At 71.1% G+C, this 57671-nt stretch carries 42 protein-coding genes and 1 pseudogene (2 of these 43 cut by a window edge); 21 read left to right on the forward strand and 22 right to left on the reverse strand.

Features of this window, described 5'->3' with window-relative positions:
• Both pulA and AC067U_RS06715 read right to left on the reverse strand, forming a co-directional pair.
• On the reverse strand, window positions 1-4174 hold the 5' portion of the coding sequence (gene pulA, locus AC067U_RS06710) for a pullulanase-type alpha-1,6-glucosidase (protein WP_478828553.1). Its footprint begins 1190 nt before the window's first position; 4174 of the gene's 5364 nt are visible here — the first part of the coding sequence; it begins with the start codon at window positions 4172-4174; its stop codon lies off the left edge, out of view.
• Between the two features lie 42 nt (window positions 4175-4216).
• Window positions 4217-5944, reverse strand: a complete 1728-nt coding sequence (locus tag AC067U_RS06715; RefSeq protein ID WP_478828554.1) for a carbohydrate-binding module family 20 domain-containing protein — start codon at window positions 5942-5944, stop codon at window positions 4217-4219.
• 243 nt (window positions 5945-6187) lie between these two features.
• On the opposite strand from AC067U_RS06715, the gene AC067U_RS06720 reads away from it, so the two are divergent.
• A complete protein-coding gene (locus AC067U_RS06720) occupies window positions 6188-6991 on the forward strand; it encodes a tetratricopeptide repeat protein (protein ID WP_478828555.1) in 804 nt (267 codons plus the stop codon).
• A gap of 353 nt (window positions 6992-7344) precedes the next feature.
• Window positions 7345-7779, forward strand: a complete 435-nt coding sequence (locus AC067U_RS06725; RefSeq protein ID WP_478828556.1) for a VOC family protein — start codon at window positions 7345-7347, stop codon at window positions 7777-7779.
• Between the two features lie 146 nt (window positions 7780-7925).
• Here AC067U_RS06725 and AC067U_RS06730 read toward each other — a convergent pair whose 3' ends face one another.
• From AC067U_RS06730 to AC067U_RS06740, 3 genes are all read right to left on the reverse strand, one after another.
• Entirely contained in the window at window positions 7926-8429 is a 504-nt protein-coding gene (locus AC067U_RS06730; protein ID WP_478828557.1) for a hypothetical protein, read from the reverse strand.
• 76 nt (window positions 8430-8505) lie between these two features.
• Window positions 8506-9387, reverse strand: a complete 882-nt coding sequence (locus AC067U_RS06735) for a helix-turn-helix domain-containing protein (RefSeq protein WP_478828558.1) — start codon at window positions 9385-9387, stop codon at window positions 8506-8508.
• A gap of 204 nt (window positions 9388-9591) precedes the next feature.
• Complete coding sequence (locus AC067U_RS06740) at window positions 9592-10056, reverse strand: ATP-binding protein (RefSeq protein WP_478828559.1); 465 nt, start codon at window positions 10054-10056, stop codon at window positions 9592-9594.
• A 111-nt stretch (window positions 10057-10167) separates the two neighbouring features.
• On the opposite strand from AC067U_RS06740, the gene AC067U_RS06745 reads away from it, so the two are divergent.
• Together AC067U_RS06745 and AC067U_RS06750 are read left to right on the forward strand one after the other, a co-directional pair.
• Window positions 10168-11016, forward strand: coding sequence for a helix-turn-helix domain-containing protein (locus AC067U_RS06745; protein ID WP_478828560.1), 849 nt, complete (start codon window positions 10168-10170; stop codon window positions 11014-11016).
• Entirely contained in the window at window positions 11013-11276 is a 264-nt protein-coding gene (locus AC067U_RS06750) for a DUF397 domain-containing protein (protein WP_478828561.1), read from the forward strand. Before AC067U_RS06745 ends, AC067U_RS06750 begins: the two co-directional genes overlap by 4 nt.
• Before the next feature lie 36 nt (window positions 11277-11312).
• Here the strand turns inward: AC067U_RS06750 and AC067U_RS06755 are convergent, their stop codons facing one another.
• From AC067U_RS06755 to AC067U_RS06780, 6 genes are all read right to left on the reverse strand, one after another.
• Entirely contained in the window at window positions 11313-11999 is a 687-nt protein-coding gene (locus AC067U_RS06755) for a hypothetical protein (RefSeq protein ID WP_478828562.1), read from the reverse strand.
• A gap of 248 nt (window positions 12000-12247) precedes the next feature.
• Window positions 12248-13264 carry a LacI family DNA-binding transcriptional regulator gene (locus AC067U_RS06760; protein ID WP_478828563.1) on the reverse strand — a complete coding sequence of 339 codons (1017 nt, stop codon included), beginning with the start codon at window positions 13262-13264 and terminating at the stop codon, window positions 12248-12250.
• Window positions 13261-14910, reverse strand: coding sequence for a glycoside hydrolase family 13 protein (locus AC067U_RS06765; RefSeq protein WP_478828564.1), 1650 nt, complete (start codon window positions 14908-14910; stop codon window positions 13261-13263). The genes AC067U_RS06760 and AC067U_RS06765 overlap by 4 nt, the downstream gene beginning before the upstream one ends.
• A 222-nt stretch (window positions 14911-15132) precedes the next feature.
• Window positions 15133-15996: a sugar ABC transporter permease gene (locus AC067U_RS06770; RefSeq protein ID WP_478828565.1), complete on the reverse strand. Its 864-nt coding sequence runs from the start codon at window positions 15994-15996 to the stop codon at window positions 15133-15135.
• On the reverse strand, window positions 15990-16982 hold the full coding sequence (locus AC067U_RS06775) for a carbohydrate ABC transporter permease (RefSeq protein WP_478828566.1): 993 nt from the start codon (window positions 16980-16982) through the stop codon (window positions 15990-15992). The genes AC067U_RS06770 and AC067U_RS06775 overlap by 7 nt, the downstream gene beginning before the upstream one ends.
• An 8-nt stretch (window positions 16983-16990) precedes the next feature.
• A complete protein-coding gene (locus AC067U_RS06780) occupies window positions 16991-18265 on the reverse strand; it encodes an extracellular solute-binding protein (RefSeq protein WP_478828567.1) in 1275 nt (424 codons plus the stop codon).
• A gap of 292 nt (window positions 18266-18557) precedes the next feature.
• Between AC067U_RS06780 and AC067U_RS06785 the strand changes: the two genes are divergently transcribed.
• From AC067U_RS06785 to AC067U_RS06795, 3 genes are all read left to right on the forward strand, one after another.
• Complete coding sequence (locus AC067U_RS06785; RefSeq protein ID WP_478828568.1) at window positions 18558-20189, forward strand: glycoside hydrolase family 13 protein; 1632 nt, start codon at window positions 18558-18560, stop codon at window positions 20187-20189.
• 26 nt (window positions 20190-20215) lie between these two features.
• Window positions 20216-21238 carry a LacI family DNA-binding transcriptional regulator gene (locus AC067U_RS06790; RefSeq protein ID WP_478828569.1) on the forward strand — a complete coding sequence of 341 codons (1023 nt, stop codon included), beginning with the start codon at window positions 20216-20218 and terminating at the stop codon, window positions 21236-21238.
• Window positions 21239-21378: 140 nt separating this feature from the next.
• Entirely contained in the window at window positions 21379-22269 is an 891-nt protein-coding gene (locus AC067U_RS06795) for a phosphatase PAP2 family protein (protein WP_478828570.1), read from the forward strand.
• Between the two features lie 54 nt (window positions 22270-22323).
• Here the strand turns inward: AC067U_RS06795 and AC067U_RS06800 are convergent, their stop codons facing one another.
• Complete coding sequence (locus tag AC067U_RS06800; protein WP_478828571.1) at window positions 22324-23169, reverse strand: patatin-like phospholipase family protein; 846 nt, start codon at window positions 23167-23169, stop codon at window positions 22324-22326.
• Between the two features lie 123 nt (window positions 23170-23292).
• On the opposite strand from AC067U_RS06800, the gene AC067U_RS06805 reads away from it, so the two are divergent.
• A complete protein-coding gene (locus AC067U_RS06805; RefSeq protein WP_478828572.1) occupies window positions 23293-23976 on the forward strand; it encodes a TetR/AcrR family transcriptional regulator in 684 nt (227 codons plus the stop codon).
• A 55-nt stretch (window positions 23977-24031) separates the two neighbouring features.
• Here the strand turns inward: AC067U_RS06805 and AC067U_RS06810 are convergent, their stop codons facing one another.
• On the reverse strand, window positions 24032-27019 hold the full coding sequence (locus tag AC067U_RS06810) for a bifunctional [glutamine synthetase] adenylyltransferase/[glutamine synthetase]-adenylyl-L-tyrosine phosphorylase (RefSeq protein ID WP_478828573.1): 2988 nt from the start codon (window positions 27017-27019) through the stop codon (window positions 24032-24034).
• Window positions 27020-27663: 644 nt separating this feature from the next.
• Here AC067U_RS06810 and AC067U_RS06815 point away from each other — a divergent pair.
• Complete coding sequence (locus tag AC067U_RS06815; RefSeq protein WP_478828574.1) at window positions 27664-29754, forward strand: PIG-L family deacetylase; 2091 nt, start codon at window positions 27664-27666, stop codon at window positions 29752-29754.
• 307 nt (window positions 29755-30061) lie between these two features.
• Window positions 30062-31369, forward strand: a complete 1308-nt coding sequence (locus AC067U_RS06820) for a M20 metallopeptidase family protein (protein WP_478828575.1) — start codon at window positions 30062-30064, stop codon at window positions 31367-31369.
• A 166-nt stretch (window positions 31370-31535) separates the two neighbouring features.
• Here AC067U_RS06820 and AC067U_RS06825 read toward each other — a convergent pair whose 3' ends face one another.
• Together AC067U_RS06825 and AC067U_RS06830 are read right to left on the reverse strand one after the other, a co-directional pair.
• Complete coding sequence (locus tag AC067U_RS06825; RefSeq protein ID WP_478828576.1) at window positions 31536-31664, reverse strand: hypothetical protein; 129 nt, start codon at window positions 31662-31664, stop codon at window positions 31536-31538.
• A gap of 307 nt (window positions 31665-31971) precedes the next feature.
• Complete coding sequence (locus tag AC067U_RS06830; protein WP_478828577.1) at window positions 31972-36195, reverse strand: NACHT domain-containing protein; 4224 nt, start codon at window positions 36193-36195, stop codon at window positions 31972-31974.
• A gap of 544 nt (window positions 36196-36739) precedes the next feature.
• Here AC067U_RS06830 and AC067U_RS06835 point away from each other — a divergent pair.
• Window positions 36740-37108, forward strand: a complete 369-nt coding sequence (locus AC067U_RS06835; protein ID WP_478828578.1) for a hypothetical protein — start codon at window positions 36740-36742, stop codon at window positions 37106-37108.
• A gap of 297 nt (window positions 37109-37405) precedes the next feature.
• Here AC067U_RS06835 and AC067U_RS06840 read toward each other — a convergent pair whose 3' ends face one another.
• Window positions 37406-38767: a glutamine synthetase family protein gene (locus AC067U_RS06840; RefSeq protein WP_478828579.1), complete on the reverse strand. Its 1362-nt coding sequence runs from the start codon at window positions 38765-38767 to the stop codon at window positions 37406-37408.
• A 160-nt stretch (window positions 38768-38927) separates the two neighbouring features.
• On the opposite strand from AC067U_RS06840, the gene AC067U_RS06845 reads away from it, so the two are divergent.
• The 3 genes from AC067U_RS06845 (at window position 38928) to AC067U_RS06855 (ending at window position 40941) form a co-directional block, all read left to right on the forward strand.
• Window positions 38928-39353 carry a hypothetical protein gene (locus tag AC067U_RS06845; protein WP_478828580.1) on the forward strand — a complete coding sequence of 142 codons (426 nt, stop codon included), beginning with the start codon at window positions 38928-38930 and terminating at the stop codon, window positions 39351-39353.
• Between the two features lie 68 nt (window positions 39354-39421).
• Window positions 39422-40078 carry a DUF3105 domain-containing protein gene (locus AC067U_RS06850; RefSeq protein WP_478828581.1) on the forward strand — a complete coding sequence of 219 codons (657 nt, stop codon included), beginning with the start codon at window positions 39422-39424 and terminating at the stop codon, window positions 40076-40078.
• Between the two features lie 158 nt (window positions 40079-40236).
• The gene (locus AC067U_RS06855; protein WP_478828926.1) at window positions 40237-40941 is read left to right on the forward strand and encodes a DUF305 domain-containing protein; all 705 of its coding nucleotides are present in this window, start codon (window positions 40237-40239) and stop codon (window positions 40939-40941) included.
• Window positions 40942-41053: 112 nt separating this feature from the next.
• On the opposite strand, the gene AC067U_RS06860 is transcribed toward AC067U_RS06855, so the two are convergent.
• The gene (locus AC067U_RS06860) at window positions 41054-41911 is read right to left on the reverse strand and encodes an alpha/beta fold hydrolase (RefSeq protein ID WP_478828927.1); all 858 of its coding nucleotides are present in this window, start codon (window positions 41909-41911) and stop codon (window positions 41054-41056) included.
• Between the two features lie 92 nt (window positions 41912-42003).
• Window positions 42004-42690, reverse strand: coding sequence for a DUF998 domain-containing protein (locus tag AC067U_RS06865; RefSeq protein WP_478828582.1), 687 nt, complete (start codon window positions 42688-42690; stop codon window positions 42004-42006).
• Window positions 42691-42926: 236 nt separating this feature from the next.
• On the opposite strand from AC067U_RS06865, the gene AC067U_RS06870 reads away from it, so the two are divergent.
• Together AC067U_RS06870 and AC067U_RS06875 are read left to right on the forward strand one after the other, a co-directional pair.
• Window positions 42927-44522, forward strand: a complete 1596-nt coding sequence (locus AC067U_RS06870; protein WP_478828583.1) for a DUF4190 domain-containing protein — start codon at window positions 42927-42929, stop codon at window positions 44520-44522.
• Window positions 44523-44599: 77 nt separating this feature from the next.
• Window positions 44600-46354, forward strand: coding sequence for an NAD+ synthase (locus AC067U_RS06875; protein WP_478828584.1), 1755 nt, complete (start codon window positions 44600-44602; stop codon window positions 46352-46354).
• A gap of 113 nt (window positions 46355-46467) precedes the next feature.
• Here the strand turns inward: AC067U_RS06875 and AC067U_RS06880 are convergent, their stop codons facing one another.
• A complete protein-coding gene (locus AC067U_RS06880) occupies window positions 46468-47496 on the reverse strand; it encodes an endonuclease/exonuclease/phosphatase family protein (protein WP_478828585.1) in 1029 nt (342 codons plus the stop codon).
• 416 nt (window positions 47497-47912) lie between these two features.
• On the opposite strand from AC067U_RS06880, the gene panB reads away from it, so the two are divergent.
• The 3 genes from panB to AC067U_RS06895 all read left to right on the forward strand — a co-directional run bounded on the left by panB (window position 47913) and on the right by AC067U_RS06895 (window position 50790).
• On the forward strand, window positions 47913-48776 hold the full coding sequence (panB, locus tag AC067U_RS06885; RefSeq protein ID WP_478828586.1) for a 3-methyl-2-oxobutanoate hydroxymethyltransferase: 864 nt from the start codon (window positions 47913-47915) through the stop codon (window positions 48774-48776).
• 110 nt (window positions 48777-48886) lie between these two features.
• Window positions 48887-49939, forward strand: a complete 1053-nt coding sequence (locus tag AC067U_RS06890) for an ATP-binding cassette domain-containing protein (protein WP_478828587.1) — start codon at window positions 48887-48889, stop codon at window positions 49937-49939.
• A complete protein-coding gene (locus AC067U_RS06895) occupies window positions 49936-50790 on the forward strand; it encodes an ABC transporter permease (protein ID WP_478828588.1) in 855 nt (284 codons plus the stop codon). Before AC067U_RS06890 ends, AC067U_RS06895 begins: the two co-directional genes overlap by 4 nt.
• A gap of 6 nt (window positions 50791-50796) precedes the next feature.
• Here AC067U_RS06895 and AC067U_RS06900 read toward each other — a convergent pair.
• Both AC067U_RS06900 and AC067U_RS06905 read right to left on the reverse strand, forming a co-directional pair.
• Window positions 50797-51454 (reverse strand): annotated as a pseudogene (locus tag AC067U_RS06900) (hypothetical protein).
• Between the two features lie 215 nt (window positions 51455-51669).
• On the reverse strand, window positions 51670-55128 hold the full coding sequence (locus tag AC067U_RS06905; protein WP_478828589.1) for an AfsR/SARP family transcriptional regulator: 3459 nt from the start codon (window positions 55126-55128) through the stop codon (window positions 51670-51672).
• A 153-nt stretch (window positions 55129-55281) separates the two neighbouring features.
• Here AC067U_RS06905 and AC067U_RS06910 point away from each other — a divergent pair, with 153 nt between their 5' ends.
• The gene (locus AC067U_RS06910) at window positions 55282-56082 is read left to right on the forward strand and encodes a site-2 protease family protein (RefSeq protein ID WP_478828590.1); all 801 of its coding nucleotides are present in this window, start codon (window positions 55282-55284) and stop codon (window positions 56080-56082) included.
• A gap of 25 nt (window positions 56083-56107) precedes the next feature.
• Here the strand turns inward: AC067U_RS06910 and AC067U_RS06915 are convergent, their stop codons facing one another.
• A complete protein-coding gene (locus AC067U_RS06915) occupies window positions 56108-56299 on the reverse strand; it encodes a hypothetical protein (RefSeq protein ID WP_478828591.1) in 192 nt (63 codons plus the stop codon).
• A 226-nt stretch (window positions 56300-56525) separates the two neighbouring features.
• Between AC067U_RS06915 and AC067U_RS06920 the strand changes: the two genes are divergently transcribed.
• Window positions 56526-57671, forward strand: the 5' portion of a protein-coding gene (locus tag AC067U_RS06920) for a TerD family protein (protein ID WP_478828592.1). The gene runs 927 nt beyond the window's last position; the window shows 1146 of its 2073 coding nt (coding positions 1-1146); its start codon is at window positions 56526-56528; its stop codon lies off the right edge, out of view.

Consider the following 57671-nt stretch of genomic DNA (forward strand, 5'->3'; position numbering starts at 1 on the left):
AGCCGTCGACCTTGTACTCCTTGGCCCAGGTGACGATCGAGTCGACGACCAGCCGGCCCATCATGGCGTTCTCGGGCGCGGTGTTGGCGCAGCAGGTGGAGGTGGCGACCTTGCCGTCGGGCAGCAGCCGCTGGTAGTAGCCCGGGACGATGCGGTCCAGGACGGACTTGTCCGACTGGCCCGCGGCGACGGTGTGGTTGTAGACCACGTCCATCACGGTGCGCAGTCCCGCGCCGTTCAGTGCCTGGACCATGCGCCGGAACTCGACGGTGCGGGCGGTGCCGTTCGGGTCGCTCGCGTACGAGCCCTCCGGGACGGTGTAGTGCAGCGGGTCGTAGCCCCAGTTGTAGGCGTCCTTGGCCGCGGCGGCGGTGACGCAGGCCTGCTGCTCCTCGGAGTCCGGGGCGTGGGAGGCCAGGTCGCAGGCGGGTTCGGTGCGGTCGGCCGGGTTCTCCGGGATGGTGCCGATGTCGAAGGCCGGGAGCAGGTGGACGTAGGAGGTGCCGGCGGCGGCCAGGGAGCGGAGGTGCTTCATGCCGGCCGAGTCGGCGTCGGTGAAGGCCAGGTACTGGCCGGGGTGCTTGGAGGTGCGGTCGGCGACGGAGAAGTCGCGGATGTGGAGTTCCTGGATCTGTGCCTGGGCGGCGGGCTTCGCGGCCGGCTTGCGCAGGTCGCGCCAGCCCTGGGGGGCGAGGGCCGGGTCGGCCAGGTGCACGGCCAGGCTGTGCGTGGAGTCGGTGGTCAGGGCGGTGGAGTAGGGGTCGGTGACCAGGTTGGTGACCAGCGCCTGGGTGCTGGGCGCCCAGACGGTGACGGCGTAGCGGTACTTCTTGCCGTTCCAGGAGCGCGGGCCCTGCGCGGACCAGACGCCGGTGGTGTCGTCGCGGCGCATGGGGACGGTACGGCCGTCGAGTTCGAGGGCGACCCGCTGGGCGGTCGGCGCCCACACGGACAGCGTCACCCCGCGCGGGGTGAAGACCGGGCCGAGCGCGGCCTGGTTGGCGTACAGGTCGTCGAGGACCCCGGCGAGCTGGACGCCGGTGGCGGCGAGGACGGCGCCGTTGGCGGCGCGGGCGCTCGCGAGGAGCTGGCCGCGCAGGGCCTCGCGGACCCGGTCGCGGTCGCGGGGGTCGACGGTGAACGCCCTGTACGAGGCCAGGTGCGGGAACTTCCGCTTCTGGGCGTCGGTCAGCGCGGTGCCGGCCAGGCGCAGGACGGTGGCCCCGGCGGTGCCGGTGAGGGTGCCGTTCTCCGCCTTGACGGTGCCCGCGCGGGAGGCGAGGAGCGAGACGGAAGCGGCGCTCTCGGGAGCGTTCCAGGCGAGGGTGTCCCGGTCGATCCAGATCGCGTGGGAGGTGGTGAGGTCGAGGGCGGCGGAGCTGCCGGCGGGCTGCGGGAGGAGGTGCTTCTCGCGGCCGGAGAGCAGCCAGGCCTCGTGGCCGGTGGCCTTGAGGTCGAGGGACTGGTCGGTCGGCAGGTCCTTCTCGTCACCCTTGTGGAGGATGTAGGAGAGGGACGCGGCGCCGGGCGCGAGCGGGACCTCGTACACCGCGCCGTAGGAGTCGAAGCGGGCGGGCATCAGCGGCTTGGACCAGTCGGTGGGCGTGGCGGCGCCGGTCCAGACGTGCAGGCCCCAGCCGTCGTAGGCGCCGTCGGGGCGCTGGAGGTGGAGGACGGCCTTGGCGGTGTCCTGCGGCGGGTAGGCCGGGCGCTGCGGCCGGGGGGCCTCCTTGCCCTGGTCGAGCCAGATCTCGCCGGTCTTGGTCACGTCGATGGTGCGGTCGGCGGCGACGTCCTTGTTGCCGTCCTTGTCGATGACCAGATAGCCGACGGAGCTCGCGCCGGGCTTGAGGCGGACGTACGCGAAGGCGCCGTAGGCGTCGCGGCCGGTGAAGGGCTGCCCTTGGGGCCAGGGCTTGGACTCGCCCTCGGCGATGTCGCCCCAGGTGTACAGGCGCCAGTCGGCGTAGTTCCCGTCGGGCCGGTTGTAGTGGACGACGGCGTAGTCGCGCTGGGTGGCGGTCGGGGTCTCGGGGGCGGGCGGGGTGCCGGTGACGGTTTCGGCGCGGGCGCTCGCGGTGCGGCCGGAGGTGTCGACGACGACGGCCTTGTAGCGGACGGGGGTGCCGGCCGGGGCGGTGAGGTGCTGGGTGACCTTGTACGGGGCGTGGTCGGCGGAGCCGAGGACCTGCCAAGGCCCGTTGCCGGTCTGGGCGGCGAACACCACCCGGTTCAGGGCGCCGCCGCCGGTGACCCCGGCGGAGACCTCCACGGTGCCGGTGGCTCCGGCGGCCGGGGCGTTCAGGGTGACGGCGGGTGCGGTGGCGGGGGCCGGGAGCGGGGCTTCGGCGCGGGCCACGACGGAGCCGAGGGCGGGCACGGTGAGGCGGATCCGGCCGTCGGCGGTGACCCGGGCGCCGGTGTCGGCGCCCCCGTACAGGGTGTGGAAGCGGGTGCGGACGGCGCTGTCGACGGGGAGGTCGACGGTCACCGGGGCGTCGCCGTTGTTGACGGCGACGGCGTACTCGTGGCGGGTACGGCCGGTGCTGTCGCTGCGGGTGAAGGCGTAGACGGGGCCTTCGGCCAGGCGCTCGGTCTGGACGCCGTCGCGGAGCGCCGGGTGGGCCTTGGCCAGGGCGGACAGGTCGGCGATCTGCCGGTAGAGCGGGTGCCGGTCGTCGTACGCGTCGCTCGCGTGGGTGCGGTCGGTGCCGAGCTGGTCGTCGTCGAGGTAGTCGGCGGTCCTGGAGGCGAAGAGGGTCTGGCGGGCGTCCTTGTCGCCGCCGGCGCCGGTGAAGCCCTGCTCGTCGCCGTAGTAGACGACGGGGTTGCCGCGGGTGAGGAACATCAGCTCGTTGGCGAGCCGGTAGCGGGCGAGGAGCTCGCTCTCGGAAGCGCCGGGGCGGTCCTGCTTCAGGAAGGTGCCGAAGCGGCCCATGTCGTGGTTGCCGAGGAAGGTGACCTGCTCGTAGGCGTTCGCCTTGTCGGTGGTGTAGCGGTGGTCGTCGGCGAACACCCTGGCCAGGCGGTCCGCTCCGGCGCTCTGGGCGGCGTACGCGCGGACGGCGTCCTGGAGGGGGAAGTCGAGGGTGGCGTCGAGGCGGCCGCGGGTGACGTACGGGGAGGTGACGGCGGTGTCGGCGGAGTAGACCTCGCCGAACATGAAGAAGTCGGGGCGGCCCTGCTTCTCGGCGTAGGCGTCCAGGGCGGTGGCCCACTGCGTCCAGAACTCGGTGTTGACGTGCTTGACGGTGTCGATGCGGAAGCCGTCGATACGGAAGTCCCGGACCCACTTCTCGTAGATCCGCTCCATCCCGGTGACGACCTCGGGGCGTTCGGTCCACAGGTCGTCCAGGCCGACGAAGTCGCCCTGCTCGCTCGATTCGCCGGCGAAGGTGGAATCACCCCGGTTGTGGTACATCGTGGGGTCGTTGAGCCAGGCGGGGACCTTGAGGTTCTTCCTGTCCTCGGGGACGACGGGGGTGCGGGGGAAGGAGTCCCGGTCGACCGCCGGGAACTTCTTCTTCCCGTCGGCGTAGTCCTTGTCGTCGAAGGGGACGCCGTCCTTGGTGAGGTACGGGAACGCCCCCTTCGACAGGTAGCCGTAGGACTTCTCCTCGTAGTCGACGACGTCGGCGGTGTGGTTGGTGATGACGTCGAAGAAGACCTTCATGCCCTTGGCGTGGGCCTTGTCGATCAGCTTCGCCAGGTCGGCGTTGGTGCCGAAGTGCGGGTCGACCTGGGTGAAGTCGGTGATCCAGTAGCCGTGGTAGCCGGCCGAGGCGTTCGCCCCGGTCCCCTGCACCGGCTGGTTCTTGAAGATCGGGGCCAGCCAGATCGCGGTGGTGCCCAGGCCCTTGATGTAGTCGAGCCGGTCGGTCAGCCCCTTGAGGTCGCCGCCCTGGTAGAAGCCCTTGTCGGCCGGGTCGAAGCCGGTCTCCAGGCGGGTGCCGGTCAGGCCGCCGCGGTCGTTGCGCGGGTCGCCGTTCGCGAACCGGTCCGGGAGCACGAAGTAGAACTGCTCCCGGGTGAGGTCGTGCCGGGCCGGCTGGGCGGCGAGTTTCGCGTCCGAGGGTGGTGCGGGCGGACGCGCTCCCGCCGCGGCGGCGGGCAGGGCGGGCAGGAGGGTCACGGCCAGGGCGGCCGCGACGGTGCCTGCTGCGGGGCGTATCAAGGCAGGGCTCCTTGGTCGGGGAGGCGGGGGGGCGGGCTGCGGTCAGTTGCGCCAGGTGTCGGTCAGCGTGACCTTGCCGTTGGCGGGGACGGTGGCGGAGCGGTTGGCCCCGCTCTCCCAGGTGACGTTCCCGGAGGCGTCCTTGCGGACGTACTTGTAGGCGAAGGCCGCGCCCGCGGGCAGGGCGACGTCGAGCCTCCAGACGGGGTAGGCGGCCGGGTCGAGCTTGAGGGCGGCGCCGGTGTTCCAGTTGCCGAGGGCGGGCTGGTCGCCCGTGACGTAGATGTTCTGGCCGGGCACGGTCGTGGCGGTGACGGCGAAGGACGCGCCGGAGGCCACGGACCCGGTACCGCAGGTACGGGCGCCGGTGTGCAGGGCGAGGGCGGTGCCGGCCGCGACGGTGGCGGTGAACTGCCCGGAGGAGTTCACGGTGACGGTGCGGCTGCCGCTCTGCACGTCGCAGTAGTCCCCGGCGGGGAGGGAGGTCTGGAAGGTCCGGGTGAGCGGGGCGCCCTCGTGGTTGATGGCGACGTACGCCTTGGAGCCGCGCCCGAAGGCGATGGCGTCGGCCCCGTTGTCCCACCAGTTCACGACACCCTGACCGTGGGCCGTGTTCCGGAAGGCGACCATGGAGGAGATCTCGCGCCAGGCGTGCTGGCACTTCCATCCGTCGGTGTAGCAGGAGTTGACGGTGCCGCCGTTGGGCGGGCCGGCGTCCTTGTCGCTCCACTCGTAGCCGGAGTGGACGTCCGGGGATCCGTAGGGCCAGGCCAGCATGAAGACGGACGCGAGGGTGTAGGCGGAGCCGGACTTGTAGGTGAGGGTGTCGCCGCCGCGCTCGGTGTCGTGGTTGTCGACGAAGACGCCGGACTTCGCGGACGCCATGTACCCCCAGCCCTCCCCGAAGTTCTTCAGGTAGGCGAGGTTCTCGCTCTCGAAGACCCGCTTGAGGTCGCGGGCGTAGCGGAACTCCTGGACGTCGCCGCTCGGCAGGTATTCGGCGGGATCGACGGCCTCTCCCGCCCCGTATATCGCCTCCTGCTTCCAGTAGACGTTCGGGTCGGTCAGCCGGGACTTGATGTTCGCCAGGTCGGCGGCGGGCATGTGCTTGGCGGCGTCGATGCGGAAGCCGTCGACGCCGAGCGAGCGCAGGTCGTTCAGGTAGGCGGCGATCCGCCCGCGCACGTACTCCTCACCCGTGTCCAGGTCGGCGAGCTTGACCAGCTCGCAGTTCTGGACGTTGCCCTTGTCCTTGTAGTTGGAGATCTCGGCGCGGCAGTCGTCCAGGTCGGCACCGGAGTAGAGGCCGGGGTAGGAGTACTTGGAGTACGTGGACCCGCCGGTGCCGGTGAGGGTGGCGTTCGGGTCCGCCGGGCCGGCCATGTGGTTGATGACGGAGTCGGCAACCACCTTCACCCCGGCGGCATGACAGCTCTCGATCATGTTCTTGAACGCGGTGCGGTCGCCGAGCCGTCCGGCGATCTTGTAGCTGACCGGCTGGTACGAGGTCCACCACTGGGACCCCTGTACGTGCTCCTGGGGCGGGGACACCTGGACGTAGCCGTAGCCCGCCGGGCCGAGGGAATCGGTGCAAGCCTTGGCCACATCGGCGAACCGCCACTCGAAGAGGACGGCGGTGACGTCCTTCTCCCCGGGCGGCGCGGCGAGGGCCTGCGGCGCGGGGACGGCGAACGCGGCAGCGGACGCGGCCGCCACGGCCAGGGCTCTTGCGGTGGGGCGGGTGGTGCGGATGGTGCGCGTGGGGGGCATGGGGGCCTCCTGGCGGAGAGGTGGGGATTGTGAGGACCGTAGGGGGCACCCCCCTTTGTTGCAAGACTTTGCGCAAGAGATTGCAGAATTGTTTCCGATCTTGACGGCCCCGGCCGGACCGAGCCGCCGAACCGGGGCGCCCGGCCGGCCCGGCGCGTGTCCGAGTTGCCCGTGTGCGCCCGAGACGCAGACCGATTCCCGCTTTCTCCGAACAGATGTGCATGGCATTCATATGCTCTGGACATGACACAGATGTCGAGCAATCCACTGGCCCAGGCCACGGCCCTGTACCAGGCCGGGCGCTACGCCGAAGCCGAGGCCGAGGCACGCTCCGTGGCTTCGGCCCTGGAACGGGCGGACGACGACGATCCGTTCACGCCGCTGCTGATGGGCATCGTCGGGCTCGCGGCGAGCGCCCAGGGCCGCCACGGCGAGGCCGTCGCCACATACGACGCACAGCTGCCGGTGTACGGCAGGACCTTCGGCGCCGAACACCCGCTGACTCTGAAACTGCGCGCCGACCGCGCCCAGGCACTGAACATGCTCGGCCGGCACGCCGAATGCGAGGCGGAGTGCACAGCCATCATCGAAACCGCCGCCCGCAACGGGGGGCTGGAGACGACACCCATCGTGATGATCGCCGCCAAGGGGCGGATCCAGGCCCTCAACGCGCTGGGCCGCTACCCGGAAGCCGAGGCGCTGGCGCGTGAGCTCCTCGCCATCCTTCCCGAGCAGCACGACCAGTTCACCCTGGTCCTGCGGCTCAGCCTGGCCGTCAGCCTCAGTGCCCAGAACCGCCACGAGGAGGCTCTCGCCGAGGCGGAGCGCGCCGACGAGGTGCACCATGGATTGCCGCAGGAGGAGCAGGGCCCGGAAACCGGGGCCACCGGACTTGCCGCGGCCACCGCCCTCCACGGGCTGGGCCGCGACGACGAGGCCCGCTCGCTGGCCGCAGCCGCCCACAACGCCTGCCTGGTCCTCTTCGGCCCGGACAACATCCGCGTCGTCCAGGCCCGGGAGCTGCTCGCGCGCATCGACGGCACCTGAGCGGGGCGGTGCATCGGCGCCGAAGGGACCGCCCCCGGTTCGCGGGTCACCCAGCAGGTCTGCCACGACGGGGCGAACCAGCGCTGGGAGCTCGTCGACCTCGGCGGCAGCCAGGTGGCCCATCAAGAACGTGGCCACCGGCTTGCGCCTCGACGAAGGCGCCAACCCGTCCGGCAGCCGCCGCGGGGTCCGCCAGGTCGTCTGCACCGGCGCTGCCGGCCAGAACTGGATGAGGTACGCGGTCTGAGGGCCCGCTCGTGTACGACGCAAGTCGGCGCCGGGCCCTGGACAGAGGTCCCGGCGCCGGTGCAAAAGGAATTGAACGGCAGAGCCCTTGTTCTTACGGTGGGCCGATGACATCGATCAAGCAGTTCCAGGTCACCTTCGACTGCGCCGAACCCGAGCGCGTCGCCCGCTTCTGGTGTGAGGTGCTGGGGTACGTCGTACCGCCGCCGCCGAAGGGGTTCGACTCCTGGGACGAGTTCGATCGTTCACTGCCGGCCGAGCACCAGGGTTCCGCGTTCGCCTGCGTCGACCCCTCGGGGGTTGGCCCGCGGCTGTTCTTCCAGCGCGTTCCCGAAGGGAAGGCCGTCAAGAACCGGGTGCACCTCGACGTGCGGGTCGGCACCGGGCTCGTGGGTGACGAGCGCTTCGCCGTGCTCGATGCAGAGCGCGCACGGCTTGAAGCGCTCGGCGCCGTATGCGTGCTGGTCCAGCGCGCCGACGGCTTCAACGAGTCCTGCATCACGATGCAGGACGTCGAGGGCAACGAGTTCTGCCTCGACTGACCAGCCTCCGGGGCCTCGGACTTTCCCGGCCGGTCGGAGCATGACCGGCCGGGGCGAGCACGGGCTCACTCCGCGAAACGAAATGCCTGCCGGTGGTCGCGCGCCCACTGCTGAGGCGCGGTCCGCGCAGCGTCCCGGGGCGCGAGTCAGCCGAAACCGAGCTCGGTGAAGGCACAACCCCCGCGTTCGGCGTGGGGCAACACCTGTCGGGATACGAGTTGCGGCGCCTGCCGGAAGTACTGGCGGAAGCCGGAGGCACGGAATTTCACATCGAAGGCGTGGCCTTCGATGTGCCAGAGCGGAACGTGGGCAAAGTTCGGGCGGGCATCGTCAGGCGCCAGCCGGTGCACCCCGTCGATCTCCAGATCCAGGGCCAGACTCTTGAAGTCGAGGTCACCCTCGAAGTCGAAGACGTCTTCGAAGACGAGTGTCACCGGGGAGACCCAGAACGAAAAGTATGTGGCGGGCGGGACCGGGTAAACCCAGCGCACGATGTAGTCGAGGTCGAGGAGAAGACGCGGCAGGACGTCGTCGGTCGGCTGGACGGACAGGCCGTGGATCGTGGCGTCGTGCCAGCCCATCTCCTCGAAGTCCGCATCGCTCCAGACGCTCTTGGAGAGCCCTGATTCCCGGTGGCTGCCGTTACCCATGCCCGAATCCAATCAGACCGCTCCAGGGAGACAGTCCGGGGACAGAGGCGGGCGGGCGGGGCCGGGGCCTTGTGGTTCAGGCCGCCGTGGCGGACGACTCGGAGGCGCAGTCCACGCAGCGGCCCGGGGTCCGGGCGCGGATGGCTCGGTCGCAGCCGTCGCAGGTCCGGAGCGGGTGCAGCGGAAGGTCCGGGGGCAGCGGTTCGGACGGCGCGGAGGCCGGGAGGGCAGGCGGCAGGAGTTCCCGCAGCCGGTGCGCGAGTAGTGCGGCGGGGGCGCGGATCGGCTCCGGCGGGAGGCCCCCGGCCAGCACGCCGCTGATCACGGCCGGCCGTACCCCGCGCTCCAGCCAGGCCGTGGCGGCGGGGGCGAGGCGAGTCACGTCCCGTTCGGAGAGGATGAGGCGGGGGTCGCGGAGCCGTAGCCGGGCCAGCAGTTCCGCCGCCTGGGCGTGCAGCTCGGGGTCTGCCGTGCCGGAGGGCTCCGGCAGCCGGTAGTCGGGCTCGTCGGGAGCCGCCGGGGCCGCCGGGGCTTCCGGCGCCGCCTCGGATTCCGCAGCCTTCGGGGCCTCCCACTTCCGGGCGGGCGGCTGCGGCGGGGGCTCGTCGTCCCTGCGCAGGGCGAGCGGGATGTTGTAGGAGATGACGTGGCTGACCACCCGCCCCGAGGGGAGCCGCTCGCGATAGCGGGCGAGGTAGCCGTGCCCCTCCAGCTCCCGCAGGGCGGCGGCGATGCGTACCTCGCCCTCGGGGAAGCGCTCGCACAGCGTCTTGACCGTCACCTTGGCACCCGCCGGAAGCGACTGGATGTGCGTGGCCAGCCCGATCGCGGCGAGGCTCAGCTCGCGGTGCTGGGCAAGGTGGTTTCCGACCTTGACGTACCGGTCACGTTGGACACGGTTGTCGTGCCGGATGCCGTACGGGGCGCGCATGGGCGCGCTAAGCTGCAGATCAGCCATGGGGAAGGGGCTACTTCCTCTGCGGTGAGGCCCTCGGCCGGGATTGCCGTCCCGTACGGGGGCCGTTCGCATGTATGGGGTTTGGTAGGGCTGAGGCTTGCACGGCAATTGGCATATGCGCCAGCCCGGTTGGCCCATTTCACCCTTCCGGGTGAGAGGGGGAGGGGGGAGGTTGGCGAGGTCATTTCCCCCGGTCTTTTGTCATTAGGCGTCGAGCGGAACTGCGGCACGATCGGCCGGGTCCCGAGATCCTCGATCCGGCGCATTGTCGCCGGAGAGATCGATTTCCGCCCACACCGTTTTGAGGGGCGGCAACCCCTGATCCGTACCCCAGCGCGCGGCTAGAGCGGACACCAGGAGGAGTCCCCTCCCGGACTCGGCCTCCGGCGCCGGGGACGGGACCGCAACCGGCGGCACGGCCTCGGAGCGGGTATCGGAAACCTCGATACGGAGCGTGCGGCCGGGCCGCACGTCCAAGGACAGGAGGAAACCGCGTCCCGGTACGCGGCCGTGCGTCACCGCATTGCCGGCGAGTTCGGCGACGACCTGCGCCGCGTCCTCGAACGGCAGACGGTGATGCGCCAGTTGGGCAACAGCGAGCCGACGTGCGAGGCGGGCTCCGCGCGGGGTCGCGGGAAGGGTGACGGCGAAGGAGATTTCCTGATTCACGTCACTCAGCGTGGTCGGTCGCGCATAGCCTGAGAAGGGCCCGGGCCGCTGTGTACGACCTCTGTCCAGAGCGGTCCCGAGCTGTACCGCCGGTCCACGAGGAGGTGGAAGTTGAGCGCAGACGGCACGGACGAGTCGAGCTGGGAGCTCGATCCCGAGGACGAGTCCGGGACGGTGATCGCCGCGGTGGGGCGGCAGTTGAGAATGTGGCGCGAGGCGGGCGGTTTTGACCGTGCACAGTTCGCTGTCCGGATGGGATATAGCCAGGAACTGATCTACAAGATCGAGCGCGGCGCACGCATTCCCCGTCCCGAGTATCTGGACAAGGCGGATGAGATCCTTGGCGCCTCGGGGAAAATCGCGGCGATGAAGACGGATGTCGAGAAAGCCCGCTATCCCAAGAAGGTTCGAGATCTGGCCAAGTTGGAGTCCAACGCAGTTGAGCTGGGCGCGTACGCGAACATCGTCGTGCATGGCCTACTTCAGACCGAGGAGTACGCCCGCGCACTGTACGACCTGCGTCGGCCGGCCTACGCCGAGGGTGAGGTCGACCGTCTCGTCTCTGCGCGGATGGCCCGCCAGAGCCTTATCCGCCAGCAGCCGTCCCCTCTCCTGACCGTGGTGCAGGAGGAGGCAGTGCTTCGCCGCCCAATCGGGGGCAAGATGGTGTTGAGGCGGCAGCTGCAACATCTGTTGGCACTCGGCAGGCAACGACATGTGGAGATCCAAGTCATGCCCATCGACGTGGAGGAGCACGCTGGGCTTGCCGGGTCGCTCCAACTGATGCGCCTCAGGGATGGAACGACCGTCGGACACAACGAAGTTCAGCTGGTCAGTCGGCTTATCACCGAGCCGAAGGAGATCCAGATCCTTGAGATGCGCTATGGCATGATCCGAGCGCAGGCTCTCACGCCACGGGAGTCCCTGACGTTCATGGAGAAGGTGCTAGGGGAGACATGAGCATGAAGCCATCAGCCAGGGACTTTTCTGCACTGACGTGGGTCAAGAGCAGCTACAGCACCAACGACGGCCCCGAGTGCGTGGAGGTCGCCTGGTTCAAGAGCAGCTACAGCCCCAGCGACAGCAACGACTGCGTCGAGGTCGCCGGCACCCCCGGCGCAGTCCTCGTCCGGGACTCCAAGCGCCCGCACCACGCGCACCTCAGCCTGTCCCCCGCCGCCTGGGGCGCGTTCCTCGGGCTGGCCGCCGCGCGCGACTGACGGGGCCCGGCACCGGCCGCGCGCGGCAGACTGACCTCAGACGCCTCGCGCGGCAGCCAGCCGCCAGTGCCGGTGGAGCTGCCAGGCCGTGTACGCCACGACCGGCACGGCGACCACCGGCACGACCCACGAGGGCACGTCGAGCCACAGGGCGAGGAATCCCACGGCGAAGCAGGTGATCGTCACGACGGCGAGCAGCACCCTGCCGTACGGGCGCCAGGTGAAGGGCGCGTGGTCCTCGGGCCTGGCCAGCCGCACCGCGCCGAAGACGAGCCCCAGGGCCGCCAGGGCGCCCGCGAGCGTGCCGAGGGCGACTGTCATCTGGGCCTCGTCTCGGGGTTCGTCGGCCGAACTCTGCCGGGCATCGCCCTTGCTGATCGTCATGACGTCGCCGCGCCAGACGGTACCGGTGATCCGGTCTCCCGGCCGGAGGTCCCGCAGCAGCGGGTCCTGATCACCGAAATCCACGAGGCCGTTCCAGAAGGGCGCGCCGGACAAGGTCGCCGACAAGTGGGGCTCGTCGTGCTTCCCGTCGTTCAAGCTCGTCGTCACCACGGTGAACGGGACCGTGCGCAGGCAGTCCTCCCGCTCCGCCACGGCCGCCCGGGCGGGGCACGGCTCGGCCGCCCCGTAGTCCCGGTACCGCTCGATATCGGAGGGCAGCCATGCCGCGAACACCCCCCAGCAGGCCGCTGCCGCGATCAGGGCCGCGACAATCAGCAACGCCCCTGCCGACCGCGCCCGCACACCCCCTGATGCCGGACGACCCGTTTGATCCCGCTGGTCCGTCCCCACTGCTTCCATCACGTGCCTCCCCCCGTGCGCTCCGATGCTCCGGAGCCCCCTCCGCCAGCGTCACCGGAGGGAATCAGTCCGTCAAACGAGGCGCACACGACAGCGCCGGGGCCCTGGACAGCGGGCCCCGGCACCTGGCGGGGTCTCGGGGATGTGCCCCGAGTTCGTGGGGCCCCTTAAAGGGCAGGGGCCTGGGCGGTGGAGCCGCGTACGACCAGCTCCGGCTGGAAGACGAACTCCGTGCGCTGGACCGGCGTACCGCCGACCGCCTCCAGCAGGGCGCCGACCGCGGCCGTCGCCATGGCGCGCACCGGCTGGCGTACGGTCGTCAGCGGCGGGTCGGTGAACGGGATCAGCGGGGAGTCGTCGAAGCCGACGACCGAGACGTCCTCCGGCACGCGCAGGCCCCGCTCGCGGGCGGCGCGTATCGCGCCCAGCGCCATCGGGTCGCTGCCGCAGACGATGCCGGTGCAGCCGCGGTCGATCAGCGCCCCGCCCGCGGCGTGACCGCCCTCCACCGTGAACAGGGTGGGCTGGACGTCCGCCTCACTGCACGGCAGGCCCAGTTCCGCCAGGGCCGCCCGGAAGCCCTCCGCCTTGCGGGCCGAGGGCACGTACCGGGTCGGGCCGATGGCCAGGCCGATGCGTTCGTGCCCGAGGTCGGCGAGGTGCCGGACCGCCATGCGGGCGGCCGCCCGGTCGTCCGGGGAGACGAAGGGCGCGTTCACGTGCTCGTTGAAGCCGTTGATCATGACGAAGGGCAGACCGCGCGCCACCAGCCCCTGGTAGCGGGCCGGGTCGGCGGCAGCGTCGGCGTGCAGGCCGGACAGGAACACGATGCCGGTGACCCCGCGCTCCTCCAGCTGCTCGACCAGCTCGTCCTCGGTGGCCCCGCCCGGGCTCTGCGTGCACAGCACCGGCGTGTACCCGTGCCCGGCCAGCGCCTGTTCGATGACCTGCGCGAAGGCCGGGAAGATCGGGTTGGTGAGCTCGGGGATGAGCAGGCCGACCAGGCCGTTGCTGCGACGGCGCAGCCGGACCGGGCGTTCGTAGCCGAGCAGGTCCATGGCGGCCAGCACCTTGTGCCGGGTCGCGGCCGCCACGCCCGCCTTGCCGTTGAGCACACGGCTGACCGTCGCCTCGCTGACCTGGGCCTGCGCGGCGATGTCCGTCAGCCGGAGAGGTGAGGTCACCCCGACGTCACCTGCCACCACACCGTGGTGTCGGCCGGCAGTACGCCGCCCTCGGCCGCCTCACCGCTGGACAGCAGGGCCTCGCCGGCCACGGGGAGCGTGACCGCCGTGCCGGTGGTGTTGGCGGTGCAGAGGAACTCCCCGCGCCGGAAGACCAGGACGCCCTCGGGCGCCTCCTGCCACTCCACCGACTCGCCCGCGCCCAGGTCCGGCCGCTCACGGCGCAGCCGCAGGGCCTCCCGGTACAGCTCCAGGGTGGAGGAGGGGTCGCCGGTCTGCGCCTCGACGCTCAGTCCCGCCCAGGAGTCCGGCTGCGGCAGCCAGCTGCCGCCGGTGCCGAAACCGTACGGGGCCTCCGTGCCCGACCACGGGATCGGTACGCGGCAGCCGTCGCGGAAGCCGTCCTGGCCGGCCGCGCGGAAGAACGACGGGTCCTGGCGGACCTCGTCCGGCAGGTCGGTGACGTCGGGCAGGCCGAGCTCCTCGCCCTGGTAGACGTAGGCCGAGCCGGGCAGCGCCAGCATCAGCAGGGTCGCCGCGCGGGCCCGGCGCAGGCCGAGCTCGCGGTCGCCGGGCTCGCGCAGCTGGGTGCCGAGGCCGGCCGGGTTGGCGAACCGGGTGGCGTGCCGGGTGACGTCGTGGTTGGACAGCACCCAGGTGGTGGGGGCGCCGACCGGGCGCATGGCGGCCAGCGAGCCGTCGATCACCTCGCGCAGCGCCGCCGCGTCCCAGTCGGCCGTCAGGTACTGGAAGTTGAAGGCCTGGTGCATCTCGTCCGGGCGCACGTACCGGGCGGTGCGCTCGACGGTCGGGGTCCAGGCCTCGGCGACCAGGACGCGCTCGCCCTCGTACTCGTCGAGGATCCGGCGCCAGGAGCGGTATATCTCGTGGACGCCGTCCTGGTCGAAGAACGGCATGATGTCGTTGCCGAGCAGCTTGAGCTGGTCCTTGGCACCGATGTCGGGCAGGCCGGGGGCCTTGACCAGGCCGTGGGCCACGTCGACGCGGAAGCCGTCGGCGCCCAGGTCCAGCCAGAAGCGCAGGATCGAGCGGAACTCGTCCTGGACGGCCGGGTGCTCCCAGTTGAAGTCGGGCTGCTCGGGCGCGAACAGGTGCAGGTACCACTCGCCGTCCGCGACGCGGGTCCAGGCGGGGCCGCCGAAGATGGACTCCCAGTCGTTGGGCGGCAGCTCGCCGTTCTCGCCCTTGCCCGGGCGGAAGTGGAAGCGCTCGCGCAGCCGGGAGCCGGGGCCCTCGCGCAGCGCCTGCTTGAACCAGTCGTGCTGGTCGGAGCAGTGGTTGGGCACGAGGTCGACGATGATCCGCAGGCCCAGGCCGTGGGCCTCGCGGATCAGCGCGTCGGCGTCGTGCAGGGTGCCGAACATCGGGTCGATGGCCCGGTAGTCGGCCACGTCGTAGCCCGCGTCGGCCTGCGGGGAGGCGTAGAAGGGGCTGAGCCAGACGGCGTCGACCCCGAGCTCCTTGAGGTAGGGGAGTCTGCCGACCACGCCCGCGAGGTCGCCCATGCCGTCGCCGTTGCCGTCGGCGAAGCTCCGGGGGTAGACCTGGTAGATCACCGCGTCTCTCCACCATCCCGTGTGCGTGCCGGTGGTCGGTGCGGCGGGGGCAGCGAGGTGCTGGGTCATGTCATCCCTGAGGTTTCGGGGTGGGACGGCGCCGCCGTGGTCGGGGGCGGTGCCGTGCTGGAACGGGTACGTGCGTCGGGCGGTGCGTGCGTCGCGCGGTGTGCGCTTCGGGCGGTACGCGCGTCGGGCGGTGCGTACGTCGGGCGGTGTGTGCTCGGGGCGGGCCCGGGCCCTGTGCGGAGGCCCGGGCCCGCGGGGACCGCGGTGGGGTCAGCCCCGCGGTCAGCCCTTGGTGGCGCCGGCCGTCATGCCGGCGACCAGGTGGCGCTGCGCGAAGACGAAGAACACGGCTGCGGGGATGGCGATGAGCACCGACGCGGCGGTCATCGCACCCCAGTTGGAGGTGTACTGGGTGACGAAGGTCTGCAGACCGCCGGCCAGGGTGAGGTTCTCCTCGCCGACCATGAAGGCGGAGGCGTACGCGACCTCGCCCCAGGCGGTGACGAAGGAGTAGAAGCCGGTGACGGCCAGGCCGGGCTTGGCCAGCGGCAGGATCAGCCGCCAGAAGGTGCCGAACGGGTTGAGCCCGTCGACCCGGCCCGACTCGTCGATCTCGACGGGGATGGTGTCGAAGAAGCCCTTCATCATCCAGGCGCAGAACGGCACCGCGATGGTGAGGTACGTGATGATCAGGCCGAGCGGCTGGTTGAGCAGCCCCATGTCGCCCATCAGGTTGTAGAGCGGCACGATCAGGATGGCCATCGGGAACATCTGCGTGATGAGCAGGGTCCACATCAGCGGCCGCATACCGGGGAACTTGAAGCGGCTGACGGCGTAGCCGGTGGTGGCGGCGATGAACACACCGAGGACGGTGGTGACGCCGGCGACCAGGACCGAGTTTCCGAACCAGTCGAGGAAGTGGGTGTCGCCGATCAGGTACTCGTAGTTGGCGGTCGTCGGGTTCTTCACGAAGTCCGTGGTGAGCGCCTGGTTCGCGGGCTTGAGCGAGGTCAGCAGGACCCACAGCACCGGGAAGACGGCGATGACGGACGCGACCACGAGGGTGGCGTGCAGGCCGACGGAGGCCAGCGGCGAGCGCTGTCCGCGCGGGCGGGGGTTGCGTACGGAGGTGGCCACGGTCACCACACCTCTCCCTGCTTGCGCAGCGAGCGCCGGTAGACCAGCGCGAACAACATGAGCAGCAGCAGGATCAGCACGCCCCAGGCGGCCGAGCCGGCGAAGTCGCGGGGGCTCTCCACGAAGGCCTCGCGGAAGGCCTGGGTGACCAGGATCTCGGTGGCGTCGCCCGGCCCGCCCCGGGTGAGCAGGAAGATCACCGGGAACATGTTGAAGGTCCAGATGGTGGAGAGCAGGATCACCGTCATGCTGACGGCGCGCAGGCCGGGCAGGGTGATGTGGCGGAACCGCTGCCAGGCGCTCGCGCCGTCCATCTCGGCGGCCTCGTAGAGCTCGCCGGGAATGGACTGCAGGCCGCCGAGCAGCGCGACCATCATGAAGGGGACGCCCAGCCACACGTTGACGGAGACGACCGCGATCTTGGCCCAGGTCGGGTCGTCCAGCCAGGGGACGCCCGCGATGCCGCCGCCTTCCAGCAGCTTGTTGAGGATGCCGTTGTCGCGGTTGAAGAGGAACCGCCAGGCGAAGACGGAGACGAAGCCGGGGACGGCCCACGGGAGGATCAGGGCCATCCGGTAGAAGCCCCGGCCGCGGAAGCTCCGGTTGAGCATGTTGGCCAGGGCCAGGCCGAGCACGAAGGTGATCGACACACAGGCGACGGTCCAGATCACCGTCCACACCAGCCGCTGCATGAACACCGGGTCGCCGAGCACGGCCGTGTAGTTGTCGAGACCGACGAACTCGTACGTGGCCTCGATGTGGTTGGCGCCGATGGTGCGGGCGACGTTGCGCTCGTTGGCGTCGGTCAGCGACAGGTAGACGCCGCGGACCAGCGGCCAGCCGATGATCACGCCGAGGACGAGCACCACGGGGGCGACCATCGTCCAGGCGTACCAGTGGGTGGCCAGTGCGCGGCGGAGCCGCCCGCGGCTCGGGCCGCGGGTGATCTCCTCACCCGCGGCCTCCGCCACCGACTGGCTGGTGTGGACAGCCATCGTGATCCTTACTTCCAGCCCTTGAGGATCTTGCGGAACTCGGCGCCGGCCGCCTTGGCCGCGGCCTCCGGGCTCGACGCACCGGTGACGGCCTTGGTCCACTCGACCTTCAGCGGCTCGAAGAGGCTGCCGTTCTCCGGGATCCAGGCGCGCTCGACGGCCTTGTCCACGGCGGGCTTGAAGAAGGCGACCATCTCGTTGCCCTTGACGTCGGGCTGCTCGTAGGCGGCGGTCCGGGTCGGGAGCAGGCTGAGCTCCTTGGTCGTCTGCACCTGGACCTGCTGGGAGGTCATGTACTCGACGAAGGCGTGCGCGGCGGAGCGGTTCTTGGAACCGGCGTAGACGGCGAGGTCGTGGCCGCCCTGCGGGGCGCCCTGGGCGGCGGAGCCGGCCGGGACGGGGGCGACGCCGAGGTTGGCCTTGTCCTTGAACTGCTCGCCGGCGTAGGTGTCGGCCACCGCCCACGGACCGTTGATCATCATGGCGACCTGGCCGGTCTTGAAGGCGGTCTGCTGGTTGACGTAGCCGTCGGTGGCGTTGGTGGTCGCGGCGCCGGAGGTCACCAGGTCGCGGGCGGCCTTGAAGGCCTTCACGCCGGCCTCGTTGTCGACGGTGACCGTCTTGGTCTTGGCGTCGACCAGGTCGCCGCCCTCGCCGTAGAGGTAGGGGAGGCTCCAGTAGGAGTCGTCGCCGCGGAGGTAGAGGCCGGTCTTGCCGGTCTTCGCCTTGATCGTGGCGGCGGCGGTCTTCAGCTCCTCCAGGGACTTCGGGGGCTGGACCCCGGCGTCGGCCAGCATCTTCTTGTTGTAGAAGAGGCCGAGGGTGTCGATGACCTGCGGGACGGCGTAGGTCTTGCCCTCGTACTTGCCGCTGGCGGCCGCCTGCTTCAGGAACTCGGCGTCGACCTTCTTGGCGGTCCCGGCGGGCACCTCGTCGAGGTAGCCGAGCGAGGCGAAGTCGGCGACCCAGCCGACGTCGGCGCGGATCACGTCGGGCGCGTCGGAGCCGCTGCTGAAGGCGTTCTTCACCTTGTTCTGCGCGTCGCCGTACGGGACGTTGACGTACTTGACGGTGACCTTCGGGTGCTGGGCGGTGAACGCCTCCGCGATCTTCTGGAAGGTCGCCTTCTCGGCATCGCCGGAGGTGTCCCACCAGGTGACCGTGCCGGAGAGCTCCCCGCCGGTCTGGACGTCGCCGCCGCTGTCCTTGTCGTCACCGCCGCAAGCCGTCGCCGCGAGCGCCAGGGCCGCGACCAGCGCGGTGGCCGCTATGCCACGCCGCATATGAACTCCTTCGATGATCCCGGCCGCGCCCTCGCGGTCCCGAGTTGCCAGGAACGTAACAAGGCTGAAAGCAGACCGAAAGACCTTGCCGCAATTTTCTGCAAGCGGAGGCGATTGTTACATCCGCGTGTCCGTACGGTGCCCCCCGCGTTGACCCGGTATGACCCAGGAGCTCACCGATCGCGCCTCTGCAAGCGCTTACTGCAAGGCCGGAAGCGACGCCCCGAGCGCTGCAAGCGCTTGCCGCAACGCTGCCGATGCTGCCGCCGGGGCCGCCGGCGGCGGGGCCGCGGTGAGCCGCGGCTGGTGGCGGGACGCCGTGATCTACCAGGTGTACGTCCGCTCCTTCGCGGACAGCGACGGCGACGGCATCGGCGACCTGCGGGGGATCCGCCGCCGGCTGCCGCACCTGGCCCGGCTCGGGGTGGACGCCGTCTGGCTGACCCCCTTCTACGCCTCCCCGCAGGCCGACGGCGGCTACGACGTCGCCGACTACCGGGCCGTCGACCCGCTCTTCGGCGAGCTCGCGGACGCCCGCGAGCTGGTCCGCGCGGCCCACGCCCTGGGCCTGCGGGTGATCGTGGACGTGGTCCCCAACCACACCTCCGACGAGCACGCGTGGTTCAAGGAGGCGCTCGCCGAACCTCCCCCCGCCTCCGGCGGTGGGGGTACCCCCGGCGCAGCCGGGGGGAGGACCCCCACCCGCCGGGACCGGTACCACTTCCGGCCGGGCCGCGGCCCCGGCGGCGCCGAGCCCCCCAACGACTGGGAGTCGGTCTTCGGCGGCCCCGCCTGGACCCGGGTCACCGGCCCCGACGGCACCCCCGGCGACTGGTACCTGCACCTGTTCGCCCCGCAGCAGCCGGACCTGAACTGGGAGCACCCCGAGGTCGCGGAGGAATTCGAATCCGTGCTGCGCTTCTGGCTGGACCTCGGCGTGGACGGCTTCCGGGTGGACGTCGCGCACGGCATGGTCAAGGCCCCCGGGTTCCCCGACGTGGGCGCCGCCGAGCAGGCCACCCTGATCGGCTCCCAGCCGCTGCCCTTCTTCGACCAGGAGGGCGTGCACGCGATCCACCGCTCCTGGCGGGCCCTGCTCGACCGGCACAGCACGCCCGGCGCCGAGCGCATCGGGGTCGCGGAGGCGTGGGCGCCGAGCTCGGAGCGGTTGGCGCGGTACGTCCGCCCCGACGAGATGCACCAGGCGTTCAACTTCCGCTTCCTGAAGTGCCCGTGGGAGGCCGCCGCCATCCGCACCGTGATCGACGAGTCGATGGCCGCCACCCACGCCGTGGGCGCCCCCACCACCTGGGTGCTGTCCAACCACGACGTGGTCCGCCACCGCACCCGCTACGGCTCCCTGCGCCGGGCCCGGGCCGCCGCCCTGCTGATGCTGGCCCTGCCCGGGTCGGCGTACCTCTACCAGGGCGAGGAGCTGGGCCTGCCGGAGGTCGCCGACCTGCCGCCGCACGCCCGCCAGGACCCGGCGTACCGGCGCACCGCCGGCCAGGACGGGCTCCGCGACGGCTGCCGGGTGCCGCTGCCCTGGTCCGGCAGCGAGCCGCCGTACGGCTTCGGGCCCGGCGGGAGCTGGCTGCCGCAGCCCGCCGACTGGGCCGGACTGACCGTGGCCGCGCAGACCGGCGACCCGCACTCCACGCTGGAGCTGTACCGCGCGGCCCTGGAGCTCCGCCGGGAGCTGCCCGGCCTCGGCTCCCCCGACGCCGGCCCGCTGCGCTGGCTGCGCTCCCCGGAGGGGGTGCTGCTGTTCTCGCGGCCCGGGTTCGCCTGCACGGTCAACACCCGCCCGGATAGGGTGGAAATGCCCGTTCCGGGGCGTCCGGTGCTGTCCAGCGCTCCGGTCGAGCCGGGTGCCCGTAGCGTGCTGCTTCCCGCGGATTCGTGCACGTGGTGGGCAGTATGAGCGAAGGCCCGGTAAAGTCCGGCCCTATGACCGCGCGGCTTGCCGACATCGCAGCTCAGGCGGGGGTCAGCGAAGCCACGGTCAGCCGGGTCCTGAACGGCAAGCCGGGTGTGGCCGCGGGCACCCGCGAGTCCGTGCTGGCCGCGCTCGACGTCCTCGGGTACGAACGGCCGGTGCGGCTGCGGCAGCGCAGCGCCGGACTGGTCGGGCTGATAACCCCCGAGCTGGACAACCCCATCTTCCCGGCGCTGGCCCAGGTCATCGGACAGGCGCTGACCCGGCAGGGATACACCCCGGTGCTGGCCACCCAGACCCCCGGCGGCTCCACCGAGGACGAGCTCACCGAGATGCTCGTCGACCGCGGGGTCTCCGGCATCATCTTCGTCTCCGGACTGCACGCCGACACCACCGCCGACATGACCCGCTACGACCAGCTGCGCGGGCAGGGCGTTCCGTACGTCCTCATCAACGGCTTCTCCGACAAGGTGCAGGCCCCCTTCGTCTCGCCCGACGACCGGGCCGCCATGCACCTGGCCGTGACGCACCTCACGGCCCTGGGCCACAGCCGGATCGGGCTGGCGGTGGGGCCCAAGCGGTTCGTGCCGGTGCTCCGCAAGATCGAGGGTTTCCGGGCCGCCGTCCAGGAGCGGCTGGGCCTCTCCGAGGCGGAGGCGGAAGAGCTGGTCCAGCATTCCCTGTACACGCTGGAGGGCGGGCAGGCCGCGGCGACCGCGCTCATCGCGCGGGGCTGCACGGCGATCGTGTGCGCCAGCGACATGATGGCGCTGGGCGCCATCCGGGCCGCCCGGCAACAGGGGCTGAGGGTCCCGCAGGACATTTCGGTCGTCGGCTTCGACGACTCCCCGCTGATAGCTTTCACCGATCCGCCGCTCACCACCATCCGGCAGCCGGTGCAGGCCATGGGGCAGGCGGCGGTCCGGACGCTGCTGGAGGAGATCGGCGGTACGCCCGCCCCGCACAGCGAGTTCGTCTTCATGCCGGAGCTGGTGGTCCGGGGCAGCACCGCCTCCGGGCCGGGCCGGGCCTGAAGCGGGCCGCCGTCCGCATATCCGGAGCCGCCTCGGGAGGGGCTCCCGCACGTGTCGTCCTGAAGGTGGACGGGCGGGTCGGAAGACCGTTCCGAGGGAGGATCGGCCGCGGTGTCGGCCATCTGGCAGACTCTCTGCCCATGGGTGAATCGAGCGTGAAGACACTGGGAACCCGGACGGACACCTCGTCACCCGCCACAAGCGGAACGGAGTCCCGCCCGGCTGACCGGCGTGCGACGCTGGACCGGCTCCGCGCCCCCCGCCGTCCCCGGATCTGGTTCGAGATCCTGCTCATCGCGGTGAGCTACTGGACGTACTCGCTGATCCGGAACTCGGTGCCCGAGCAGAAGGCGGCCGCGATGCGGAACGCCGACTGGATCTGGGAGGTCGAGCGCACCCTCGGCATCGCCGTGGAGCAGACGGTCAACCACACCGTGAACTCGGTGACCTGGCTGATCGTGGGCATGAACTACTACTACGCCACGCTCCACTTCATCGTGACCATCGGCGTGCTGGTGTGGCTCTACCGCCGGCACCCGGGCCGCTACGCCGCCACCCGGCTGGTCCTGTTCGCCACGACCGGTGTGGCCCTGGTCGGGTACTACCTCTACCCGCTGGCGCCGCCCCGGCTGATGAACGGCCAGGATTTCATCGACACCGTACTGGTGCACCACACCTGGGGCTCGATGGCCTCCGGCAACCTCAAGAACATGTCGAACCAGTACGCGGCCATGCCCTCCATGCACATAGGGTGGTCGCTCTGGTGCGGCCTGACGATCTTCGCCGTGGCCGCCGCGCCCTGGGCGCGGATCCTGGGGCTGCTCTACCCGGCCGCGACCCTCGTGGTCATCGTCGCCACCGCCAACCACTTCTGGCTGGACGCGGTCGGCGGCATGCTGTGCCTGGCCTTCGGCTACGCCGTCTCGCGCTCCTGGTACGGCGCCCTCCCCCACCGTCTGCCCCGGCACCCCCGGGAGACCGGCCCCCACCCGGCGGCGGCGCTGCTGCACCGGGTCAGGGCCCGGGCCTGAGCGAACGCCGGCCGTACCGGGCCCCCGCCCCGAACCCCGCCTGACCTCCGGGCGCTACGGGTTCCACACCTCCGCCACCGCAGCCGCGCACGCGGCGGCCTGGGCCCGCCCGGCACGGGCCGCGCCGGCCCGGCTGTCCTGGTCCAGCATGTTGCGGCCCATCGCCTTGCGGGCGGTGCGGTCCGGGGAGAGGACGGCCACCCGCGTCCCGGCTGCGGCCAGTTCGGCACCTTGGGCCGGGGCGCTCGGGTGCGGGCCCACCGCGTTGGGGATCGGCGCGAGGGCGACCACCCGCTCGCAGCCGCTCGCGAGGTGCACGTTGGCGGTCGAGCGGCAGCCGCCGTCCATCCAGCGCCGCCCGGCGGCCGGCATCGGCGGCCAGACCACCGGCACCGCGCAACTCGCCGCGACGGCCTCGCGGAGGGGGACACCGGAGCCGGCGGCGAACACTTCCAGCTCCCCGGTCAGGGCGTCGATCGCGGTCAGCCGCAGGTCCCGGCCCCCGCGGGGCCACTCCCGTACACCGTCCAGCAGGACGTCGAGGGTGTCGCGGACCTCCGACTCCGGGACCGTACGGGCGGCCAGCGCGGCCCGGCCGAGCCGCCGGACCGCCCGCTCCGGGTCGCGGGAGCCGAGAGCGGCCCACAGGAACCGGAGGGTCTGGCCCGCGGTGACCTCGGCGTCGACCGCGCACGCACCGGCCAGCTCGCCCTCGTACAGTTCCGCGATGCCGGTGCCGGCGCCGAGCCGGGCGCCGAGCACCGAGCCTATGGAGGTGCCGATGACCACCTCGGCGCGCGAGAGGTCGACACCGGCATCGGCCAGTCCGGCCATCATGCCGATCTCCCACGCCCCGCCGACCGTCCCGCCGCCGCCCAGTACCAGGGCCGTCTTCGCCATGGCCGCCACCCCTCCCCCGAATCAAAACGGGGAGTATCCCCCGTTTCTGCGGCCGAGGGTACCATCCGTACCGGGGAGCAGTCCCCGGTACGTCGGGGAACGAGGAACACGGAGGAGTCGGGAATGACGGAAGCCAAGGAGCGGACCGGGGCGGCGCCGGGCCCGGACGGGCCGGTGCGGCGGGACGCGCGCCGCAACCGCGAGGCACTCGTCGCGGCGGCCCGCACGGCCTTCGCCGCGCACGGCCTCGACGCCCCGCTGGACGACATCGCCCGCCGGGCCGGCGTCGGCAACGCCACCCTGTACCGGCACTTCCCGACCCGCGCCGCCCTGGTCGAGGAGGTCTTCCGGGGCGCCCTGGCCGGGACGGTGACCGCCGGGGAGGAGGCCCGCGCCGCCGAGGACGCGTGGTCGGGCCTGACCAGCTACCTGGAGGCGGTGTTCACGGTGCTCGCCACCGACCGGGGCACCAACGACCTGATGACCACGGGCCTGGAGGGGGTCCGTTCGCTGGACGAGGTGCACGTGCACAACGGCGAGACGGTCCGGCTGCTGCTGGAGCGGGGCCGGCGGGAGGGCACCGTACGGCCCGACCTCACCACCGAGGACCTGCTGTTCACGCTGGCCGCCCTCGGCCGCGCCGTCCCGGCGCTCACCGCCGTCGCCCCGGACGCCTGGCGCCGCTACCTCTCGCTGTTCCTGGACGGCCTCCGCCCGCAGGCCACGGCACTGCCGCCGGCACCGCTGAGCGGACCCCAGCTCGCGGACGTCCTCCGCGAACTGGGGCCGCACCGGTCCAAGGGCTGAAGGGGCCCGTGTGCCGGTACCGGTACGCCGGTACGCGGGCGCACCGGGCGTACCCTTACGCGCCGTAGAACAGCTCGTCGACCACCGCGCGGGCGCGGCGGGTGATGCGGCGGTAGTCGTCGAGCATCTCGCCCACCCGGCCTTCGCCGTAGCCGAGGTAGCGGCCGACCGCGGCCAGTTCGCGGGCGTCGGCGGGGAAGGTGTCGCCGGCCCGGCCGCGGACCAGCATCACCGCGTTGCGGACCCGGGTGGCCAGGACCCAGGCCTCGTCGAGGATCTGGGCCTCCTCGGTCGGGATCAGTCCGGCGGCGCCGGCCGCGGCCAGTGCCGTGCGGGTGCGGGTGGTGCGCAGGCCCGGTTCGACCCAGCCGTGGCGCAGTTGGAGCAGCTGGACCGTCCACTCCACGTCGCTGAGGCCGCCACGGCCGAGCTTGGTGTGCAGGGTGGGGTCGGCGCCGCGCGGCAGGCGTTCGGACTCCATCCGCGCCTTGAGCCGGCGGATCTCGCGGACGGCGTCCTCGCCGAGCCCCTCCACCGGGTAGCGCAGCGGGTCGACGAGCTCGGTGAAGCGGCGGCCGAGGTCCTCGTCGCCGGCGACCGGTTCGGCCCGGAGCAGGGCCTGGCTCTCCCATACCAGCGACCAGCGCCGGTAGTAGGCGGCGTACGAGGAGAGGGTGCGGACCAGCGGGCCGGAGCGGCCCTCGGGGCGCAGGTCGGCGTCGATGAGCAGCGGCGGGTCGGCGGTGGGCAGCTGGAGGAGGCGGCGCATCTCGGCGATGACGGTCTGGGCGGCCTTCGCGGCCTCCTGCTCGTCGACGCCCTCGCGCGGCTCGTGGACGAAGAGGACGTCCGCGTCGGAGCCGTAGCCGAGTTCGTGGCCGCCGAACCGGCCCATGCCGATGATCGCGAACCGGGTGGGCAGGGTCTCGCCCCACTGGTCGCGGACGGCGGCGCGCAGCGCTCCGGCGATGGTGGCGGCCGTGAGGTCGGAGACGGCGTCGCCGACCCGGTCGACGAGGGCGCCGGGGTCCTCCATGACGGGCTGGTCCTCGGTGCCGTACGAGGCGATGAGGTCGGCCGCGGCGGTACGGAACAGCTCGCGCCGGCGGACCCCGCGGGCGGCGGCGACGCCGGCCTCGGCGCCGTCGGCGCGGCCGACGGCGGCCAGCACCTCCTGTTCCAGGGCCTCGTGGGTGCGGGGCTGCAGGCCCTCGGGGTCGCCGAGCAGGGCCACCGCCTCGGGCGCGCGCATCAGCAGGTCGGGGGCGAACCGGCCGGCGGACAGCACCCGGGCGAGGTTCTCCGCGGCGGCGCCCTCGTCCCGGAGCAGCCTCAGGTACCAGGGGGTCTTGCCGAGGGCGTCGGACACCTTCCGGAAGTTCAGCAGGCCGGCGTCCGGGTCGGCGGAGTCGGCGAACCAGCCGAGCAGCACCGGCAGCAGGGTGCGCTGGATCGCCGCCTTGCGGGTGACTCCGGAGGCGAGGGCCTCCAGGTGGCGCAGGGCGGAAGCCGGGTCGGCGTAGCCGAGGGCCTCCAGTCGCTGGCCGGCGGCGGCCGGGGAGAGCCGGATCTCGCCGGGGGCGAGCTGGGCGACGGCGTCCAGCAGCGGCCGGTAGAACAGTTTCTCGTGCAGCCGGCGGACCACGGAGGCGTGCCGCCGCCAGGCCTTGTTGAGCTCGGCGACGGGTTCGGTGCGCAGGCCCATGGAGCGGCCGAGGCGGCGCAGGTCGGCCTCGTCCTCGGGGACGAGGTGGGTGCGGCGCAGCCGGTAGAGCTGGATGCGGTGCTCCATCGCCCGCAGGAAGCGGTACGCGTCGCCGAGCTGGGCGGCGTCGGCGCGGCCGACGTAACCGCCGGCGGCGAGGGCGTGCAGGGCGTCGAGGGTGGTGCCGGAGCGCAGGCCGGCGTCGCTGCGGCCGTGCACGAGCTGGAGCAGCTGGACGGCGAACTCGACGTCGCGCAGGCCGCCGGGGCCGAGTTTGAGCTCGCGGTCGACGTGCGAGGCCGGGATGTTGTCGACGACGCGGCGGCGCATCTGCTGCACGTCGGCGACGAAGTTCTCGCGTTCCGCGGCCTGCCAGACCATGGGCGTTATGGCTTCGAGGTAGGCGGCGCCGAGGTCGGCGTCGCCGGCCACCGCGCGGGCCTTGAGCAGGGCCTGGAACTCCCAGGTCTTGGCCCAGCGCTGGTAGTAGGCGAGGTGGGAGGCGAGGGTGCGGACGAGGGGGCCGTTGCGGCCCTCGGGGCGGAGGTTGGCGTCGACGGGCCAGATGGTCCCCTCGACGGTGGTCTCGGAGCAGATCCGCATCAGGTGGGAGGCGAGCCGGGTGGCGGCCTGCAGGGCCTTGCCCTCGTCGGCGCCGTTCGCGGCGTCCCCCACGAAGATCACGTCGACGTCGGAGACGTAGTTGAGCTCGTTGCCGCCGCACTTGCCCATGGCGATGACGGCGAGCCGGCACTGGGCGGCGTCCGCGGGGGCGGCGGCGGAGGCGATCCGCAGGGCCGCGCGGAGGGTGGCGGTGGCGAGGTCGGCGAGCTCGGCCGCGGTCTGGGCGACGTCGGTGGTGCCGCAGACGTCGCGGGCGGCGATGGAGAGCAGGCAGCGGCGGTAGGCGACCCGGAGGGTCACCGGGTCGTGGGCCTCGGCCAGCCCCTCCTCGAACTCGGCGAGGCCGGGGTGCAGGTCGGCCGCCTCGTAGGTGACCAGCGCCTGCCAGTCGCGCGGGTGGCGGGCCAGGTGGTCGGCGAGGGCTTCGGAGGCGCCGAGCACGCCGAGGAGCCGGTCGCGCAGCGGCTTGGCGGTGACGAGGGTGGACAGCAGGGCGGGCGGGTCACCCTCCTGCTGCGCCTCGGCGAGCCGGACGAGGCCGCGCAGGGCGAGGTCGGGGTCGGCGGTCGCGCCGAGGGCGTCGAGCAGGACCGGGTCGTCGCGTACGGCGGCCAGCGCGTCGGAGTCGAGTAGCCGCGCGGCGGCCTGGGGGTCGGTGAACCCGCTGCGCAGCAGCCGGATGAAGGTGCTGCTCCTGCGTCCCGGGACCGTCATCCCGCCGCCTTTCGTCCCGCTCCTGAACCGTGGTGCCCTTGATCCCGTTGATCCCGTCCGAGCCTATCCGCAGCACGCCCGCGGCGCCGGACCCCCGCCGCCACTGCGTCAGATCCCGCCGCGGCCGGTGTCCGGGGCCCGCTTCGGCACCGCAGGGCGCCGCGAACGACCCCGACGTGGCGAAGATCACACGACCGGCCGGTTCGCGGGGCGGCGGCGCGGGCAGCGCGGGCGGATGACCTCGTACGGACCGACCGGCGGCCGGGCGCCGAATCCGTGAAGGCTACTCTGCCGTAACCCCGAACACCCGCCCCGACCAGGCCTTTTCCTGCCACGCAGGCCAAGGTCCGGGCACTGCGGGCGGGCGGCGATGCGACATCGGACCGCACCGTGAATCGGTCGATAAGGCAACGAACCGCCGTGATCATGATCAATCACAGATGATCGCGGACAAGCTGACGCCCACTCACCGTCCGTATCCCGGGCGATTTTTCCTTTCACAAATGCGCGGGGCACAATCACCTCCGGTCGCAACCGGAATGAGTGGAGTCATCGGCTGACGCGGTGAACCAAGTTCCCCGTATTGACCTCTATCTGACTGCTCGGCGAATTTCCGCACCGTACCGACCAATCAGGGGTGACTGATGCTTCCCGCCCTCCGCATCCGCCTCGCGGCCCTGCTCACCGTCGTCACCGCCGGGGCCACCGGCGTCCTCGCCGTCGCCTACGGCCAGGAGACCGGAGTGGACGCCGCGCGCGAACCCGCGGACCGGAAGACGAGCATCCGTCCGGCGGGCGCCGGCGACGGCTCGGTACTGCAGATCGTCGCCCACCCCGACGACGACCTCTTCTTCATGAACCCGGACGTCAGCCGCACGCTGCTCGCCGGGACCAAGGTCACCACCACCTACCTCACCTCCGGCGAGTCCGACGGCATCAACGCCAAGGGCAAGGAACCCAAGCCCCCGGCCGACACCGCCGCCTACGCCGAGGCCCGGCAGAACGGCATACGCGCCGCCTACGCCGAGATGGCCACCGGCGACCGCACCTCCGCCTGGAACCGCATCTCCATACCCACCGCGGGCGGCGGCCAGGCCGAGGTCGACACCCTGATCGCCAAGCCGCAGGTGAACCTGGTGTGGCTGCAGCTCCGCGAGGCCGGCCACATCGGCGCCGACCGTCCGCACAGCCTGCGCGGCCTGTGGAACGGGCGGATACCCGCCCTGAACTCCGTGCTCACCAAGGACAGCCCGGTCAAGCAGCCGTTCACCTACAACAAGGACCAGGCGATAGCCACCATCGCGGCCGTCATCGAGCGCTACAAGCCGACGACGATACGCATGCAGGACCCCACGCCCGGCAAGCACCCGAAGAGCGGCACCCCGGACGACCACCAGGACCACATGTACGGCGCCCGGTTCACCCAGGCCGCCGTCGAGCGCTACGCACAGGTCAAGAACCGCCCGCACTTCACGGTCCAGAACTACCTCGGCTACCACAACGGCGTCCTGCCCCGGAGCCTGGACCCCCAGACGGTCCAGGCCAAGGTGAACTCCCTCCGGACCTACGGCTGGGCCGACCACCGGAACACCTGCGGCTCCGCCTTCGGCTGCGGCGACCGCAAGGTCGGCAACCTGCCGACCGGTCACATCTGGGCGCACAGCATCCGCTACACCCGCGCCGACAGCACCTCCTGGCTCGTCCAGGGCGCCGGCGGCAAGCTGTGGGCCTTCGCCTCCCTCGACGGCCGGATGGCGTACTGGACCCGGGCCGGCGCCGGTCCGCAGGCCGCCTGGACCGGCCCGGTGCTGCTCCCCGGCACCGGCATCGACCCGGGCGTCTCCGCCGCCCGCCTGCCCGACGGCCGGATCACGGTCGTCGGCACCCGCACCACCCTCGGCCAGCGCCCGCAGGACTACCGCCGCGAGGTCGTGTACGCCGTTCAGAACGCGCCCGACGGCGAGTTCGGCCCCTGGCAGTCGGCCGGCACTCCGGAGGTGGCCGACACCGACGGATTCTCGGCGATCAGCGGGCCCGCGGTCGCGGTGGGCCGCAACGGCCTGCTGACCGTCTACGTACGCGACGCCAAGCGCAGCCTGCGCTCCGCCACCCAGCTGCCGGCCGGGAACTTCGGCCCGTGGCAGCGGCTGGGCGGCGGCGACCTGCAGAGCGACCCGGTGGCCGCGACCGATGCCGCCGGCCGCACCCACGTCTTCGCCTCCACCGGCCGCACCATCCTGGCCTGGACCCGGCCGGCCCCGGACGCCCCGCTCCAGGGCCCGTTCGTGACCGGCCTCCCGCCGACCACCGTCCCGCTCACCGCGGTACCGGAGGGCCAGGGCGTCCGGCTGTACTTCCGCCGCCCCGACTCGGGCACGGTCCGCTCCGCCCTGATCACCCCGGCCCCCGCCGGCAAGCCGACCGTCACCCCCGTGACCGAGCACGGCGGCCAGGCCGGCTACGGCGCGGTGAGCGTCGCCGGCCCCCTGCTCTCGGGCCGCGCGGACAAGGGCACCGTGGGCTCCACCCTGCTGGCCGGCGCCCCGTCCTGGGCCCAGTCCCAGACGATGTTCACCGGTGCTCCGGCGGGCCTGGTCGAAGCCACCGGCACCACCACGGCGGTCCTCGGCATCGACGCCCGCCTGCACGCCACCACGGTCCCCGGGACCCCGCCCGCCACCACCTCCACCCCTTCCGGGACCCCGCGCGCGACCTGGCGCCCGGTCGTCAACTAGCCCCGACGGGGCGGAACACGGAACAGCGTGAGAGCCGGGGCACCCGCCGGGTGCCCCGGCTCTCTCGTACGGCGGAAGCCATCGACCCGGCCGACCCGCACCGTCCTCCGACTCCGGCCACCGGCCACCTCCCTCCGACCACCGACCACCGCCCTCCGGCATCCGGCATCCGACATCCGGACGCAAAGTAACCGGACCTTCACTATCCGGTTGCTCGGTGATCACGAATGGCCGATGCTGGGCCTCGCCCGTCCCCGCGCCCGCGCACGCGGCCGACGGACCGACAGCATCCAGGGGGATCACACGCATGACCGAAAACCACGGGTCGGCTCCCGGCCGCCGCGTCGTCCTCGGCGCAGCCGCCGGCGCCGCCGCCGCACTCGCCTCGGCCGGCACCGCCCACGCGAGCGGCCGCGGCCCCGGCCGGTCCCGCATCGCCCAGTCCGCCGTGGACCGGGCCGCCGCCCGCCTCGACGCCGACCTGATCGCCGTCCGCCGCGACCTGTACAAGAACGCCGAAACCGCCGGCCAGGAGGAGCACGTCGCGGGCGTCATCGCGACCCGGCTGCGCGCCGCCGGACTGGAGGTGGAGCCGGTCGCCGGGTACGGCGTCGTCGCCGTGCTGCGCGGCGCCCTGCCCGGCCGCACCGTCGCCTACCGGGCCGACGTGGACGCCGTCCCCGCCAACGGGGTCCAGCGCAAGCCCGACGGAACACCCGGTGCGACCGTTCCGGTGCACGCCTGCGGCCATGATCTGCACGCCACCATCGGCATCGGAGTCGCCGAGGTCCTGGCCGGCCTGCGCCACCGCCTCGCGGGCACCGTCGTCTTCCTCTTCCAGCCCGCCGAGGAGACGCTTCAGGGGGCTCGGGCGATGATCGACGCCGGCGTCCTCGACCGGGACCGGCCGCGTGAGATCCACGCCCTGCACTGCGGCCCGTTCCCCGTCGGCACCTTCGCCGTCACCCCCGGGGTCGGCCTTCCCGGCCAGGACGAGGCCACCGTCACCTTCGGCGGCTCCGACCGGGCCGCCAACGCCGCCGCCTTCGCGGCCGCGTACGAAGCCTTCGGCACCGTCCCGTTCCCGAAGGACAACGCCGACCTCGAACGGCTCGTGACCCAGGTCCGCACCCCGGACGGCCCGCTCGCCGAGTTCCTCGTCACCAGGGCCCAGGCCAACCCCAAGGACGAGGGCCAGTTGCGGGCCGGCTACCGCTGCTGGCCCGAGTCCCGCTGGCCGGAGGTCCGCGAGCGGATCCGTACCCTCGCCCGCACCTTCCCCGACACCACCGTGGTCTTCCGGCCGGAGCCCCACCCGGCCCTGATCTGCCCCGAGGACGACGCGCACGCCCTCTCCCGGCACCTGCGCCACCGGCTCGGCCCGCGCGCGGTGACCACCCTGCACGCCGCGTTCCCCTTCAACGGCGAGGACTACAGCCTCTTCCTGAAGAAGATCCCCGGCACCTACACGTTCCTCGGCGTCCGCACCCCGGGCGCCCCGATCGACACCGCCTTCCCGCACTACCCGGCCTTCACCCCCGACGAGCGCGCCATCGGCGTGGGCGTCCGCGCCATGGCCGGCTGGCTCGCCGAACGCACCGCCCACCGCGCCTGACCTTCCGCCGGAAAGACCCGTGGGGCCCCTGATCACGGATCGGGGGGCCCCACGGTGTCCGGGCCAGGCGCAGCCCGCCGGGCTGTGCCTGCAGCACCCGCAGCGGCTGATTCAGGCTGCCGGGGCTTCCTAGGCCTCATCCGCTCCCGCCGATGTCAGCGGTCGGCTACCACCAGGCCCACTTCCTCTTCCGGACCTCCCGGAGCTTGGCCTCGGCCTTCCTCCACTCCTCACGGCAGATGACGTACTTCGACCAGGATCCCTGGTGGTCGTGGCAACGGCGGCTACTCTTCATCGCTGGCCTAGTACACCGACCGCACCCTGCCGACGCCAGAATGTGAGGTCGATGGGCGCAAAGAGGTAGCAGCGGAAGCACGCCGCCTCAGGTGGAATGCCTGAGGGTGACGCCTAGAATTCGCGGAACAGTTGTGCTCGAAGTCTGGCGCGAGTGCCCGGCTCATGAACACGTATACGGGCCGTGCGGCGTCTCAGTCCTGATGGTCTCGAACTGTCCTGACCCTGATATTCAGAACGCTCATTTGGCAGGGCAGGATCGCGCTAGGCGCGCCCTCCGAATCCGCTACAGCGCGTCGGCCAGGGCGCTAAAGAGCTGTCCTTGACAGTGGCAATCCGAACTCGTCTTCATCCCTGCGGAGGCTTTGATCTTGCGATGCGAGAAAATCGTCGAGCGTGTCGGTGAGCAACGCCTGCACGGGCGGGTATTCGACGTACTGAAGGCATTTTTGCGTAAAAGAGATCCATTCGGACGCGTCTTCCCTGGTGTCGCTATTTGCATTTGCCCTCAATGCGATGAGGACAGAATTCGCAGTCTGAAGGTCCCGGCAGGCGAGAATCGCATCGTAGAGAATGCTCCAATCCTCGCGAGTTTTCGGCGCCCGGACCGCGAAAAGGCAGATGCCTGCATTCCTCTCCGCTTCTATCTTAGATTTCGCAAGCACGCGATGCATGCGCGTGAAGCCTTTTAGGCGAATCTGCACGTTGCGTGCACCCGAGCCTGCCCCGAGGGAGGAGTGGTAGGAATGCATGTAACTAAAATCCTTGATCATTATCAATGCCCCACTGCGGCTTTCTGGATTCCGAGCATTGAATGCGACTTCTAGCAGCTTCTTGTAAACGACAGAAGTTGCATGGCCGGGGATTCTAAGGAGATTAGCGCGGCGCAGTTCGTCGCTGCCTCCAACCACACTGCAGGCTCTGTCCAGAATTGGATATGGGATGTCTCCTGACTCCAGGCAAGAGCGCACGGCGATCGGCAGCAAATCAGCGCTACCCGCAGCATGAGGCGCGTTAAGGATAACGGCGAGCATGCCCAGCCTCATATCATGCAACTCTGGCCCCGACATAAAGTGCGGCATATTGGTGTACAGCCTGCCGGCGACGTCCCGTAGCACAGATGGCACCGAGTGATTGGCGAGTAGATGATTGACGGCCTGCTCGAAGACAGAACCATCTACGGCGTATCTATCGGTCCTGTGCCTAACGGCAATTCCCCACGTGTAGTCTGCAAGGGCAGGATAGAGCTCCTCGGGAATGTCGGCGATTGTCTGATCCGGAGGGGAGATGGCCTGCGCGTTTCGGAGAAAATCAGAAAAGGCCTGTGTGCGCTCGATTGCCGGCGTGTCCAGCAGGTGCCTATTGATCGCATCGTAGACTCGGCGCCACCGAGCTGCTCCGGTTCTCCCTCCCCATCTGACCACAGCCTGCTCGGCGACCCTCCAGGCGTCGCCGCCCTTCTCGATCGCTGCATAAATTAGGTCAACGGCCGGAGAGGCTTCGTACGGGATTCCACCGAAGACGGCCATCAGAGAGGACGACGTACCTGGCAGAGAATGGAAGAACTTCACGGCCGCTTGTGCCGATTCAGATGTTACGTCACCCATCAGCACGTGTAGCAACCACAGCGGAGCGGTGGCCAACTGCCGATCAAATGACGCTTCTTCGGTCCCCAGCAGGCCGATATCTCCGGCCATTACATTTCCTGGCACGAAAGTGTGGCCTTCTGGAAATGCCGAGCCAGCGTTCGCCGTGGACCGAACAATCGAGGAGATCTGAAGCAGGGCCACAGAACGAAGGATAACTGCGGAGCAGTCCGACGGCCATGGGCGCTGAATGAGTTCACTCAAGAACTCACGTTCTTCCGTCCGCACCCAGGAAAATACTCCGCTTTGGGCAGCTGCCAGTAGCGCTTGTGAAACGAAGTCGTCACTTATGCCGGCGTGCCTCAAGTCCTCGACGGCTCGCCACATAGTTTGCAGGCGAAGGCGCGACAGGACTTGTCCAACGGCCGCAGCGCCCAAATCAAGCGCTACCTTGCGCACAGTAGTTATGGCTTGGTCGGCTCCCGACCGATACTCGAAGTATAGGGCAAGGGCCTCTCTGGCGTGATCAGCATTCTCCGACATTCTTTCAAAGCCGAGAATTATGTGTCGATTCTTCGCGTCCAGATGATGCAGAGTACGTATCAATGGCCCCAAGTAGGCCGAATTCAGAAGAATTATCTTTTTCTCGATCAGGGGTATTGCAAGATCCCTCTGGTCTTCGACTGGAAGTCGCAAGAGCAGATCCTGCACCTGCTGACGTCGCCCCTCAGAAATATGCCGATCGAAAACTTCAACGCCAAGTTCAAGGAGGGCGTTCTGCCTCCTTCTGTTTGGGCCAAAGGCTCGATCGGCTGCAAGTTCCAGTGCCAAGGTGCCGCCGCGGTGAACAAAGATGTCTGGGGCGTCGCGATCAATGGCGCGACACACCTCGATGATGTTGGCAGCTTCTCCTGCGTAGTTCCTACCCACGCGGCCGACGAAGAACAAAGCCACGTTTCGCCAGTGCGGAAGGCGGGCAATTGCTTCAAACCTGCTGTATCTTTGCGCGGTATCCGAAGATGTATCCGCCAAATGGCATGCGGCAAAGAATTCCTGGATCGATCGAAGCTCAAACCCAAACACATCTGCTTCCGGTTCGACGATCAAGACCAAGCGCTCACCGGCCTCGGTTGTAATCGCCTTCAGCTCCGCCTGTCGCTTGGTTGGCGGTGAGAACGGGTCATGCCACACCAGGAACTGATTCACATGCTTTTCGTAATCTGGCCTCGGAAGCACTGAAGCCATGGCCACTGCGCGCGTTGTTTTCTCGTGCAGGATATACCCAACATACTTATGAAGTCCGAGCAGCAGTTCTTTCTCGGACTGGATAATATTTCTCCCCTTCGCCATTTCCCGCCGATACATGATGTCCAAATACTCATTGAAGAGTGCTTCACGCTGTCGGGGTGGCGTACCGCCAGAAGAAATAATGAGCAGAAGGATGGTGACTTGCAGCGGCGTATTCGTGAGCAATCTAATCTGCTCATCTTGAAGGCACTCATCCATGGTTTGCCTTACGCGTCGGGACTTGGACTCGTCGAGAGACTTAGCCTTGGCCCAGCGCGAAACATACGACTGGACCTGAGTCGGCTCCAGTTTAGCCAAGCGCATATGTAGAAAGATCGAAGGATCAAACTCCTTCGTGTAACCGGTAGGGCGAGTGCTTGCGAGTATTTGAAGGTTGGCTTCGATCATGTCACAGCGATCGACAAACTCACCGACTCGGCTGAGCAGAATCTTGCGCAAATCGGGATCCGTTACTTCGTCCAGACCGTCCAAGATCAGAAGTGCAGGATTGGCCCTCAGGATCTGATGCAGGTCATCCGAAGTTATATGTCTGGACGTGACCGCCGAGATCTGCGAGGAGATAAATTCATCAATTGTTCCCGCGCTGAGTTGACCTCGATCCTTTTTCTCGGCAAGCCACTGGCCGAAATCCTTCAGGATGATCCTGAAGGGGATACGTGGGGTGAGTGGTATATACGTCTCGTCGATCTCGAGCCCTTGATGCAGAGCCACGTCCCTCACATGTCCCAGAAGCATAGAGCGATGGACTTGTGCCACATACTGACCGACTGTCGACTTCCCCTCACCGGGGCCTCCTACGATGACCAGCCGGCCTACCCCTTCTGAGAGCAGCAGGCTGCCAAGCCTCGCCCCCAAGGATCCGGTAGACCTTTGCGGAGATCGATGCTTCCTCAATGCATCCCGAACCCGCTGATTCCTGTGCAGATGTGCGGTACCCCGCTCCTCGTCGACCTCTGCATACAGATCAAAGAAGACATCCTGGAGCCGCACAGGTTGATCGGAAACATCTCCGGCTTGGTCAAGTTGTGCATGCATTTCCCGGGTGTAACTGGTTCGCAGGTAGGTCTTAATGGTTGTAGCTAGCTCATTAAGTCGAGCGTCGCGCTCGTTTAACAGCTGCGCGATAAGGTCGCCCGTCACTAGCAGGTGGAGATAGGGTTGCCTCACGGAGGGGAATGCGTCGAGAAGCCTGCAAACTTCGTCTGCCCCCCAGAAGGCGAAATTCTTAAGAGCCTTATACTTGGTGTTGACCAGCCTCTGTGCGGCATCGATCGTTCCCGTCTCGGCGACCGCCGAAATGGGAACGTTCGTGATCATAACGAAATTATCGCAACGATGCTTATACTTGTTGAAGACTTTGTCGAGTTCTCTGTCGACTTCGGCCAGGACAGAGCTTCTAGCCTTCTCGGGTGTGGTCAGGGAAAGGTCATGAAACTTCACTTGAAATATCCAGTTTCCCTTCCAAGGGCTGCTGGAAGATGGGTAGTTCGAGGAAGTTCCAATGAAGGTGGCCTCGCGGGCGCCGTCTCGTCCCGCTCCAAAGGTGACCGAACCTAGGCCAACTGCCTTTTTCACCAATGCCTGCGCGAGCCGTTCGAACTCCGACGCGCCAAGTGCGTTGAGGTTGTACTGCGGCAAAGTTACTTTCCCTCTTCCTCGGGTTAAGCCCGTGGGCACGGAAAGCTCAGCATAGAAGAGAGGATGATGGTGCGTCAGCTGGTTGGCTGACTTGAGGACTCTCACAACTCCGCCCCGGGGGGAGTGACTTGCGGTCTCGGTGGAGCAGGGCTCCGAGTGTCGCGCCCCTCGAACCTCGAGCGTCAAGGTAGGTCGGCGGAGCGGCTTTGGGGGGGTGGAGGCGCGGCTCAGCGACTTGGAGCGGGCATTGCTGGTGTCCTCATACCGGTGCGTGATCTTCACGAGCGTTTCCACCGTTCTCGCGGCGGCCGTGGATGACGAGCTGTTGGCGAGGAACCCATGCAAGCCGTACTGTCCGGGCTCCCGCTCCGGTGGCACCACGGGTTTAGTGGATCCAGGAGCGACTGTTCGCCGTGCGGGCCGCTCCGCCGAAGCGCTATCGGGCGATGGCTGACGCGGTAGTGGCCTCGGGCTTCGCCAGGGCGACATCTGCGGCTTGTCGACGACGCCGACGACTTCTCTGGCGAATCATGTGAAATCGCAAATGGGCGGCTCGTCTTCGGGCCCGCCCAAGCGGGGGAAGGAGCGGGACGTACCGCTCCCCCGCCGCGTGGCGCAGGTCCGCCGGGAGCAGTGGGAGGAGTTCCCGCCCGTGGACGTGACGCTTCCCGGGCTCAAGCCGGACGGGCGGCTCGTCACCAAGCCGTTGTTGCTCTCCCTGCCGGTTGGGGGCGCCGTACGACGGACCGACTTCAACACCAGGGGCTGGAGGTTCGACCTGCTGCAAGCTGGTGTGGTCCCCGAGCCACGGGATGACGGGCGCCACCAGGCCTCACACGAGCACGGAATGTACGCCCTGCGGCCCTTCTGCGCCTCCGTCCCGCTGGACGCTGGGGAGAACATCGGTGCCTGAGCACGTATATCGGACGCACGACGATCAGGGCTTCTCTCCGGGTCTATACGCACCTGATGCCGGGCAGCCACGAGCGCACCCTGAAGGCCCTGGACGATTTCTGCAAGGCCGTCGGCCCGACGCTTATCGGCCCATAGACGGCCCAGGAGGTCTGGAACGTATCCGGGCCGTGGACGGGCTCTACGAGGGCGCCGATCCCCGCCGGACGGCCCACAGGCGGCCCAGGGCCGGAACCACGCGACGCGTGGTCGCCGGCCCTGAGTGGGGTTCCGGCCCCGAAGGCCGTCTGCGGTGCGGTCAGAGCACGGGGAGGTTCTTGCGGAGTTCGAAGGCGGTGACCTCGCTCCGGTACTCCTCCCACTCCTGCTTCTTGTTGCGGAGGAAGAAGTCGAAGACGTGTTCGCCGAGGGTTTCGGCGACCAGTTCGCTGCGCTCCATCAGTTCGATGGCCTCGCCCAGGTTCTGCGGGAGCGGGGCGATGCCCATCGCGCGGCGTTCCGCGTCGGAGAGGGCCCACACGTCGTCGTCGGCGCCGGCCGGGAGTTCGTAGCCCTCCTCGATGCCCTTGAGGCCCGCCGCGAGCAGGACCGCGTACGTCAGGTACGGGTTGGCGCCCGAGTCGATGGAGCGGACCTCGACCCGGGAGGAGCCCATCTTGCCCGGCTTGTACATCGGGACGCGGATCAGGGCGGAGCGGTTGTTGTGGCCCCAGCAGATGTAGGCGGGGGCCTCGCCGCCGGAGCCCGCGGTGCGGCCGGAGCCGCCCCAGATGCGCTTGTAGGAGTTGACCCACTGGTTGGTGACCGCCGCCGTCTCCGCCGCGTGGCGCAGCAGGCCGGCGATGAAGGAGCGGCCCACCTTGGAGAGCTGGTACTCGGCGCCCGACTCGTAGAACGCGTTGCGGTCGCCCTCGAACAGGGAGAGGTGGGTGTGCATGCCCGAGCCCGGGTACTCGGAGAAGGGCTTGGGCATGAAGGTGGCCTGGACGCCCTGTTCGAGCGCGACCTGCTTCATGACCAGGCGGAAGGTCATGATGTTGTCCGCCGTGGAGAGGGCGTCGGCATAGCGGAGGTCGATCTCCTGCTGGCCGGGGGCGCCCTCGTGGTGGCTGAACTCGACCGAGATGCCCATGGATTCGAGCATGGTGATCGCCTGGCGGCGGAAGTCCATGCCGACGTTCTGCGGGGTGTGGTCGAAGTAGCCGGAGTTGTCGGCCGGCACGGGCCGGGAGCCGTCCAGCGGCTTGTCCTTCAGCAGGAAGAACTCGATCTCCGGGTGGGTGTAGAAGGTGAAGCCCAGGTCGGAGGTCTTGGCCAGGATCCGCTTGAGGACGAAACGGGGGTCGGCGAAGGAGGGGGAGCCGTCCGGCATCAGGATGTCGCAGAACATGCGGGCGGTGCCCGGGGCCTCGGCGCGCCACGGCAGTATCTGGAAGGTCCCCGGGTCCGGCTTGGCGATCATGTCGGATTCGTAGACCCGTGCGAAGCCCTCGATCGCGGAGCCGTCGAAGCCGATGCCCTCGTCAAATGCCTGTTCCAGCTCGGCGGGGGCGACCGCGACCGACTTCAGGAAGCCGAGCACGTCGGTGAACCACAGGCGCACGAACCGGATGTCGCGTTCCTCGAGCGTCCGGAGGACGAATTCCTGCTGCTTGTCCATGGGCTCATCCTCGCAGTTCAGACGACCTGTGCACCACTCCCGCCGGCACCTTGCGAGGCAAGTATCGCGGGCCGTGGTTTCCGCCAGATTACGCACCCCGGAAGTCACCGGGCACCCCGCACTGACCGCACGGGCGTCATGAGCACTACGATCGGCGCCCATGGGGGGCAGGTCTCACACACAGCGCGGGCGCGGAATGCGCCGGGTGGCGCTGCTGTGCGCCCTCGGGACGCTGGTCGGAGCGCTGTTCCTGTGCGCGCGTGCCGGGGGCGGTGAGGCCGCGGGAAATGCGGCGGCGCACGGCTCCGGAGCGCTTCCCGGGCCGCTCGCCGTGCGCACGGTGGCTCCCGCCCCCTTCGCCGCGCACTGGGCGCACGCCTCGTACGTCTGCCCGTACGACCTGCCCGCCTGCGCCCCCTTCCCGCACGTCACCCCCGGCCTGGTGCCCGTGCCGCCGCCCGCCGTGGCCGCGCCGGGGGCCGAGCCCCCGCCCGCCCCCGCGGTGCGGGCGGCGGGCCGGGCCCGGCCGGTGCAGCCGCCGGCCCGGGCGCCCGACCTGCATGTCCTTCAGGTGCTGCGGACCTGACCGGTCCGGTCGCCGACGACCCTCGCCGATCCACCCACCCCCCTCAGCAGAAGGACAGACAGACCGAGATGGCCACCAAGACCAACAACCAGGGCGGCAACTCCCGCCAGCAGCGGATAGCCGAGATGCGGCGCGCCGAGCAGTCCCGGGACCGCCGCATCAAGATCATCACGATCACCGCCTCGGTGTTGATCGTCGCCGGCATCGTCGGCGGCGCCGGCTACGTGGTGATGGACCAGAAGGCCGAGGAGCGCGAGCGCGTCGAGGCCCTGAAGAAGCCGGTGGACGGCGAGAAGGCCTGGGACGCCAAGAAGCTCGGCCGCAACCACGTCGAGACGCAGGTCAAGTACGAGATGACCCCGCCGGTGGGCGGCGACCACCACCCGCGCTGGATGAACTGCGACGGCGACGTCTACCCGAGCGCGATTCCCGAGGTCAACGCGGTGCACTCGCTGGAGCACGGCGCGGTCTGGGTGACGTACAACGAGAAGGCGCCCAAGGCCGAGGTCGACAAGCTCGCCGAGAAGGTCAAGAAGACCCCGTACTCGCTGATGAGCCCGGTGAAGGAGCAGTCCGGCGCGATCATGCTCAGCGCCTGGGGCAAGCAGCTGACCGTGGACAGCGCGGCCGACCCGCGGGTCGACACCTTCTTCGGCAAGTACGTGCAGGGCCCGCAGACCCCTGAGCCCGGCGCCGCCTGCACCCAGGGCGTGACGGCCAAGTGAGCCGCGCGGAATCCGGGACCGGGACGGACATCACGGCGGACATCAAGGCGGACGACGCGGCGGACGACGAGGCGGGTGCCGCGGACGGGGCCGTCTCCGCTCCCCCGTCGCGCCCCGCGCGTACGGTCCGGGTCGCGGTGGGCGCGGTGCTGCTGGCGCTGGTGCTCGCGGCGGCGGCCACGGTCGCCGTGGCGAGCGGCTCCTCCGGCTCCGGGGCGGACACCCCGGACGCCGCCTCGGCGGACGCGGGCTTCGCCCGGGACATGTCGGTCCACCACCAGCAGGCGGTGGAGATGTCCTTCATCGTGCGGGACCGGACCAAGGACGAGGCGGTCCGCAGCCTCGCCTACGACATCGCCAACACCCAGGCCAACCAGCGCGGCATGATGCTGGGCTGGCTGGACCTGTGGGGGCTGCCGAAGGTGGAGCCCGGTCAGGCCGCGATGGCCTGGATGGCGGGGTCCGGCGGTCAGTCCGGGCACGGCGGCGGTCACGACACGGGCGGCGGCCACGACACGGGCAGCGGTCACGACACGGGCAGCGGTCACGACACGGGCGGCGGCCACGGCGGCCACGACATGGGCGGCGTCAAGACCAAGCCGGGCGCGCTGATGCCCGGTATGGCCACCAAGGAGGAGCTGGCGCAGCTGAGCTCCGCCGAGGGCGTGCAGGCGGAGATCCTCTACCTGCAGCTGATGACCGAGCACCACAAGGGCGGCGTCGAGATGGCCGAGGGCTGCGCGAAGCTGTGCGAGACCCCGGTCGAGCGCAAGCTGGCCCAGGGGATGGTGGACGCCCAGCAGTCGGAGATGCTGCTGATGGCGGACATGCTCAAGCAGCGGGGCGCGAAGCCGGGCGCGTAGGGCCCATGGCCCGGTGCGGCCGTACGTTCACCCGTACGGCCGCACGGTTCGGGCGGTTCAGGTGGTTCGGGCGGTCCGGGCGGTCCGGCGCTTCGCCCGGCCGGAGCGCCGCTCAGGCCGCCGGAGCGCCCGCCGCGCCGAGCACCGCCCGCGCGATCTCGTGCGGGCGGTCCGGCATCACCAGGTGGCCGGCCGGTTCGGCCACCTCGAAGCGGGCGCCCAGGGTGTCCGCGAGGGCGGCCTGGCGGGCCAGCCAACGCAGGGCCGGGGCGTTCGCCGAGCCGTCGTACGCCGCGAGGACCACGGTCGGCGCGGTCAGCGGGCGGACGCTCCGCAGGGCCAGGACCTCGGCGGCCGTGTCGGGGTAGCGGGCGTTCTCCAGCAGGGCCCCGCGCCAGACCCGACCGGTCCGGTAGCAGCGGCGTACGAGGTCCCGCGCGGCCTCGTCGGCGCCGCCGGTCCGGGCCAGCCGCACGCCGGTACGGCGGAGCAGTGGTCCCAGCGCCGCGGGCAGCCCGGCGGCGGTGACCGCCGAGCCGAGGGCGCGCGCGGCGGCGGTCCGCAGCGCGGTGCCGACGGCACTCGTGCGGACCTCCTCCTCCACACTGCTGTCGATCAGGAGCAGGGCCGCGGTGCGTTCCGGGTACAGCCGGGCGAAGGCCTCGGCGTGGAACCCGGCGATCGAGTGCCCGGCCACCGTCACCGGCCCGGCCGGCAGGCGGGGGGCCAGCGCGTCGAGCAGGGCGGCCATCCGGTGCGCCTCCCCGGCCGCCGTGGGCGGTACGAGGGCGGGGGCGCTGAGCCCGTGGCCGGGACGGTCGAACCGGACCACGGTGCGGTACGGGGCGAGCAGCGCGGCGACGGGGTCCCAGTCGAACCAGCCGAGGGCCAGCCCGGCGGAGAGCACGCAGACCGGTCCACGGCCCTCGACCCGCACGTGCAGCGGCACGCCGTCGCGGCCCGCCCGCACGAAGCCGGACCAGACCGGACCCGGCGGCCGACCGGGCTCCGGACCCGGCTCCCGCTGCGCCCCCCGGCCCGCCGGCGGCCCCGTCCCGGCGCTCACGTACGGCGCTCCCGGTGGACGGAGTACGCGAGCACGCCGAGCCAGACGGCGACCAGCAGCACCTGCAGTCGCTGACCGGCGCCGAGCGCCCAGGTGCCGTGTCCGGCCGTGAACAGGGCGATGGCGCCGAGGGTCCAGACGGTGGCGAGCAGCTCCAGCACGACCAGTGCGGGGCCGTACCGGGCGAGCGGGGCGAACCAGCCGTAGCGGCGGGCGGCAACGGTGAGGGCGACGATCGCGAGCAGCGCACCGCACATGGCCAGGCTGCTGCTGATGGCGTGCGCCTGGTGAGTGGCGGGCACCAGGCCGGCGGTCTCCCGGGAGGCGCAGGCGGGGTCCACGGTGGGCTTGCAACTGAGCGGCAGCCAGGCGTCGGCGGCGGTGGCCGCGCCGAACAGGGCGACGCCGTGCCAGCCGATCACCGACCAGGGGCGGCGGGCCTCGGGGTACCTGGCCAGCCGGATCAGCGCGAGCAGACCGCCGGCGAAGGCGAGCAGACCGGCGGTGAAGTCGGTGGCCCGGAACAGTCCGCCGAGCGGCTGGTCCCGGGCCGCGAGCTCGCTGACGTACGTCTCGATGGGGTTCAGTCCGGTGGAGAGGACCACTTCGAGCACCCACGCGGTGTAGGCGGCAGCGCTCAGACCGAGGAGGGCGGCGATCAACCGCGTACCTTTGGTGGACATGGTGTGAATAATCCTATGCAGGGCGGGGCCAGGGCTGCGGCCGGATGCCCGCGGCTCCGGATCCGCCCCGCAAGACGCGGCACCCGGTGACCGGGTTGCCCCGGAGGCACGTGAGGCGCGCAACCCGCGGAGGGGGCGGACCGCACGGGCAAACCCCCTTTCAGGGCGGGTCAGGCTCATGACAGGCTGGGCGGCCACTGCACCACACCATCGCCACGTGAGGAACCGTCCCAGGCATGAGCACGCCGCCCTCGAACCCGCCGCACCACACCCCGCCCGCCGGCTCGCCCGAGCCGACGGTCGCCGAGGGCGTCGCGATACCCGCCGCCGAGACCCCGCCCGCCGAACCGGCGGACGCGGCACCTGCCACGCTCTCCCTGGACAAGGCGCCCGCCCGTGCGGCGGCTCCGGCAGCCCCGGTCCCGGCCGAGGCGAAGGCCGAAGCCGAGGCGGAGGCGGCAGCTGAGACCATCGCCGGGGCCGCTGCCGCGGCCCCCGCCGAACCCACGGCCCCCGCCACGACACCGGCTCCGGCCGCGGAGGCGCCGGCGGCGCCCACGCTGTCGCTCGACAAGGCCCCCGCCCCGGCGGGTGCCCCGGCAGCCCCCGCGGTCGACGAGACCCCCTCGGCGCCGACCCGCGCCGACGCCCCGGCCACGGCCCCCGGCGCCCCAGCTACGGCCCCCGCCGGGCCGGCCGCTCCCGCGCCGGGCCCGTTCGCGCCGCCGGTCCCGGCTCCCGCCGTGGCTCCCGCCGGGGCGGCAGCCCCCGCCCCGAACCCCTTCGCGCCCCCGGCCGCGGCCCCGGGCGAGGCGGTCACCGCCGCGCAGTCCGCCGGGTTCGCCCAGCCCGCCCCCGCGGCCGCGCCGTACGGAGCCCCGGGCCTGCCCGGTGGGCCCGGTGGTCCCGGTGGTCCGGCCGGCCCCGTCAACCCGTGGGGCCAGTACCCCGGTTACCCGGCCCCGCACCCGGGCGGCCCGGCCTTCGCACCGCCGGCCGACCAGAACGGACTGGCCCTCGGTTCGCTGATCGTCGGCGCCTTCGCCTTCCTGGGCGGCTTCGTGCCGTACCTCTTCGCGATCGTGTTCACCTTCGGCGCGACCGCCATCGGCATCGGCATCGCGGGCCTGGTCAAGGCCAACAAGGGCGGCGGCCGCAAGGGCATGGCCATCGCCGGCATCGTCCTCGGGGCGCTGTCCTTCGTCTCGATGATCGCGGGCATCGTCTTCACCATCCAGCTCTCCGAGAAGCTCGACGAGCGCGGCGAATCGCGCTACGAGCGGAGCCTGGACGACTACGAGGACGACTACTACGAGGACGGCCACGACTCCGGGCACGACGGCAGCCAGGACAGCGAGGACAGCGAGGACGGCAAGGACGGCACGGACAGCGGCTCAAAGCCGGACACCTCGATCCCCGGCGACCTGCCCGGCCCGGACACCCCGCTCGCCTTCGGCAAGACCTACCGCTACCAGGACGGGGTCGAGGTCACCGTCACCGAGGCCAAGGGCTACAAGCCCGAGCCGAACCGGTACATGCCGGACCGCCCCACCTGGGCGGCGAAGGTGACGGCCACCATCAAGAACAACTCCGACAAGAAGATCGAGATCCGGCTGGCCCTGCCCGCCGCCCGCGACGACAAGGGCGTGGAGGCGAACCGGATGTTCGACGACGAGGTCTACAAGCCCTTCGACGGCACCCTGCTGCCGGGCCAGTCGGCCACCGCGGTCTTCGGGTACGGCCTGCCCGAGGGCACCAAGGGCATCCAGTTCGAGATCTCCCCGGCGGCGGTCGGCTACGACAACGCCATCTGGTCGGGCAACCTCGGCTGACCGCCGGGAGACGGGCGTCACGCGGCCGGATCCAGGACATCGCGTCAGAAAGACGATTACTCGATTACACTGGATCCGTGCCTCAACTTCGCCTCGCGCTGAATCAGATCGACGCAACAGTCGGCAGCATCACGGCCAACGCCGACGCGATCGTGCACTGGACCCGGCACTCCGCCGATCAGGGCGCCCACTTGGTGGCGTTCCCCGAAATGGCCCTGACCGGCTACCCGGTCGAGGACCTCGCCCTGCGCTCCTCCTTCGTCGAGGGGTCCCGGGCCGCACTCCGCGAACTCGCCGCCCGGCTGGTCGCCGAGGGGCTCGGCGAACTCCCCGTGGTCGTCGGCTACCTGGACCGGGCCGAGCAGGCCGGAGCCCGGCTCGGCCGTCCGGCGGGCGCCCCGGAGAACGCCGCCGCCGTCCTGCACCGCGGGGAGGTGGTGCTCCGCTTCGCCAAGCACCACCTCCCCAACTACGGGGTGTTCGACGAGTTCCGCTACTTCGTGCCCGGTGACACCCAGCCGGTGGTCCGGGTGCGCGGGGTGGACGTGGCCCTCGCCATCTGCGAGGACCTGTGGCAGGACGGCGGCCGGGTCCCGGCCACCCGGGCCGCCCGGGCCGGCCTGCTCATCTCGGTCAACGCCTCGCCCTACGAGCGCAACAAGGACGACGTACGCCTCGAACTGGTGCGCAAGCGCGCCCAGGAGGCCGGATGCACCCTCGCCTACCTGGCCATGACGGGCGGTCAGGACGACCTCGTGTTCGACGGCGACTCGATCGTCGTCGACCGCGACGGCGAGGTCATCGTCCGTGCCCCTCAGTTCGCCGAGGGCTGCGTCCTGGTCGACCTGGACCTGCCGGCCGCCGTCCCGGACGCCCCCGAGGGTGTGGTCGCCGACGGCCTGCGCATCGACCGCGTCGTCCTGTCCGAGGAGCCCGTGGAGCCGTACGCTCCGGTGGTCACCGGCGGTCGGGCCGACCCCTTGGACGACGACGCCGAGGTCTACGGAGCGCTGGTCACCGGCCTGCGCGCGTACGTCCGCAAGAACGGCTTCCGCTCGGTGCTGATCGGGCTCTCCGGGGGCATCGACTCGGCCCTCGTGGCCGCCCTCGCCTGCGACGCCATCGGCGCGGAGAACGTGTACGGGGTCTCGATGCCGTCCAAGTACTCCTCGCAGCACTCCCGGGACGACGCCGCCGAGCTGGCCCGGCGCACCGGCCTGCACTTCCGGACCGTGTCCATCGAGCCCATGTTCGACGCCTACATGGGCGCGCTGGGCCTGAGCGGGCTGGCCGAGGAGAACCTGCAGTCCCGGCTGCGCGGCACCCTGCTGATGGGCCTGTCCAACCAGGAGGGGCACATCGTGCTCGCACCGGGGAACAAGTCCGAGCTGGCGGTCGGCTACTCCACCCTCTACGGCGACTCGGTCGGCGCCTACGGGCCCATCAAGGACGTCTACAAGTCGGACGTCTTCCGGTTGGCCCACTGGCGCAACAAGGCCGCCGCCGAGCGCGGGGAGACCCCGCCCATTCCGGAGAACTCCATTCGGAAACCGCCGAGCGCCGAGCTGCGGCCCGGCCAGGTGGACACCGATTCGCTGCCCGACTACCCGGTCCTGGACGCCGTCCTCGCGCGGTACGTCGACCGGGACCAGGGGCTGGCGGAGATCGTGGCGGCCGGCTTCGAGGCGGAGCTGGTGGCGCGGACCATCCGCATGGTCGACCGGGCGGAGTACAAGCGCCGCCAGTACCCGCCGGGCACCAAGATCTCCGCCAAGGGATTCGGCAAGGACCGGCGGCTGCCCCTCACCAACGGCTGGCGCGAGCACCCCTGACGCCGGGGGCGGGGGCTCGGGACCCGCGGGTCCGCGCCCTCGCCCTTCGTCCCCCGCCCTTCGTCCCCCGCCCTTCGTCCCCTGCCCTTCGTCCCCTGCCGGCGGACGGGCCCCTACGGGCGGACGGTGACGCGGGCGGCCACGGGAAGGTGGTCGCTGCCGGTGCGCGGCAGGGTCCAGGAGGCCTCCGGCCTGATCCCGCGCACCATGATCTGGTCGATCCGGGCCATCGGGAACTGGGCCGGCCAGCTGAAGCCGAAGCCGTCGCCGGCCGCCCCTTGGGTGGAGCGCATCTGCGAGGTCACCGGGGACAGCGCCCGGTCGTTCATGGTGCCGTTGAGGTCCCCGAGCAGGATGACCCGGCGCAGCGGCTCGTGGGCCAGCGCCTGGCCGAGCGCCTCGGCACTGTTGTCGCGCTGGTTGGCGGTGAAACCGGCGTTCAGCTTGACCCGTACCGACGGCAGGTGCGCGACGAACACGGCCACATCGCCCTGCCCGGTCTTCACGGTGGCGCGCATCGCCCGGATCCAGCCCATCTTGATGTCCACCGGCAGGGCGCTGGTCAGCGGGTACTTGCTCCACACCCCGACCGTTCCCTCGACCGCGTGGTACGGGTACACGCTCTCCAGGGCCTTCTCGTAGACGGGCACCGCGCTCGCCTTGAGCTCGGTCAGGGCCAGCACCTCCGCCCCGGCCTTGGCCACCGACTCGGCGGTACCCCGGGGGTCGGTGTTGTCGGCGTCGACGTTGTGGGTGGCGACGGTGAGGTTGCCGCCCGAGCCGGACTTGTCGAAGACCAGGCCGCCGAAGAGGTTGAGCCAGACCGCGGCCGTCAGCAGTATCGCGATCAGCGCGGTCGCGGACTTGCGGACCCAGGCTCCGGCGAGCAGAAGCGGAACGGCCACGCCCAGCCAGGGCAGGAACGTCTCGATCAGGCTTCCGGTGTTGCCGATGTCGTTCGGCAGGTGCGCGTGGAAGATCATCACCAGCGAGAGCAGCGCGGCGAGCACCGCCAGCACGATCCCCCGCCGCCAGATGCCCCCGTTTTTCCGCAGGTCGGCGAGGCGGCGCCGGACTCGGGATCCGGAGGGCTCGGGCTCCGAGCCGCCGTTCCCGGTGTCCGTCATGTACGCCTGTGCCATACCACTGTCCTCGCTGCCGTGCTCGCGCTCCGTCCCCGCCCCTTGACCCTAGGCGATATCCGGAGCCTTCCGTGACGTACCGTTCCGGTTCGTCCGACCGGGAGGACGAAGGTGCGCAGCACACGGGTTCCCCTTGTCACGAAACGCGCACATTCGGCCCGCGCGCGCCGCCGCCGGGCCGCGGGGGTGCCGGCCTCCCGGTGCGCGCGGGCCGCGGGGCCCGGTCCGTACGGGCCGTGTGGGCCGCGGGGCCCGGTCCGTACGGGCCGTGTGGGCCGCGGCGCCCGGTCCGTACGGGCCGTGTGGGCCGCCGCACCCGGACCGATACTTCCGCCCCGGCCCGCCCTGGTGCGACGATGTGGGGGAGTCCGGGGACGCCGTCAGGGCGCCTCGAGATGACACAAGGAGCAGTTGCAATGACGCATGCCCCCGTTTCGCCTGCCCGCGAAACATCCGGCCCCGTCCTCTACGGAGGAAAGGGCACCCGGCGCATCACCGTCCGCGACCTCACCCTCGCCAAGGAACGCGGCGAGAAGTGGCCCATGCTCACCGCCTACGACGCGATGACCGCGTCGGTCTTCGACGAGTCCGGCATCCCGGTCATCCTCGTCGGCGACTCGATGGGCAACTGCCACCTCGGCTACGACACCACCGTCCCCGTCACGATGGACGAGATGACCATGCTGTCGGCCGCGGTGGTGCGCGGCACGAGCAGGGCGCTCGTCATCGGGGACATGCCGTTCGGCTCGTACCAGGAGGGCCCGGTCCAGGCCCTGCGCAGCGCCACCCGCCTGGTCAAGGAGGCCGGGGTCGGCGCGGTCAAGCTGGAGGGCGGCGAGCGTTCGCTGCGCCAGACCGAGCTGATCGTGCAGTCCGGCATCCCGGTCATGTCCCACCTGGGGCTGACCCCGCAGTCCGTCAACGCCATGGGCTACCGCGTGCAGGGCCGCGGCGACGAGGCCGCGCACCAGCTGCTGCGCGACGCGAAGGCGGCGCAGGACGCGGGCGCCTTCGCCGTGGTGCTGGAGCTCGTACCGGCGGAGCTGGCGGCCGAGGTGACCCGGTCGCTGCACATCCCGACCGTGGGCATCGGGGCCGGTGCCGCGTGCGACGCCCAAGTGCTGGTGTGGACCGACATGATGGGCCTCACCGGCGGGAAGATGCCCCGCTTCGTGAAGCAGTACGCCGCTCTGCGCTCCGTCATGGGCGACGCGGCGAAGGCATTCGCGGAGGACGTGGTGGGCGGGACCTTCCCGCTGGAGGAGCACAGCGTCCACTGAGGCGACGGCCTCACCGGCCGCGTCCGACGGCCCGCCGACACCTCGGTGTCGGCGGGCCGTCGGCTTCCTGTAGGGACTCTGTCGGTGCGTTGTCGGTGGCTCCTGTTCTCATGGTGGCCATGACGCGAATCGACAAGAACCCCCGGCACGGCGCGGTGAACGCCGTGGAGGTCCGGGGACTGGTCAAGCACTACGGCGAGACCAAAGCACTGGACGGCGTGGACCTGAACGTCCGCGAGGGCACCGTCCTCGGCGTGCTCGGCCCGAACGGCGCCGGCAAGACCACCCTGGTGCGCTGCCTGTCCACCCTGATCGTCCCCGACGCCGGGACCGCCACCGTGGCCGGCTTCGACGTGGTCCGCCAGCCGCGTCAGCTGCGCCGCACCATCGGCCTGACCGGGCAGTACGCCTCGGTCGACGAGAGGCTCTCGGGCTGGGAGAACCTCTACATGATCGGGCGGCTGCTCGACCTGTCCCGCAAGGACGCCCGCCGGCGCGCGGACGAGATGCTGGAGCGCTTCTCGCTGACCGACGCGGCCAAGAAGGTCGCCGGGCTGTACTCCGGCGGTATGCGCCGCCGCCTGGACCTGGCGGCCTCGCTGATCGGGAACCCGGCCGTGATCTACCTGGACGAGCCGACCACCGGCCTGGACCCGCGCACCCGCAACGAGGTGTGGGACGAGGTGCAGCGGCTGGTCGCCGAGGGGGCGACGGTGCTGCTCACCACCCAGTACATGGAGGAGGCGGAGCAGCTCGCGAGCGAGCTGACCGTCATCGACCGGGGCAAGGTCATCGCCAGCGGCAAGGTGGACGAGCTGAAGGCCCGGGTCGGCGGCCGCACCCTGCGGATCCGGCCGGCCGACGCGGCGGACCTGCCCGGCATGGCCCGGTCGCTGGCCGAGGCCGGCCTCGACGGGGTCGCCGGCTCGCAGGCCGTGCCCGACGAGGGCGTCCTGCTGGTCCCGATCCTCAGCGACGCGCAGCTGACCGCCGTGGTCGGACTGCTGGCCGCCCGCGGCTACGCGATCGCCGACATCGGCACGTACCTGCCGAGCCTGGACGAGGTGTTCCTCTCCATCACCGGCCAGAAGCCCCTGTCCCCGGCCGACGCAGCGGACTCCGTTGCCACCGCCACCGGCACGACCGAGGAGGTCGCGGCATGAGCACGACTACCACCACCGCGGCCCGTGAGGCGGCTCCGGGCACCACCGCGGGCGCCGCGGCACCGGCCCAGGACACCCGGATCAGCCTGCGCGGACACCTGCGGCACATCGGCGCCCTGTCGCGCCGCAACGCCCTCCAGATCAAGGCGAACCCGGAGTCGATCTTCGAGGTCGTCCTGATGCCGATCGTCTTCATCCTGCTGTTCGTGTACGTCTTCGGCGGCGCCATCGCGGGCAAGGGCAACCAGGACGCCTACGTCAACTACCTGGTCCCGGGCATGATGGCGATGATGGGCCTGAACATCGCCATGGCGGTGGGCACCGGTATCAACGAGGACGTCCAGAAGGGCGTGATGGACCGGTTCCGGTCCATGCCGATCGCCCGCTCCTCGGTGCTCACCGCCAAGATCGTGGTCGAGATCGGCCGGATGCTGCTGGCCACCGCCATCCTGCTCGGCATGGGCTTCCTGCTGGGCCTGGACATCAAGACCTCGGTGCTCGACCTGTTCGCCGCGATCGGCCTGTCGATGGTCTTCGGCGCCTCACTGATGTGGATCTTCATCCTGCTGGGCCTGACCATGAAGACGGCCCAGGCCGTCCAAGGGGTCGCGATGCTCGTCCTGATGCCGCTCCAGTTCGGCAGCTCGATCTTCAGTCCGCCGTCCTCGATGCCGGGCTGGCTCCAGACCTTCACGGACTACAACCCGCTGTCCAACCTGGCCGACGCGGCCCGCAACCTCATCAACGGCGGCCCGGTCGCCCACTCCGCGTGGATGACGCTGGGCTGGGCCGTGGTGATCACCGCGGTCACGGCACCGCTGGCGGTGCGGAAGTTCCGTACCAAGACCTGACCGTTCCTAAAGACTGAGTGGGAGTGAGTCCTGTAGCCAGGACTCGTGCTCAGCCGTGTGCCCCGAACGGTGTTGGGCACGCTGGTCGCCCGCCTTCGCTCCGCGTCCGGGCCGGGCGCATCGTGTGCGCGGTCCGGGGATGCGGGGGCGGGTTTCCTCACGCCCAGGGGCGTCCGGTGGGGCCTGGACGGTCCGATGCCCCTGCTCATCGCTCCGGCGAGCAGGGGGCGGTGCCGTCCGTCGCCGGACCAGGTGTCCTAGGCCACCGCCCGGTTCGCTTCCACGCGGTCGGTCCACTCCGTGCCCCGGTGCGGGAACGTGATCCGGCAGGCCAGGACGTACCGGCCGTGCCGGCTGTTGGCCGGGTGTGCCAGTGGCGCGGGGAGTTTGACCGACACTTCGCCGTCGGGGGTGACGACGCCTTGGTGATGCTGCCTGCCCACCGGGACGACGACACCGCCGTCAGCTCCCGCTTCCGGCCCGCCCACGTATCGGCGGAGTGGTCCAGGCCATCACGGCAACGGGCCGCGAGATCCATCGAGGCGAGCGAGCCCAGGTGCGTACCAACCAGGGCCAGCACCTCCTCGTCCCGCGGCCTCAGGCCCTTCAGCCGGGTCCGGACCGCCACGCCCGTGGGCCCGAGCGCGACGAACGGCGCCGACAACTCCCGCAGCCCACCCGTCACCTGTCGCCCACCCCGGCATCGAAGAACCCCTCCCCCCCCCGCCCAACGACCACCGCCGACGAAGGTCACCCATTCGATGCAAGAACCTTCGTTCCCGCTCGGCGTCAATCCACCGCCACGGCCGCGGCACTCACTCCTGCACACCAGAACACACTCACACCCAGCCACAACACAGCAGTTCCAGCCCCCGGCGGTCAGACCAGGGCGGTGGCCTCCTCGATGTCGAGGCCGCCGCCCTCGGCGTACGCCGCCTCGAAGGCGGTGTCGCCGAGCACCGCCCGCGCCAGGTCCTCGGCGCGGGCCGCCGCCTCGCGCTCCTCGGTGACCGGGAAGTGCCCCGAGGGCAGGTGGGCCCGGTAGGCACCGAGCAGCCGGGCCGCGTCGGCGGCCCGCTCCGGCCCGCCGAGCCCGGCCAGCGCACCGGCCGCGTGCATCAGCCAGACCGCCAGCATCTGCGGGAACACCATCCGGGCCATCGGCTCCTCGACGAGGACGAGCGCCTCCCGAAGCACCCCGAGGGCGTGCTCGTACTCCCCCTCCTTGTTGTCGAGCCAGGCCACCAGCCCCAGCAGGAGCGCGTCGAAGACGGCGTACGCGCCGAACGCGAACTCCTCGCGCATGTACCGCACCTGGGCGCGGGCCTGCGCGAAGCGGCCGGTCCGGCCGAAGCGGACGGCGAGGAAGATCCGGGCCATCGGCGTGGCCTCGCTGCCGTACCCCTGCCGGGTGGCGAGCACGTCTGCCAGGATCGCCTCGGCCTCCTCGCCCTCGCCCTGCTCCTGCAGGGTGCCGGCCAGCCGCACCCGGAGCAGGGTCACCTGGGCCCTGGCCCCGAGCCGTTCCGCGTGCCGGATCGCGGCCCGGAAGTCCTCGGCGGCCAGGGCGTGTTCGCCGCGCTTCTCACGGGACTCGGCGCGGGCCGAGAGGGCCTCGGCGCAGCCCCAGTCGTCGCCGAGCTCACGGAAGACGGCGAGGCTCTCCTCGGCGTCGCGCGCGGCGTCACCGGCCCAGTCGGCCCGGTTGGCGAGCACGTTGGCGCGCAGCTGGAGCGCGGAGGCCAGCTCCCAGCGGTAGCCGAGCTCGCGGGACGCGTCCACGGTGGCGTCGACGACCTGCCGGAGCAGCGCCGCGTCCCCGGAGATCATCACGGCGTAGATCCACATCCCGGCGGGGAGCCGACAGGTCTGCGGGAGACCCGGCCGGTACGCCGCGAGCACCCCCTTGATCTCGGCGGCGACCACCGGGGACTGCCAGGACTCGGCGCTCTGGTCGCGGGAGGCCAGCCGGATCAGGTGGATGCCGCGCCATCCTTCGGCCAGCAGGTCCCCGTCGTAGGGCGGGGGCGTGTCGACGATCTGCCGGTACACGGGCGGAGCGGGGGCGACGGGCGCCCGGAAGGGGTCGGGGCCCAGGGTGGCGGCGGCCTCGGACCAGTGCCGGGACTCCGACTTGAGTTCGTGCGTGCTCCAGTACCAGGAGAGGCTGTGGATGAGGCAGAGCACCTCCTGCCCGTCCTGCGCGGCCACGGCCCGGCGCAGGGCGGTGCGGAGGTTCTCGTACTCGGTGACGAACACCCGGACGGCGGCCCGCTGGCCGTGCCCGCGCAGCAGCGGCTCGGTGGTGCGGGCGAGTTCGCGGTAGTGGACGAGGTGCCGCCGCTCGGTTGCCTCCCGGTCGCCGGGGACCTCGCCGAGCCGCTCGGCGGCGTACTCGGCGACGGTCTCCAGCAGCCGGTACCGCATCTCCCCGTCCGGGCCGGGGGCGGCGGTGACCAGGGACTTGTCGACCAGCGCGCCGAGGACGTCGGTGACGTCGACGACGGCGGGGGTGCCGGAAGTGCTGGAAGTGCCGGGGGTGCCGGTGATGTCCCGGGCGCCGGCCGGCCCGCCGTCGCCGCAGACGGCCTCCGCGGCGGCGAGGCCACAGCCGCCCGCGAACACCGACAGTCGGCGCAGCACGGTGCGCTCGGCCCCGTCCAGCAGGTCCCAGGACCAGTCGACGACGGCCCGCAGGGTCTGCTGCCGCGGCAGTACGGTCCGGCTGCCGCTGGTCAGCAGCCGGAACCGGTCGTCCAGCCGGTCGGCGATCTGCCGCGGCGTCAGCAGCCGCAGCCGCGCCGCCGCCAGCTCGATGGCGAGGGGCAGTCCGTCCAGCCGGCGGCAGATCTCGGCCGCCGCGGCCGGGTCCTCGTCCGTGCGGAAGCCGGGCCGGGCGGCGGCGCCGCGGTCCTGCAGGAGCCGCAGCGCCACGGGGTCCGGCAGCGGCTCCACCGGCCGCAGGGTCTCCCCCGGCACGCCGAGCGGCTCCCGGCTGGTCGCCAGGATCCGTACGCCCGGGCAGCGGGCCAGGAGTTCCTCGGCGAGCCGGGCGGCGGCCCCGACCACGTGCTCGCAGTTGTCCAGCAGGAGCAGCAGGCGGCGCCGGGAGCAGAACTCCACGAGCCGCTCCAGCGGGTCGTCGCCGGTCCGGTCGGTCATGACGCGCAGTTCCTCGGCGGCGCCTCCGCGGAGCTTGGTCTCGCGGCCGCCGAGCGCGGCCAGGACCGCCTCCGGGACGTCCTCCGGATCGTCCACCGGCGCGAGCTCGACCAGCCAGACCCCGTCGGGCCGGCCGGGCCCGCCGGTGGCCTCGGCGGCCTCCTGCGACAGCCGGGTCTTCCCGGCCCCGCCGGGCCCGAGCAGCGTCACCAGCCGTGCCCCCGCGAGGTCCCGTCCGATCGCCCGGATGTCATCCTCCCGCCCGACGAAGGTGGTGAGCCGGGCCCGCAGGTTCCCCACCGTCCGGCCGTCGGGGACGTCCCCGGCGGCATCCCCCGCCGGGGCTCCGGCGGAACCCGAGTCGGCGGCCCGGGCAGCCCCGCCGGGGGCCGGGGAGACGGCCGCTCCCGGGCCGGCGGCCGAGGCCCGGCCGGGAGCCGGCGCCACCGGTCCGGGAGCCGGGGACAGCAGGTCCGCGTGCAGGGCCCGCAGAGCCGGGCCGGGGTCGGCGCCGAGGCGGGCGGCGAGATCGCGGCGGACGTCCTCGTACGCGGCGAGTGCCTCGGCCGGCCGGCCGGCGTCGCGCAGCGCCGTGATCCGCAGGGCCTGGAGGCGTTCGTCCAGGGGCCGCTGCGCGCACAGCGCGGCGAGCTCGGGCAGGGCCCGGTCGGGTTCGCCCAGCGCCAGCTCCGCGGCCAGCCGGCCCCGGCGCGCGTCCAGCCGTACGGCCTCCCAGCGCGCGGCCTCGGCGGCCGGGTCCGGCAGATCGGCGAGGGCGGGGCCGCGCCACAGCGCGAGGGCCTCCCGGTAACGGGCGGCGGCCCGCGCCGGGTCGCCGGCCGCCAGGGCGCCGGCGGCGGTCCGGGCGAGCTCGTCGAAGCGGAACAGATCGACGTCGCCGCGGTCCGCGGCGAGCCGGTAGCCGCGCGCGTCGGAGGCGATCGCGATGTGCCCGACGGCCCGCCGCAGGCGGCCGACCAGCGCCTGCAATGCGGCGACCGCGTCGGCGGGCGGGCTGCCGCCCCACACCTCGGCGACCAGCACCTCGGCCGGCACCACCCGGCCGGGCCGCAAGGCGAGCGCGGTCAGCAGGGCGCGCAGCCGCGCACCGCCGAGCGCGACGGCGCTGCCGTCGTCGCGGACCGCCTGGGCACTGCCGAGAATCCCGTAACGCACCGACCCATTGTCCCCGTTCGCCGGACCCGCTCCGGGGGACCTGCCGGATCTCCACCGGAGCCGTTCCCTCCGGCGCGGAGCCGGGCCGGATCCTCCCGGCCCGTTCCGGGCCCGCCCGTCCGGGCGACGGAGACGGCCGGTATGTTGCCGCGCATGGGTCATCCGGCAGGCCGCGGCGAGCGGCAGATCAGTTCCGTCTTCCTCGGTATCGCCGCGATCATGGCGGTGACCGGCTGGGCCGTGTGGACCGGCTACGCCGCGAGCACCGGCCTCGCGATCTTCCTCTTCGTGACCTCCGCCTGGATCGTGTCGCTCTGCCTGCACGAGTACGCGCACGCCCGCACCGCCCTGCACAGCGGTGACCTGACGGTGGGGGCCAAGGGCTACCTGACCCTGAACCCGCTCAAGTACACGCACGCCCTGCTCAGCATCGTCCTGCCGGTGCTGTTCGTGATCCTGGGCGGCCTGGGCCTGCCCGGCGGCGCGGTGTACATCGAGCGGGGCTCGATCCGGAAGCGCTGGCAGCACAGCCTGATCTCGGCCGCCGGACCGCTCACCAACGTGGCGTTCGCCATCGTGTGCACGGCCCCGTTCTGGCTGAACGCGCTCGACGGGGTGCCGTCCGCCTTCCGCTTCGCGCTGGCCTTCCTGGCGCTCCTCCAGGTCTCGGCCGCGATCCTGAACTTCCTGCCGGTGCCCGGCCTGGACGGCTACGGGGTGATCGAGCCCTGGCTCTCGTACAACGTGCGGCGGCAGGTGGAGCCGCTGGCACCGTTCGGCCTGATCGCGGTCTTCGCGCTGCTGTGGATCCCCGAGGTCAACCAGTTCTTCTTCGACGCGGTGTACGGCCTGCTCGGCTCGCTGGGCGTGTCCGAGCTGGAGCGGTACTGCGGCTGGGACCTCTACCGCTTCTGGCAGGACAGCGCCGAGATCTGCACGGCGGCGGCCGGCTGAGCCGGCCGGCTCCCCGAGGGCGGCCTCAGCCGAGCCGGGGTGCCCGCGCCGCCTTCTCGGCCTTCGCCTTGCGCACGTAGAACCAGGCCATGTTCGAGGTCAGACCGGCGAGCAGCACCCACACGATCCCGAGGAAGCTGCCCTCCACGAAGGCGACGACGGCCGCGGCCACGGACAGCGCGCAGACGACAAGGGCGAACACGGCAAGGCGGGGCATGGGGCGTGGCTCCTCGGGGGCACTGGGGGGTGGTGCTCCACCAGTGTCCCTCATGGCGCGCATGGCCCCCGTAAGGGCCCCGGGTACGTCCGGCGAGCCCTCCGCCGTCCCCACATCGGCCTGATTTCCCGTTCTTGCGATCTTCACCGTTCTGTGGCGCTACGGTTCCCCCGGGCGTGTAAGGCACATCACACCTCGCGCCTCGGAGCGCGCGAGTGGGGGGATCATGCAGGAAATTCCGAAGGGCGCCAACATCGGCCTGGACGCACTGAGCGACGACGCGGAAGCGGTCGTCATCAGTCTGAGCTGGACTAGTGCGTCCGGGGCCGGCGACGCCGATGTCTCGGTGCTGCTCCTCGACGGCGACGGAAAGGTCCGGAGCGAGGGCGATTTCTATTTCTACAACAACCCGGCGGCCACCGACGGCAGCGTGCAGCTGCTCGGCAAGACCCCGACGGAGAACGGCGACGAGGACCGCATCAGTGTGGACCTGTCCGCCGTGCCCGCGGAGGTCGAACGGATCGTCGTTGCAGCCAGCCAGTACGGCGGCGCCCGCTTCGGCGACCTGGACGACCTGCGGATGACGGTGGCAGACCGGTCCGGTGAGGTCCTGCTCGGGTTCTCGATCCACGATGCGAGCGTCGAATCGGCCTTCATCTTCGGAGAGCTGTACCGGCGCAACGACGCGTGGAAGTTCCGGGCGGTCGGCCAGGGATACGAGACGGGCCTCGCCGGCCTGGCGACAGACTTCGGGATCACCGTCGTCGATGACTCGGATGCCGAGGCGGACGCCTTGGACGAGGCTGCCGAAGCCGGCCCGGTGGCGGCCGGGGCCCTCCGCGCGCCCGCGCCGGACAGCACGCAGGCACCCGCACCGGATGGTGCACGGGCCCTGGACCCGGCACCGGCGGACATCCCTGCGGCCGGCCTCCGGAAGGACGAACTTCCCCCGGTCCCGGCCATCCCCGCGCAGTCCCGCGAACGGAGCCCCCGGACCACCCGGAAGAAGATCACCCTGCCCCGGGCCGCCCCCAAGTCGCTCGCTGAGAACGATTCCTGGCGGCCTGCCCTCCTCTTCCCTGCTCCTTCTCTCAAGAGCGACCGGGAGCGGGAGACCCGGGCCACCTCCGTTCTGCTGTCCGTCATGGCCCAGGTACCCGAGTTCGGCCGTCGCCTTACGGCGGCGTTCGGCGCCCCGGCCGGTCGGATGCAGACCTTCACCGAGGTGTCGCTGCCGCACGGCGATACCCCCAAGCGGCCCGACGGCGTCATCCGAGTCGAACGAGCCGGCAAGCTGTGGACCGCCCTGGTGGAGACGAAGACGAACGGCAGCCCGCTGAAGGCCGAGCAGGTCCAGCAGTACATGGACATC

The organism is Streptomyces sp. NPDC043853, assembly GCF_056436025.1.

What these genes read in the sequence shown, in the direction of transcription:
- AC067U_RS06715 (WP_478828554.1), bottom strand. Translation starts at nt 5,944, where the DNA reads ATGCCCCCCACGCGCACCATCCGCACCACCCGCCCCACCGCAAGAGCC.
- AC067U_RS06720 (WP_478828555.1), top strand. Translation starts at nt 6,188, where the DNA reads ATGACACAGATGTCGAGCAATCCACTGGCCCAGGCCACGGCCCTGTAC.
- AC067U_RS06725 (WP_478828556.1), top strand. Translation starts at nt 7,345, where the DNA reads ATGACATCGATCAAGCAGTTCCAGGTCACCTTCGACTGCGCCGAACCC.
- AC067U_RS06730 (WP_478828557.1), bottom strand. Translation starts at nt 8,429, where the DNA reads ATGGGTAACGGCAGCCACCGGGAATCAGGGCTCTCCAAGAGCGTCTGG.
- AC067U_RS06735 (WP_478828558.1), bottom strand. Translation starts at nt 9,387, where the DNA reads ATGGCTGATCTGCAGCTTAGCGCGCCCATGCGCGCCCCGTACGGCATC.
- AC067U_RS06750 (WP_478828561.1), top strand. Translation starts at nt 11,013, where the DNA reads ATGAGCATGAAGCCATCAGCCAGGGACTTTTCTGCACTGACGTGGGTC.
- AC067U_RS06765 (WP_478828564.1), bottom strand. Translation starts at nt 14,910, where the DNA reads ATGACCCAGCACCTCGCTGCCCCCGCCGCACCGACCACCGGCACGCAC.
- AC067U_RS06775 (WP_478828566.1), bottom strand. Translation starts at nt 16,982, where the DNA reads ATGGCTGTCCACACCAGCCAGTCGGTGGCGGAGGCCGCGGGTGAGGAG.
- AC067U_RS06780 (WP_478828567.1), bottom strand. Translation starts at nt 18,265, where the DNA reads ATGCGGCGTGGCATAGCGGCCACCGCGCTGGTCGCGGCCCTGGCGCTC.
- AC067U_RS06790 (WP_478828569.1), top strand. Translation starts at nt 20,216, where the DNA reads ATGACCGCGCGGCTTGCCGACATCGCAGCTCAGGCGGGGGTCAGCGAA.
- AC067U_RS06795 (WP_478828570.1), top strand. Translation starts at nt 21,379, where the DNA reads ATGGGTGAATCGAGCGTGAAGACACTGGGAACCCGGACGGACACCTCG.
- AC067U_RS06800 (WP_478828571.1), bottom strand. Translation starts at nt 23,169, where the DNA reads ATGGCGAAGACGGCCCTGGTACTGGGCGGCGGCGGGACGGTCGGCGGG.
- AC067U_RS06805 (WP_478828572.1), top strand. Translation starts at nt 23,293, where the DNA reads ATGACGGAAGCCAAGGAGCGGACCGGGGCGGCGCCGGGCCCGGACGGG.
- AC067U_RS06810 (WP_478828573.1), bottom strand. Translation starts at nt 27,019, where the DNA reads ATGACGGTCCCGGGACGCAGGAGCAGCACCTTCATCCGGCTGCTGCGC.
- AC067U_RS06815 (WP_478828574.1), top strand. Translation starts at nt 27,664, where the DNA reads ATGCTTCCCGCCCTCCGCATCCGCCTCGCGGCCCTGCTCACCGTCGTC.
- AC067U_RS06820 (WP_478828575.1), top strand. Translation starts at nt 30,062, where the DNA reads ATGACCGAAAACCACGGGTCGGCTCCCGGCCGCCGCGTCGTCCTCGGC.
- AC067U_RS06825 (WP_478828576.1), bottom strand. Translation starts at nt 31,664, where the DNA reads ATGAAGAGTAGCCGCCGTTGCCACGACCACCAGGGATCCTGGTCGAAG.
- AC067U_RS06835 (WP_478828578.1), top strand. Translation starts at nt 36,740, where the DNA reads ATGGGCGGCTCGTCTTCGGGCCCGCCCAAGCGGGGGAAGGAGCGGGAC.
- AC067U_RS06840 (WP_478828579.1), bottom strand. Translation starts at nt 38,767, where the DNA reads ATGGACAAGCAGCAGGAATTCGTCCTCCGGACGCTCGAGGAACGCGAC.
- AC067U_RS06845 (WP_478828580.1), top strand. Translation starts at nt 38,928, where the DNA reads ATGGGGGGCAGGTCTCACACACAGCGCGGGCGCGGAATGCGCCGGGTG.
- AC067U_RS06850 (WP_478828581.1), top strand. Translation starts at nt 39,422, where the DNA reads ATGGCCACCAAGACCAACAACCAGGGCGGCAACTCCCGCCAGCAGCGG.
- AC067U_RS06865 (WP_478828582.1), bottom strand. Translation starts at nt 42,690, where the DNA reads ATGTCCACCAAAGGTACGCGGTTGATCGCCGCCCTCCTCGGTCTGAGC.
- AC067U_RS06870 (WP_478828583.1), top strand. Translation starts at nt 42,927, where the DNA reads ATGAGCACGCCGCCCTCGAACCCGCCGCACCACACCCCGCCCGCCGGC.
- AC067U_RS06880 (WP_478828585.1), bottom strand. Translation starts at nt 47,496, where the DNA reads ATGGCACAGGCGTACATGACGGACACCGGGAACGGCGGCTCGGAGCCC.
- panB (WP_478828586.1), top strand. Translation starts at nt 47,913, where the DNA reads ATGACGCATGCCCCCGTTTCGCCTGCCCGCGAAACATCCGGCCCCGTC.
- AC067U_RS06890 (WP_478828587.1), top strand. Translation starts at nt 48,887, where the DNA reads ATGGTGGCCATGACGCGAATCGACAAGAACCCCCGGCACGGCGCGGTG.
- AC067U_RS06895 (WP_478828588.1), top strand. Translation starts at nt 49,936, where the DNA reads ATGAGCACGACTACCACCACCGCGGCCCGTGAGGCGGCTCCGGGCACC.
- AC067U_RS06910 (WP_478828590.1), top strand. Translation starts at nt 55,282, where the DNA reads ATGGGTCATCCGGCAGGCCGCGGCGAGCGGCAGATCAGTTCCGTCTTC.
- AC067U_RS06915 (WP_478828591.1), bottom strand. Translation starts at nt 56,299, where the DNA reads ATGCCCCGCCTTGCCGTGTTCGCCCTTGTCGTCTGCGCGCTGTCCGTG.